Genomic DNA, 57671 nt, shown 5'->3' on the forward strand with positions numbered 1-57671 from the left:
CTGGGAAATCTTCAATCACACCTTGGCCTCTAAAAACAAAAAGGTGATCTACAATTTTATCCATAAAGTACCTGTCGTGAGATACTACAAGTAAACATCCGGGATAATCTAATAGGAAACTTTCAAGTACATTAAGGGTAACGATATCAAGATCGTTTGTAGGCTCATCCAGTATCAGGAAGTTTGGGTTTTGGATAAGAACGGTACATAGGTAAAGACGTTTTAACTCACCTCCACTTAGTCGCTCAACAAAGTCATACTGCTTTTTACGGTCGAATAAAAATCGTTCTAAAAGCTGTGCGGCAGAGATTGTTCTTCCTTTAGAAAGCGGAATATACTCACCATATTCTTTAATAATATCGATAACCTTTTGATCTGGTTTAGGGTTAATACCGCTTTGGGTATAGTAGCCTATTTTTATAGTTTCACCTACAACAACTTTACCGCCATCTACAGGAATGTTTTGGCTAATAAGGTTTAGGAAGGTCGATTTTCCGGTTCCGTTTTTACCAATAATTCCAATACGCTCGCCCTTTTTAAAGTTAAAGCTAAAGTTGTCCAGTATGGTTTTTTCTTTAAATTTCTTTGAAATGTTATGCAGCTCCACAATCTTGCTGCCCATACGTTCCATGTTTATTTCCAGTTCTACCTGATGCTCTTTACGACGGCTGTTTGCCTTTTCTTTAATTACGTAAAAGTCATCCTGACGTGATTTCGATTTTGTAGTACGTGCCTTTGGCTGACGGCGCATCCAGTCCAGTTCTTTTACAAACAAGTTCTTCGCTTTGTCTACACTGGCATTTTCGGCGGCGATACGTTCTTCTTTTTTCTCAAGGTAGTACGAGTAGTTCCCTTTATATTGGTATAGTTTACCATTGTCCAGTTCTATGATCTCGTTACAAACACGTTCCAGGAAGAAACGGTCGTGCGTTACCATAAACAGGGTCATGTTTTCTTTGGCGAAGTAGTTTTCCAGCCACTCGATCATTTCCAGGTCAAGGTGGTTGGTAGGCTCATCCAGAATAAGTAAATCAGGTTTACTGATTAGGATAATAGCCAGGGCTACACGTTTTTTTTGTCCACCGCTTAGGTTTTTAATAAGCAGTTTCATGTCTTCCAACTTCAGTTTAAACAGGATTTGTTTGTACTGCGTCTCAAAATCCCACGCGTTATGCATATCCATACGCTCAAAGGCTTTTTGGTAAGCATCTTCATCTTCTGGGTTTTCAAGCGCTTTTTCATACTGCTCGATCACTTTCAGGATCTCATTATCTGAAGCAAAAATACTCTCTTCAATAGATAGTTCCGGGTTTAATACCGGCTCCTGAGACAGGAAAGCCATCTTGATCTCTTTACGGATCACTACTTGTCCGGTGTCCGGAGTGTCTTCACCGTTAATAATTTTTAAGATGCTGGTTTTTCCTGAACCGTTCTTTGCTACAAAAGCAATTTTTTGGTCTTTATTGATGCCAAAAGATATGTTTTCGAAAAGCGTACGCTCGCCGAAGGACTTAGATATGTTTTCTACTGAAAGATAATTCACGCTGGGTAATTTTTTGCAAAAGTAACTTATTAATTACGAATTAAAAATTGCGAATTACGAATTATCAGTAGCAGAGGCGCTTGGGGTTTACTATTAAGAGCCAATTCCCGCTTTTTGCTCTATCTTTTTTTACAAAAAAAGATGTCGCTTCAATCGGGGCTATGATCTGTAATTCGTGTTTTTTTAATATCTGTTTTTATATATAGCTCAGCCACCACTGCTTGTGTGTGCTCTTATAGTTGTTGTACCATCGGCTCGGAAAGTAACACAATACAAGTACAAATATCCATACGACGTAGGTTATTCCAATAGAAAATCCAAAATTAGCGACCGGCCTAAACCCAAATGACATTTTTATGATGTCAAGATCTGCTAATGTATATCCTTGTATGAAATAAAGAGGAATACACAGCAGGTGGATGATATAGATATGTAAAATGTAATAGAAAAATGGAACACGACCAAAGATGTTAAGTATATCTGTAAAGCGGTTACGTACATTTTCAATAAAAGCAAGTAATAATAATGCCGGCCCTAAGGTCATGCAGCTGTATAGGAGGGATGGCGGGTACTTGGTTACATTTAGGAAAGACAATATAGTATAGGTCAACGAACCCTCCTCCTCCCAAGGCTCAGGATCACCATAGCTATTGATGGCTCTTAGAATAATAAAGGCAAGAATAAGTGTACTTCCTGCAATTAGAAGTGTCTTTCTTCGCATCTCTGCTGTAAATTTAGAACTATATAATTTTCCTGCGGTATAACCTAACAGCATAATTCCTGTCCAGGGTAGTATGGCATAAGCGGTTAAGAACCGTATGTTTTCGCCAATTGTAAATCTGTCAAATTCGGTTATTATAAATAAGTTGGCGATCATGTCTTGCGCAGGATCACTAAACGAAACGGTGTCCATTAAGTTGTGGGCAATTGTTATAATAATGCCCAGTACAGCTAAAACGCAATACCTGAAAAATATAAGCCCGGATAAAATGATCATGCTGCAGCCTATAGCCCAAATTACCTGGAGTACAAAAAAATCAAAATGAATATTAAAGCTCCATCCAAAACCTATAAAGGTAAGTTCGGCTATTACAAGCCACAATCCTCTGGTGAATAAAAACCCAGCCAGTTCTTTTTTTGTTTTTCTAAGGCTTTGCAGGTAAATAGAAACACCCGAAAGGAATACAAATATAGGTGCGCAAAAATGGGTGATCCATCTGGTGAAAAACAAAAAAGGTGTTGTGGTATCCAGATTTGTAGGCTCATCGATCATGGCGTCAATATGAAAAAAATCTCTGGTATGGTCCAGAGCCATTAAGGCCATAATTAAACCGCGCACGACGTCTATTGATTGTATTCTTCTCTGTAAAATTGAATCCATTTTTGGCTGATTTTTTGGTATTGTAAATATACCCATTTCAGGTGTCGAATGTTAAAAAATGCCAAAAAGTCACTACATCAGCCATTTTGGCATTGATTTTCGATTTGGAATAAAAGTTGTCTATTACTAATCAAATATTTAAAGTTAAACATAAAAACATAAAATTATGAACATCACAAAACGTAATGGCGCAAACGGATTTCCAATTGTAATGGATCAATTATTCAAAGATATTTTAGGTGGTACTCAGTACATACAAAAAACAGTGCCACAGGTAAATATCAAAGAAAATGAGCAGGCATTCGAATTAGAACTGGTTGCTCCTGGACAAAAGAAAGAAGATTTTAATATCGAAATAGAAAACGAACTGTTAACTATTTCGACAGAAGCTAAAACAGAAAAAATAGAACAGGAAGAAGGTAAGTTTACAAGGAGAGAATTTAGAATATCTTCTTTTAAAAGAGCATTCACTTTACCTGAAACAGTAAAAGCAGACGAAATTAATGCTGCTTATAAAGATGGTATTCTTACGCTTACACTTCCTAAAAAAGAAGAGGCATTGCCAAAGGCAAAAAGAATGATCGAGATTTCATAATAAGATCAGATTTGAGTTAGTTAGGTTATTAAGCGCCCCATTGGGGCGCTTTTGTTTTTATAGAGGCATTTTGAAATTCACAAATTCTTTTATCTTTGTCACATGCAGTTATCCGTTATTATTCTCAATTACAACGTTCGCTATTTTTTAGAGCAATGTGTACTTAGTGTGCAGCAGGCTCTTAAAGATATTGATGGTGAGGTAATTGTGATCGATAATAACTCGCCCGATGATAGCTGTGCCATGATGAAGGAGCGTTTTCCTGAGGTACAGCTGATAGAAAATAAGTTCAATGCAGGTTTCTCTAAAGGGAATAATATTGGTGTAGATGCCGCAAAAGGCAAATATGTATGCATCCTGAATCCGGATACAGTAGTTGCTGAAGATACTTTTACTAAAGTTCTGGCATTTGCCGAAACACAAAAGAATTTTGGTATCAGCGGGGCTAAGCTGGTAGATGGACGCGGTTGTTTTTTACCCGAATGTAAAAGAGGGGTGCCTACACCGTGGGTAGCCTTTACAAAAATTGGCGGGCTTTACAAGTTATTGCCACGTCGTGAGATATTTAACCGCTATTATGCGCAGCATCTTCATGAAGATCAAACCGGTAAGGTGGATATTCTTGTAGGTGCATTTATGGTTATGGAGCGTGAGCTGTATCTTGAAGTAGGCGGATTTGATGAAGATTGTTTTATGTACAGTGATGATATAGATCTTTCATATACTGTACTTAAAAAAGGACTTCGCAATTTCTATTATGCAGATACTTCGGTGATACATTATAAAGGGGAAAGTACTGTTAAAGATGGTGCTTACATGAAGCGTTTTCGTGAAGCGATGCAGTTTTTTTACCAAAAGCATTTTAGGCGTTCGCCGCAATTTGATTTACTAATGAAGGTGGGGACGTTGTTTTTTGCAATTGCTAAGAAGAATAAAACAGCACCGGTTTACCATCCTCAGCATTATATTTTAGTGTCAGAAAACGAAAAATTGCGGGAAGCACTGCATAGCAAGCTTGGAAAAAGTATAATACGTACAACGGTTATTGACAGTGTATTGTCAATGCGTAACAAAAAAACAGAAGTTATCTTTGATAATGAATTTGTTCGTTTTAAAGAGATGATCGCTTTTATGGAGCAGGAAAAAAGCAATGGCTTTACTTTTAAGATACGACCGGCAGGTTCTTCTTTCATAATTGGCAGTAATGACAGTAATGACAGGGGGCAGGTAATACTGCTGGATGGAATGTTATAAAAATAAAATAGAAAAAGTGAGTGAATAATTATTGAGAAAAGAGTTACGGCTCATTTTTTTTATTAATTTCGCAAGCTAAAATAGTAATTTTACCTTTAGGTTATCAATATGGCAAAATTTGAACTAAGATTACCCAAAATGGGTGAAAGTGTTGCAGAGGCAACAATAACAAATTGGTTAAAAAATGTTGGCGATCACATTGCTGCAGATGAAGCAGTATTGGAAATTGCAACAGATAAAGTAGACAGCGAAGTGCCATCTGAAGTTACAGGTGTACTTTCAGAGATACTTTTCCAGGTTAATGATGTAGTACAAGTAGGGCAGATCATTGCCTATATTGAAACTGAAGGCGGCGTTGTAGTCGATGCTCCTAAAGAAGAAACTACTGCTGCAAATATACAGGCTGTAGAGCAGACTATAGCAGTTGCTCATGCAACAGCATCGGCTCCTGTAGATTTCTCTAATTCAGAGAAATTCTATTCGCCACTTGTAAAAAACATAGCTAAAGAAGAAGGTGTTTCTCTTGCTGAACTGGAAGCTATGAATGGCACCGGTAAAGAAGGCAGGGTAACTAAAAGTGATATACTGGAGTATGTTAAGAACCGTGGCAGCCAGCCGGCTCCACAAGCAGCAGCTCCTGCTGTGGCTCAGCCAGCAGTACAAGCGCAACCGGTAGCTCAAAAAGCAGCACCTGTATCTGTAAACGGTCAGGATGAAGTTGTTGAGATGGACCGTATGCGTAAGCTTATCTCAGGTTACATGGTACAATCGGTACAAACATCGGCACACGTGCAGTCGTTTATCGAGGTAGATGTAACTAACATTGTAAAATGGAGAGATAAAGTTAAAAATGCATTCGAGAAAAGAGAAGGTGAAAAGCTTACTTTCACTCCAATATTTATGGAAGCTGTAGCTAAAGCGCTTAAAGACTTCCCGGGGATGAACATCTCTGTAGATGGAGAATACATTATTAAAAAGAAAAACATCAACCTTGGTATGGCAGCAGCTTTACCTAATGGTAACCTTATTGTTCCGGTAATTAAAAATGCAGACCAGCTTAACCTGGTAGGTATGGCAAAAGCGGTAAACGATCTTGGTAACCGTGCAAAAGCTGGTAAACTTAAGCCGGACGATACTCAGGGTGGAACATATACAGTAACAAACGTTGGTACTTTTGGAAGTGTATTTGGTACACCTATCATAAATCAGCCGCAGGTAGGTATCCTTGCTCTTGGAGCAATTAGAAAAGTGCCTGCTGTTATAGAAACTCCGGAAGGTGATTTCATTGGTATCCGCCAAAAAATGTTCCTTTCTCACAGCTACGACCATCGTGTGGTAGATGGTGCCCTAGGAGGATCATTTGTTAAGCGTGTTGCAGAATACCTTGAAGCTTTTGATGTAAATAGAGATTACTAAGAAGATAAAGTTGTATAATAAAACAGCCCCGCATTGCGGGGCTGTTTGTTTTTAGATTTATTTCTTAATTACTTTCTGTGTAAAAGTTCCTTTGTTCGAAACTAATTTTAAAATATAAGTACCACTCTGAAGATCTGAAACGGAAAGGACATTGTTTGAGATTTCATTGTATTCTCTAACAGCTCTTCCGGAGATATCAAATAAAATAGCTTTTTCAATTGCGCTTTCATTTTTAACGTCAAAATGTAAAACATCTGAAGCCGGATTAGGATATACAGAAACTGTATCTTTCATGAAATCTTTAGTGCTTAATGAGCAATCTGCAACAAGAGCATATGTCTTATTGGCGTGGCTAATTGTCCATGCAGAGTAAGGTAGTTGATTGTTTTGAGCCGCTGTAGGATTATCTACCTCTATGCAGGTATGCCCTTGTATTACTTCAGGAGGAACGCCCCATGAGCCTGAATTTATATCAATGTTCATCTCAGGGTTATTGTTCCCATTTTTTAAATTGATGTAATTAATTGGTCCTGTAGCTATAAGTGTTTTAATGTTAGGGTTATTGCTAAGGTCAATCTGGGTTATATTGTTTATTGGTAAAACATCTCCTGTTGAGTAAATGTCTAAATACTCTAATAGAGGGTTGTTTGATACATTTAGGCTGGTTAGCATATTACCTGCGCAATTTAAATGTTTAAGTTTTGTAAGTGTGCTAACATTTAATTCATCTATCATAGTAACGGTTACAGTTAAGCTTTCAAGGTTTGTAAATCCTTCTATACCAGTTAAATCTTCAATGTTATTTGAGCCTATAGTCGGAGATGTAACTGTAAGAGTAGTTACTGCAAGAGCGTCAGCAGTTAAAATCTGTCCGTTTACAATTCCGTCTGAATCAATTTCTTTGTCAATAAGAACCTGTTCAAAAACAGGATCAGGAATAGTGATGGTTTGTGCGGTTGCTATATAGCCTCCGGCGATACACATAATGGTAAGTAGTTCTTTTTTCATGATAAAGCTGGCATTTTTTTTGCTAAAGTAAGAAAATGTCTTCAAAATGTGTTTTTTCAATTCGCTATATTTGTGATGTAAACTTCCCTACATGAAAATCATCACTTATATTACTTTCTTTTCTTTTATTGGGTTAACACTATTTTTTCCTAAAGCTTTTAACTTCCGCGAAAGCGAAAAGATAATTGCTCAGGATACCATAAAAGAATGGGCTGAGGTTAATTTTGAAGTGCAAGGCATTCAAAACCGTATGGCTTATGCTGATACGGCAAATTTTATGCATCAGAAAATTTATCCGTGTGCAAGATGCTTTCTGCGTCCTGAAGTCGCAGAAGCTCTGGAAGAAGCAAATACTATTGCAAAAGAAAAAGGATATATCCTTGTGATATATGATTGTTACCGCCCATACGGTTATCAAAAAGTAATGTATGATATCGTGAACGATCCGCGTTATGTGGCACCTCCGGGTAAAGGGTCTAACCATAACCGTGGCCGCGCTATAGATTTATCATTGGCAGATGAGAACGGGAACCTGCTCGATATGGGTACTCCTTTTGATGATTTTACAGCGCAGTCACACTACGATGCCGATAATTTATCACGAGAGGCACGAAGGAATAGAAAGGTGCTGAGGAACATTATGAAAAGGGCTGGTTTTGCACCTTACAATAACGAATGGTGGCATTTTGATTACAGGAAGAAACAATATGAAACTGCCGACTTTAGATGGGATTGTGATGAATAGTAACTGTAAGTGAGTATTGAATATATACTACTGTATTAAAGTAAAATGTCTTGTGTAGGAGTTCTTTAATTGCTCATTTTTAGATTTTTACTTCTACATGTTGTAAGAAATGATATTTGCTGCGGGTGTTCTGGTTTATAATATTTAAAAATTAGCTTTAGTTAGTAGGGATTTAATCTTAAAAATCTTCTTTTTAAACTATTCTCAAACTATATTTGTAATTATACAAATTCACTATGGAACTTAAATTACATAAGCCAATATGCTTTTTTGATCTGGAAACTACAGGTACAGATATCTCTAGAGACAAGATTGTAGAAATATCTGTGTTAAAAGTATACCCTAACGGCAACCGCGAGAGCAGAACATGGCTGGTAAATCCGGAAAGGCCAATACCGCCTCAAACTACTGTTTTTCATGGAATAACCGATGAGAAGGTAGCTAACGAACCTACATTTAAAGAGCTTTCGCATACTATATATAACATGATCAAGGATTCGGATCTGGGAGGGTATAACTCTGACCGGTTTGATATTCCGTTATTGGCAGAAGAGTTATTGCGTGCCGGTGTTGACTTTGATATGAAAAACAGGGTATCGGTCGATGTGCAGACTATTTTCCATAAAAAAGAAGAGCGTACACTAAGTGCCGCTTATAAGTTTTATTGTGGCAAAACATTAGAGAATGCACACACGGCAGAAGCGGATACACTGGCGACTTATGAGATTCTTAAATCGCAGCTGGATCGTTATGATGATCTTGAGAATGACATGAAAGTGCTGTCTGAATATACGACACGTAAAAAGGTAGTAGATTTTGCAGGCTTTATTGCTTTAGATGCAGATGGGGAAGAGATATTTACTTTTGGAAAACATAAAGGAGCAAAAGTAGCAACGGTACTCGATCAGGAACCTGGGTATTTTGGATGGATTCAAAATGCTGATTTTCCGTTGTACACTAAAAAAGTGCTAACGGCAATCAAACTCCGAAAATTAAATAATAAATTGGCATAATAATTTTCAGTAACGAGGTATGAAGATAATCTGCATAGGCAGGAATTATGCTAAGCATATAGAAGAACTGCAAAACGAAAAACCGGATGAACCGGTTATTTTCATAAAGCCGGATACGGCCATCGTTTTAAAAAAATTTCCGTTTGTAATACCGGATTTTAGTAATGATATACACCATGAGGTGGAGATAATAGTTAAGATATGCAAAGTGGGTAAACACATAGCTCCAAAATTTGCACATAAATACTATGAGGAAATAGGATTAGGTATCGATTTTACAGCTCGCGATCTGCAGGCTAAACTTAAAGAAAAAGGCCTGCCGTGGGAAAAGGCAAAAGCATTTGATGGATCGGCAGTAGTGAGTGAATTTATACCTAAAACAGAATTTTCGTCACTTAATGATATTAATTTCGAATTGACAAATAATGGTAATGTGGTACAGAAAGGCAACAGTCAGTTAATGCTATGGAAAATAGATGAGCTGATATCTTATGCGTCACAATATTTTACACTCAAAACGGGCGATATTCTCTTTACCGGTACACCGGAAGGTGTAGCAAAAGTGAGTGCTAATGATGTGTTGGAAGGTTTTATAGAAGGAAAAAAAATGTTCAGGATACAGGTAAAATAATGGCACTACACTACAATTTATCAAAAGTATATGCGATCTCAGACAATGATGTCGATTTTGCAAAACAAATCGTTGTACTTTTTATCGAAGAAGTTCCTGCTGAAATGAAAAATATCAAGCAAGGACTCAAAGAAAAAAACCACAACAAGGTTTATCATGCTGCTCATAAAATTAAGCCGACATTAGACCTTATGGGGATGGATCTGGCTTATGAAGATGTGACGTCTGTAGAGACCTGGAGTCGCTCTGAAGGTAAAAAGAAAGAGATCAAAGAAGTTGTAAAAAGCCTGAAAGAGCACATAAGTAAAACTGTAAAAGAACTTAAAAAAGATTACGCTTTGTAATTAAATAATATGAAAGCAGCCATTGTTACTGTAGGAGATGAAATACTTATAGGCCAGATAGTAGATACTAACTCGGCATTTATAGCAAAATCACTCGATAGAATAGGGATAGAAGTATATGAAATGTTGTCCATAAGCGACGACAGACAGCATATTTTAGACACAATGGCATCATTGCAGGATAAGGCAGATGTGGTTATTATAACCGGTGGCCTGGGGCCTACAAAAGATGATGTGACCAAGAAAACGTTCTGCGATTATTTTGATGATGAGCTGGTGCGTAATCTGGAACTGGAAAAGCATGTTGTAGAGCTTATCGAAAAAGCAATGAAGCGTACAGCTTCTCAAATGAATAAAGATCAGGCACTGGTGCCGTCGCGTGCTACTATACTTCATAATGCAGTGGGTACAGCTCCCGGTATGTGGATGGAAAAAGGAAATACAGTTTTCATGTCGCTGCCTGGTGTGCCTTATGAAATGAAGCATATTGTAGAGCATGAGATCATTCCGAAACTGGTAGAAAAATACGAAAGGCCTTATATTTTACATAAAACGATAATGACTTACGGACAGGGTGAAAGTCTTGTTGCAGAACGTATTGAGAACTGGGAAGATAGCCTGCCGGAATTTATAAGGCTTGCTTATTTACCGAGCCCAGGAAGAGTGAGATTACGTCTTAGTGCAAGAGGAACTAACGAAGCAGTATTGAAAAATACTATTGAATCTGAGACTGAAAAACTGAAAGGTTTAATAGGCGATATTATAGTTGGGTATGACGAAGGCGAAACCATGGAGGTGATGCTGGGGAGGCTGCTCACTAAGAAAAATATGACGCTTGCGGCAGCCGAAAGCTGTACAGGTGGTCAAATTGCACAGATGCTTACGTCAGTGCCGGGGTCTTCGGCTTATTTTAAGGGCGGTGTGGTGACTTACGCTACGCAATCTAAGATTGATGTGCTGGGTGTGGATAAAACGCTTATAGGAGAAAATTCTGTAGTTAGCGCAGCTGTTGCAGAAGCTATGGCTTTGCGTGCAAAAGCAATTTTTGGTGCTGATTTTGCCGTTGCCACAACTGGAAATGCAGGCCCTTTAAAAGGCGATGCAGATGCTGAGGTTGGGACGGTTTTTGTGGCCTACGCTACTCCAAATGGTGTATTTAGTGAAAGATTGGATCTTGGGCAGCCCAGAGAGAAAGTTATAGATAGGGCTGCAAATAAGGCACTTGAAAAAATTTATCAGGAAATTTTAAAAAACTGATAGAATAAGTTTGTGTAATTGTTTTATTTTCCTTTTCTTTGCACCCTGATTTTGAATAACGATATAAAAGCGAGAAATAATGTCAAGAGTTTGTGCCCTTACAGGTAAAAGAGCGATGGTTGGAAATAATGTTTCCCACGCAATGAACAAAACTAAGAGAAAGTTTAGTGTGAACTTAGTGAAAAAGCGCTTCTATCTTCCAGAAGAGGATAGATGGATCACTCTTAGAGTAGCTGCTTCTACTATCAAGACAATTAACAAGAATGGTATAGCTGCAGTTTTGAAAGAAGCTAAAGCTAACGGATTTATTAAATAATCCTTACCTAATAAATATATAGCACGATGGCAAAGAAAGGTAATAGAATTCAGGTAATTTTAGAGTGTACAGAGCACAAAGCTTCCGGCGTAGCTGGAACTTCAAGGTACATCACCACAAAAAACAAAAAGAATACTCCGGACAGGTTAGAGATTAAGAAATTTAATCCAATCCTTAAGCGAGTGACTGTTCATAAAGAAATTAAATAATCATTAGTCATGGCAAAGAAAACCGTAGCATCGTTACAAACATCTTCAAAAAGGTTAACTAAAGCTATCAAGATGGTAAAATCTCCAAAATCTGGAGCTTATACTTTTGTTGAGAGCGTTATGACTCCAGAAGAAGTGGATAATTTTCTTAAGAAGAAATAATATTCCCACCAATATATATAAAAGCTACTTTCAGTTAACGAAAGTAGCTTTTTTATTTTTTATATTTACCACGGGAAACACACACTATTTACAATCGATATGAATTTCTTTAAAAAAATATTTTCTTCCGAAAAAAAGGAAACATTAGACAAAGGCCTTGAAAAAACTAAGACAACCTTTTTTTCAAAACTTACTAAAGCCGTTGCCGGAAAATCTAAAGTAGATGATGAGGTACTGGATAATCTTGAGGAGATACTTGTGTCTTCGGATGTTGGCGTAAACACAACTCTTAAAATCATTACACGTATTGAAGAACGCGTTGCGAATGACAAATACATGGGGACTGATGAGCTAAATCGTATCTTAAGAGAAGAGATTGGCGGACTGCTTTCTGAAACCCATTCGGGTGAGGCTACAGAGTTCGAAATTCCAAAAGATAAAAAGCCATATGTAATTATGGTTGTTGGTGTTAATGGTGTGGGTAAAACTACTACCATTGGTAAACTTGCTTATCAATTTAAGAAAGCAGGATACAATGTAGTACTTGGAGCAGCCGATACTTTTAGGGCAGCAGCGATAGATCAGCTTCAGGTATGGGCAGACAGGGTAGGTGTACCTATTGTAAGGCAGCAAATGGGCAGTGATCCGGCTTCAGTAGCGTTTGATACGCTTCAGTCGGCAGTGAGCCAAAATGCCGATGTGGTAATTATAGATACAGCAGGTCGACTTCATAATAAAGTGAACCTGATGAACGAGCTTACTAAAGTAAAAAGAGTAATGCAGAAAGTGGTAGACGATGCACCTCATGATGTAATGCTGGTACTTGATGGCTCTACAGGTCAAAACGCTTTTGAGCAGGCTAAGCAATTTACTGCAGCTACAGAAGTAACCTCTCTTGCGGTAACCAAACTTGATGGTACAGCAAAAGGTGGAGTAGTTATCGGGATTTCAGATCAGTTCCAGATTCCCGTTAAATACATTGGTGTTGGTGAAGGTATAGAAGACTTGCAGGTATTCAATAAATATGAATTTGTTGATTCTTTCTTCAAGTAAAATCAAACTTTAATCAAACCAAACAAAACCAAATGAAATTTTTCACCTTACTAACTGCACTGTTCATCAGTATGCAGGTTTTTTCGCAGGATATAAAAGGATATTACATTACAAACTCTGATAAACGGGTTGAAGGTGTCTTTAAACCTGCTGATTTTAATGATGCTGCTTCATTGCTGTTTAAAGCATCAAACGGGAAGGATTATAATAATCTCTTGCTAAGTGATATCAAAGAATATGGTATCAATAACAATGAATTTAAATTTGAAAAACATACTGTTCAAATTGATATTTCTGATAAAGACGCAAACAACTTAAGTTCCCAAAAAAGTCCTGAGTGGAAAACAGAAACATTATTTTTAAATGTTGCTGTAGATGGAGATGCTAAATTGTATTCGTATACAAAAGACTACAAAACTAAATTTTTCTTTAGCACTAAAAATAAACCCGGAGAAGTAAGTCAGCTTATATATAAAAAATACAGGACTCCGGAAGGGGTTGCAGAAAACGTAGCTTACAAACAACAACTTCTTAATGCTGTAAGATGCGAAGGGCAATATGCTGATTATTTTAGCGACATACGCTACAATAAAAAAGAACTGTCTGATGTAATTAAAAATTATAATAAATGTTCAGGCTCTGAATCAGTATCTTATTATAATGGGTTTCGTAAAAGAACTGAAGTTAAGTATACAGCTTTTGCAGGTGTTAATAGTATGAATTTTGGTATAAAAAGTGGTTTTCCACCTGTAAGTGGTGCCGAAGCTAATACCGAATTTAGCTTAGGATTTGAAGCTGCTTATGTTTTCCCTTCAGAAAAATTTGAATTTTTTGTTCAGGCAGAATACGAAGTAATTTCAGCAAAAAACATTGATCCTTACGATCAGGGTTATAATGTATTGACCAGTACTTACACGTTAGAAGGTGCCGCTTTTAATGTTTTTTTCGGACCTCGTTTTAATTTTCTACTTAATGAAAAAAATAAATTTTTTGTTGATGCATCTTTTGGAATGAGCTTTCCTGTTGGGATAGAGATTACCAGGTCATCCCATATTAAAACAGGTACCGGATATGAGTATGAAGGCGATGGTGATCGTTTTGATGCTGGGACCAGTTTTTGTGGTAATTTTAGTGTTGGCTATGTGTTTAATGATAAATTTGGGTTATCGCTGCGATATGAAACAAGTAGGGATATGCTTGATGATTCTAATGGTCCCTATAAAACCGATATTACCAGATTGGGTCTTAATTTAAGATACACAATTAATTAATTAATAACCGCATTAATTTTTTGCCATAATTGGGCATCAAAACCTGAAAGTGCAAAATTTTCTCCATCGGCGGCATTTCCCATTCGGATAACTACCATCTTTCGGGATGGAATTACATAAATTTTCTGATCATTTTTCCCCAGTGCCATATACATATCATTAGGCGCCGGGGGAATAATGCTCCCATTAAATTGCTGCTGTGTTTGTGGTAAATGATAATTTTCTTTTCCGTTAAGCCACCACAGGTAACCATATGATTTATTGATGTTTTGAGAAGTAGAGGTCATCTCTTTCCAATAGGCAGTATTGATAATTTGTTCTTCATTCCATTTACCTTCATTGAGCATTAAAAGCCCAAAACGCGACATACTGCGCGTATTACTTGAATAAACGCTCAGGTCAGTACCGGTTACTGCCCAGGCACCTGTCATTCCAATTTTATTCTTTAATGCCGAATCAAAATAATTATTCCAGGTTCGCTGTGTTGCATTAGCAACCACATCCTGAAGTTTTACATATACATTACTGTATGCCCATCGGGTACCTGCATCGGCAAGATACTGTAGATTGGCAGGTAAAACATTATCTCCTTTACTATCATCAAGACCTGATGTCATGGTTAGCAGATGCCTGCACGTTATGAGGTTTTCTTTTGCTATGGGAGCACTTGTCCACCCGTTGCCTAAATAATCAGAGGCTTTATTATTTATAGATATATAACCTTCTTGTTGGGCAATGCCTACAGTGGCAGCTGTTAGTGTTTTTCCGGCACTTGCCCAATACCACGGACTTACTGCTGAGTGGCCGTCAAAGTAGTTCTCCATTACAATACGTCCGTTTACAAGGATTATAAACGATTTGGTGTGTTTCTCGTTAAGAAAAGTGAGCAATGGCTCTACATTGTCCTGATTCCATCCTAATGATGTCATTGTTGTTGCTTCCCAGTTGGTAGAATTGTTTTCAGGGAAATACATAGGTTCTGTATTAGGATTATCTCCAGGGCTTTCATTATTTTCTGAGCTGCACCCAGTTATAATAAGCAGGGTAAAAAGCGGTAACCAAAACGTTTTCATGAGCTTGCAATAAGTATATAAATGTAATAAATAGTTTATCACGATATTTTAAAATTAGCAATGTTTTAATGAGTAAATTTGTCTTTTGAAAACCATTTTAAATCATGAAGAAAACCATTTTACTCCTGTTTGTATCTATTGTTGCCCTGTCTTGCGGTAATAGCATCTCTGAAGCCGATTTAGCTAAACTTAATGGCTATTGGGAAATTGAAACAGCTGTAATGCCCGATGGTAGTGAGAAAGAATATAAAATTAATACCACAATAGATTTTTTTGAATTAAAAGGTAAAACAGGTTTTCGCAAAAAGGTAATGCCGCAATTTGATGGTTCGTATAGAATGAATGATCTTTCAGAAAAAATAAGCATAGTCCAGGATAGTGGTAAAACATACGTAAGTTATGTTACTGATTATGCTAAATGGAAAGAAGAGATTGTAGAGCTTAATGATAAAAAGCTGGTGCTGAAAAATAACCATGATATGGAATATCATTACAAAAAACCTGAACCTTTTACAGTAAAATAATGGCAAAACGATTTAATGGAGAGCACGCTATTGGCGACGTGTTAAAGGAATTTATGCAAGCCAACAGACTACAGCCGGGTATGGATAAGATCGATGTAAAAGAAGCCTGGGCAAACCTTATGGGAAACGGAGTAAATAATTATACGCGGGACATAATGCTTAAGGGGAGTACACTTTATGTAGAACTAACCTCTTCGGTTTTAAGAGAAGAACTAAGCCATGGTAAAGCGAAGATTATAAAAATGATTAATGAAGAGCTTAAACGGGAAGTTGTAAAAGATATCGTATTGAGATAAAAAAATGCCGCTGTAAAGCGGCATTTTATATATACAAAAAGATGTATTCTTAGAATTGTTCTCTTCCGGCAAAATGGAAAGCACCTTCGATAGCAGCATTTTCATCGCTATCAGATCCATGCACAGCATTTTCTCCAATTGAAGTAGCATACTTTTTACGGATAGTTCCTTCAGCAGCATCAGCAGGGTTTGTAGCTCCGATAAGCGTTCTGAAATCTTCAACAGCATTGTCTTTTTCAAGAATAGCAGCTACGATAGGGCCTCTTGACATAAATTCAACTAATTCACCATAAAATGGTCTTGCACTGTGAACAGCGTAAAATGCCTGAGCATCAGCAACTGTAAGTTGTGTAAGTTTTAAAGATACGATTCTGAAACCAGCATCTGCTATCATTGCTAAAATACCACCGATATGCCCGTTTCCAACTGCATCCGGTTTGATCATTGTAAAAGTTCTGTTTGTTGCCATCTCTATTTTTAAATTTGGTGCAAAAATAGTAGTTTTTAAATTAATAATTTTAATAAATCAATAAGGATTTATTACCTCATTAAAGAATAACCACGTTAAACTCCTGTTCTAATGGCTTTAGTTGAGAAAAGAGCTTGCTAAGGAGGCTGCCGTCAAATTCCAGGTAGAACTCAGAGAAGTTTGCTTTTCGTTCCTGTAAGCCTTTTCCGGGGAAAAGTTCATTTTGGAGTAATACAATACGCTCCAGCTGTTCGGTATGGTTTCGTTTTTCTGCTTTAAGTAAACGCTTCTCAAGGTTTTCAAGCCCTTTAATTTGTTTTATTTCCTGCGCTTTTACAGCACCGATAAAAGAAGCATCGGTTTTAGCAGCAATATCGGCCAGTACTTCAAATTGATTTTTAAGCAGTTCTTTCTGGTCAGTGAAATCAAGTTTGAATTCAGAGAATGATTGTACTTTTTTGTTAAGGAGATCTTGCTGCTTAGAGAACATATCTGCCCATGAAAGACCTAGCTTATCCAGTTTGTCGGCCTGTTTTTGTGTAGCCAGTAAAACTGAGTTACGAACTAGCAGTATTGGAAAAGTAGTCTTAGCCGATTCAAAATACGATTTAAGTTCCAGCCAATAAGCAATTTCGCCTCCTCCGCCAATGTAGGCAAGGTTGGGTAATATTACTTCCTCATACAGTGGACGCATTATTACATTAGGACTAAACTTTTCAGGATTTGAATCCAACAAAGCTAAAATCTCGTCTTCAGAGAATTTCAGCTCGGTATTGTTAATGTGGTAAACGCCATCCTGTAAAATGATGCGTTCTCTTAGGGTATCTTCTATGTAGAATAGGTTAATCTCACGCGGATTTACCTGTATGTTATAATCTTTAAGTAGTGCTGCTGTTTCGGCTACCTTAAGGTGAGATGTTTGCTTTAGTAATTCTTCTTGTACATAAGGTGCAAACAGTTTTTTAAGACCGGCAGTATCGGCATCGAGAATTACCAGGCCTTCGCTGCTAAATAATTCGTTAGCCAAATAGCGGGTAGCATCGGCAAGGTTGGTATGTTTTATATAAGCATCTTCGAATAGCTTAGTAAGCCATGCCGCATTTTTCCCTAAGCCAAGTTCTTTAGAGAAAACATCAAGAACAGCCTCAAGGCCCTCGGTAGAAAATCGTCCTACGGGTCCGGCGCTTTCACGCGGCCACTTAATTTTTTTATTGCGAAAAGTAAAGAAATTGATCTCTTCAAAATCATGGTCTTCGGTTGCCATCCAGTATACCGGTACAAAATTTTGCTGCGGATAGGCTGCTTTTAATTCCTTACTCAGGTTAACCGCAGAAACTATCTTGTATAAAAAATATAGAGGTCCGGTAAAAAGGTTAAGCTGATGTCCTGTTGTTACGGTAAAGGTGTCGTCTTTTCTTAACAGGTCTATGTTGTGCTGTGTAAGCGCAGATGTATTTATATTCTTGTACTGTTCCTGTAAAGTGTCAGCAAGAACACTACGAAAGGCAGGATTGTAGTTTTTTTGTTTCTCTTCGATCTGTGCCTTGAAGTTTTCAAGGGTAGGGAAGCGATGGTACAACGGCTTCAGTGTATCTTTCTGGTTAAGGTAATCGGTTATAAGCGGGGTAAAATATCCGGAACTCTGGTAGCTGATACAGTCTGATGGCATTTTGATACAAATTTTCCCGTAAAATTACGGAAAAAACACTTTGCATAAATGTATAAATGACGTGTTTGATATGTCATTTATAAATTCATTTAAGGTTTAGTATTAAGGTTTCTTACCAAATTTCTTTCAGGTTGATAAAACTATCAAGAGCATATTCAGTGTTTGTGCATTTAATAAGGGTTTTATCTTCAATATCAATTAATCATAAATCCCAAAAATATCCCCTATTTTTGCAGGCTAATACTGCATGCATTTTGGAAACCAAACTTCTTTTAATAACACCGCCTTTTACACAGCTCAATACGCCTTATCCGGCAACGGCCTATCTAAAAGGGTTTTTAAATACTAAAGGCATTGTGTCTACTCAGGCCGATCTTGGTATTGAAGTGATATTGAAATTGTTTTCCAAAACAGGATTGACTGATCTTTTTGAGCGCATTGAAAATGATCCGCAGGAAAGAACTCCAAATGCAGAACGTATTATTGCTTTAAAAGGAGAATACCTTAAAACGATAGATGCAGTTATGTTGTTTTTGCAGGGAAAAAACCCTACACTGTCGCACCTTATCTGCCGTGAAGATTTCCTGCCAGAAGCATCCCGTTTTGCGCAGTTGGAAGAACTTGATTGGGCATTTGGAACGATGGGGCTTCAGGATAGGGCAAAGCATTTGGCTACACTGTATCTTGAAGATATTTCCGATTTAATTGTAGAATGCGTCGATTCACATTTTGGCTTTAGCCGTTATGCAGAAAGGCTTGGCCGATCTGCTAATTCGTTTGACGAATTGTACGACAGCCTGCAGCAGCCATTTACCTTTATAGACGAAATACTATTGGATATTTTACACCAACGTATGCTGGACGTGCAACCACAGTTGGTTGGTTTTTCGATACCTTTTCCGGGGAATTTGTACGCGGCTTTCAGAAGCGCGCAGTACATCAAGAAACATTTTCCGGGGGTCAAAATTACCATGGGCGGTGGCTTCCCGAATACCGAGCTTCGTTCATTGGCGGATGTAAGAGTAATGGAATTCTTTGATTTTATTACGCTGGACGATGGTGAGGCTCCGGTAGAATGTTTGGTAGAGCACGTTAGCGGTAAAAGGGATATAGAACAGTTAAAACGAACGTTTGCCTTAGTCGATGGCAAAATTAAATATATTGATAATTCCGGATGCAGGGATTATAAGCAAGCCGATGTAGGTACGCCTGATTATTCAGATCTGCTATTGGATGAATATATTTCTGTTATTGAAATTGTGAATCCTATGCACCGCATGTGGAGCGATGGACGCTGGAATAAACTTACTATGGCACATGGCTGCTATTGGGGTAAATGTACTTTTTGCGATATATCATTAGATTATATCAAGGTATACGAACCGGTAGCTGCAAAACTGCTTTGCGATCGCATAGAAGAGCTTATGGCACAAACAGGGCAGAATGGTTTCCATTTTGTTGATGAAGCTGCACCGCCGGCTCTTATGCGTGAACTGGCTCTTGAAATATTACGACGCAATCTTGCCGTGACGTGGTGGACAAACATACGTTTTGAAAAAAGCTTTACTAAAGATCTTTGCCTACTGCTTAAAGCATCGGGATGTATAGCTGTTTCGGGCGGACTCGAAGTTGCATCAGACCGATTATTGGAACTTATCCAAAAGGGAGTAACAGTTGCACAGGTGGCGCGCGTAACCCGCAATTTTACCGAAGCAGGTATTATGGTACATGCTTACCTTATGTATGGTTTTCCTACTCAAACGGCACAGGAAACAATAGATTCACTGGAAATGGTACGCCAGATGTTTGAAACAGGTATATTACAATCCGGATTCTGGCATCAGTTTGCTATGACAGCCCATAGCCCTGTAGGTATGTATCCCGAAAAATTCGGAGTGCTTAAAGAAACAGAAGCAATAGGCAGTTTTGCCAATAATGATATTGTACATGTAGATAAAACAGGTACGAATCACGACAAGTTTAGTTTTGGGCTGAAGAAGTCACTGTTTAACTATATGCATGGTATTTGTTTTGATTATTCGCTTCAGGATTGGTTTGAGTTTAAAGTACCTAAAACAAAAGTGCCCGATGATTATATTTTTAGTGTACTGCAGGAAGAAGATAACTTTACTGTAAAGCCTACCGCCAAAGTTGTGTGGACAGGAGGGAAGCCTTCGGTTGCTTACTTTACTAAAAATAAAAAGGGCCGCAGCTTTGAGATGGCGACCCTTACATTTCATGATAAAAAAGAGAGTTTTGCTGTGCAGGTCTCTCAGGAGCAGGCACAATGGCTTGCTGATTTTTTAGATAAAGCGGCTATTGCTGCAAAAAGTATTACTACTTATTCGCAGGCTAAACAGAGTTATGAAGATTCCGGTTTGGAAGACTTTGAACTCTTATGGTTTAGTAAACCTATAAATACGCTAAGAGACTTTGGATTATTAGTGTTATAATCTAGAACTTCTTAGCTTCTTCCATTTTGGTGTATTTCTCGACTTGCGGCGGCGTAAGGAGAGGCAGTACTTTCTTGAAAATTCTTGTAGAAATTTCACGAGCCTTGGCTTTCTTTTCATCAGCAGATAGACCTTGAGCCTGGTTTATTGCTGTTATAGTACCGCGTTCGTCTTCAAGAACACTTTTTACTGCTGCTTCCTGAAAATCATCCAGAGTAAGTTCTTTAGTAAGGTATTTTACAGACTCTTCTACAAAGTCTACTTTTTCCTGTTTTCTTTTGCTTGGTTTGTATTGTTCACGGCCTATACGGCGATCTACCTGCGCTGATGCTGCCGATGACGCAAGGAACATAAAGAATAGAATAAAAAGGGATGCTTTTAGTTTCATAACGGTTACAATAATTAAATCAAACGTAATAAAATTATAATAAAAAAGCTAAAGATTTATTGTCTTTAGCTTTATAGATATTCTTAGTTTAACGGTAGGTCTGCCGGGATGCCATAAAGGTCAAATTCGGTAGCCTCAGTAATTTTTATATTTACAAATTCGCCTGTTTTAAGGTAAGCAAGAGAAGCATCTATTAGTACTTCATTGTCTACATCAGGACTGTCAAATTCTGTTCTTCCAATAAAATGACCGCCTTCTTTTCTGTCAATAATACAACGGAAAGTCTGTCCGATTTTTTCTTGGTTTAGATCCCATGAAATTTGAGATTGTATTTCCATGATCTCGTTTGCACGTTGTTGTTTCACTTCGGCAGGAACATCATCTTCAAGAAGGTAAGCATGAGTATTTTCTTCGTGAGAATATTTAAAGCATCCAAGACGCTCAAAACGCATTTCTTCAACCCAGTTTTTCATGATCTGGAAATCTTCTTCCGTTTCACCCGGATATCCTACAATAAGTGTAGTTCTTATGGTCATTCCCGGCACAGCTGCTCTAAATTCATTAAGAAGTTTAGTGGTTTTTTCTTTAGTAGTACCACGGCGCATCGATTTTAAGATGTTATCGCTAATGTGCTGTAAAGGAATATCTATATAGTTACATATCTTAGGTTCGCGGTTCATTAGATCCAATACATCCATTGGGAAACCTGAAGGGAACGCATAATGAAGACGTATCCATTCAATACCTTCAACCTTTACAAGGTTTTCAAGCAATTCGGCAAGATTACGTTTTTTGTACAGGTCAAGACCATAATAGGTAAGATCCTGAGCAATAAGTATAAGTTCTTTAACGCCATTACGGGCAAGACCTTCGGCTTCTTTAACTAATTTTTCAATTGGCTGGGAAACGTGTTTGCCACGCATAAGCGGTATAGCGCAAAAACTGCACGGACGGTCACATCCTTCGGCAATTTTTAAGTAAGCATAATTTTTTGGAGTAGTGGTAAGGCGTTCACCTAGCAGTTCGTGCTTATAATCGGCGCCAAGTGCTTTTAAAAGGCCAGGTAGTTCTGTTGTACCAAAGTACTGGTCTACATTAGGTATCTCTTTAATAAGATCCGGTTTGTAGCGTTCAGATAAACATCCGGTAACGAATACTTTGTCTACAATACCCTGTTCTTTTTTGTCAACATAATTCAATATCATGTTTACCGACTCTTCTTTAGCATTATCAATAAATCCGCAGGTATTGATAACAATGATGTTTCCTTCCTCATCTGCAGGTGCTTCGTGAGCAACATCTTTACCGCTTGCTCTTAGTTGTCCCATCAGTACTTCGCTATCGTACACGTTTTTGGAACATCCTAAGGTGATTACATTGATCTTATTCTTCTTTAACGATTTGGTTCTCATGTAGTTGAAAATTGGAGTGCAAAATTAAGCAATTTATTGATAGGTTTGGAGGTTTAAACTTTAAACTTTAAGAAATAGGCCAGAGGCAATAAACCCTTGGCTAGCTATGTGATTTTTATCGTAAAATCATTCTGTAATAAAAAAGCCACTCCCTACCAATTTGCCGGGAATGGCTTTTTCTGAATTAATAGTAGATGAAAAATTATAAGTCTATCGTGTATGATAGTGTAATATTGTTGTAAGTGCTTTTTACACGGGCAGTATCGGTAAAGCCTGCAGTAAGCAATGGAGTATCCATTTTGCGTTCATACCATGAATAGCCCAAATCTAATCTTGATCCCATAAAGGCATAACCTAAACCGGCTGAAGCACCGTTAAGGTCGCCAACAGTTGTGCCGTTTTTATACGGGCTCTGCTCATAGCGGTAACCTCCTCTAAGGCTGAATTTCTTGATACGGTATTCTAAACCAACTCTTACTTCACTTGCTACATCAAGGGTATTGCTAAGTTCGGTATTTATAGCACTATATCTGCTGCTTTTATATTCGGTATTGCTATAGTCTTTTATAGTGTAATCAACGCTTAATAAGGCGTTTCTGCCAAATACATAGGCGGCACTTGCTGTCCATTTAGATGGTGTTTTAATAGTATAAGGGTCAAAAATAAAAGTAGTACCCGGGTTGTAAACAAAAGTATTTACTGATGTTCCTGTTTCACATTCAGGGCAGCGGGATGCAACTCTTTGAGTAATTTCATCCTGAAGCCTCATCCATGTAGGTGATTCATAAGAGATACCGGCACGAAGTTCATTAGTAATCTTATAAATGGCACCTAAATTAAAAGAGAATCCTCCGCCATAAGTGTAACGCTCATTATCAAAACGTATGGATTGCATACCGGTTGCCAGCGGATTGTTTGTTCTTTCAGTTATAGTGCTGGTTTGTATATAATCTGTGAAATGTACATTTAGGTTGATACCAACATATAAACGCTCTTTTAATTGTGCACCAAAATTAAGTGCTACTTTACCGTTATATCCAGTAGTAGAAACATAATTTTCGTGGTAGTAGTTTCTTGTGTTGGGAACATTACTTGTATATACTGTATTGTTGTCGTTACCGGTTGCAGGGTTAAAAATATAAGTTTCATAACCTAGAGCAGCCTGTTGATCCATATAATTAAGGTCGGTATAGTTTGCAGACCTAAGGGTACCCAGGGTGATTCCGCCTTCGTTGCCAATGCCATTAGCATATCTAAGGAAGTATTTGTCTATCGAGTTGTTTGTATTTGTACCGCGGGTATATACTGAATTATGAAAATTATTGGTGTTTTCATAATTAAAACCCAAGGTGAATTTCCTCATTAGAGCATTTTCATTGGTGTTGTTAAAAACAAACACAGCGCCTACCTGGTTTAAATCTAAAGCATTGTCATTCTTTTTGGTGGTTGTGCCAAAGTAGTTAGAGCTGTTACTTACATTATAGCTGGATAATGATGCTGTTCCTGAGTTGAAATTGAATACCGCAGATCCGGCGGGGTTAACCATCATGGCAGAAAGGTCGCCTCCTACAGCTCCAAAGGCACCACTCATTGCTCTAAATCGTGCTGTACCGGTAAGGTTGCTTGTAGAATAACGTACTGCATCTGCAGCAGTATTAAGATCTTGCTGAGCGTGAGATGTAACTGCGGCAAGTATAAATATAGATGAAAGTATGTGTCTTTTCATAATGGGTTTGTTTTAAAAAGAAGTCCCCATGTTTGTTTTAAATAACATGGGGACTGTTGTATGTTTTATCCTCTTCGGCCGCCTCCACCGCCTCCGCCACGGGAACCGCCTCCACCACCGCCACCGCGTGAACCACCGCCAAAGTTACCTCCGCCGCTGCTTCTTGATGGGCTAATGGTTGTGCCGCTGCTCCTTGAAGGTGAACTTGTACTTCTTGATGGAGTATAAGTATTATTACTATTAGTGTTTCTGGAAGAAGGAGTATATGTGTTGTTGCTTCTTGTAGGAGTGCTGTATTGGTTTTGTGAGCGCGAAGTACCGCCGTTGTACTGCATATCTCCTCTTGATCGCACAACATTATTGTTTCTACTGGTATTAAACCTACTGCTGTTTACCTCGCGAATACCCTGGCTTCTGGTATTTATGCTAGTATTGTTTCTGTTGTTATAGATACTTCTGCTGTTAACGTTTGCATCATTGTTTCTTCTGCTGCTGTAAGCATTCGTTCTACTATTACTATATCTGGTATTATTCCTGCCGTTGTTATAATATTCGTTTCTTCCTCCCTGAAAGTAGGATCCTGATCGGCTATAACCATTATAACCATAGTTGTTACCGTAATAGTGGTGATGACCACCATAGTATGATGGGTAATAAGGGTATCCTCCCCAGCCCCAGCCACCGCCGTACCAGCTATTCCAACCAAGGCCCCAGCCAAAGCCAATGTTCCAACCCGGATACCAGCCATTATAGTAGTTATTCCATCCGCCATAGTATCCTCCATAACCGCTGCCGCCATAAACGTTTATGTTTACATTGTCGGTACTTTCGCCCCAACCAGGATAAGAAGTGTAGCCTTCTGTTCTAACAACCGTGTTACTGCTGTCGTTGGTAGAGCTTGCAGTAGCAGTGCTATCAGTGCTTCCGTCTCCATATAATGGGAACTCATCCTGTAAAGAACTGAAGTAGGATTTATAGTTTGTATTCTGACCAGAGTTGTTTCCATCATTATATTGGTTAACATTTCCGTCATTATATTTATATACCTGCTCATTATTAGCATTGCGGGGAGTAGAACCATATATTCCGTCGTTGTCATATGATGACGTATTTTGGTAAGAACTGCACGAACTTACAGCCAAACCAAAGATTCCCAATACAGTGTAAAGGGAGATTTGCCGGATGTTGAAGTAATTAGTTTTCATATCTCTGCATTTTTTTTATTGTTGAACTACTCAAAAATAGTTAGTTTTGCTAAACTATATTTGATATATAAAAGTAAAACAATTTTTGTGCCAATCTATTTAAAATGAGTAAGAATTTAACGAAACGATCAGAGGATTATTCCAAATGGTATAATGAACTGGTTGTAAAAGCAGACCTTGCAGAAAATTCAGGGGTTAGGGGATGTATGGTTATAAAACCATACGGCTATGCAATTTGGGAAAAAATGCAGGCAGAACTTGATAAAAAGTTCAAAGAAACCGGTCATGAAAACGCTTATTTCCCGCTGTTCATACCCAAGTCTTATTTTAGCAAAGAAGCAAGCCACGTAGATGGTTTTGCTAAAGAGTGTGCCGTTGTTACTCACTACAGGCTAAGAACCGCAGAGGATGGATCTATTGAAGTAGACCCGGATGCTAAGCTGGAAGAAGAGCTTATTGTTAGACCAACATCTGAAACTATTATATGGGATACCTACAGGAAATGGATACAATCGTACCGCGACCTGCCGTTATTAATTAACCAATGGGCTAATGTAGTGCGTTGGGAAATGAGAACAAGGTTGTTCTTAAGAACTGCCGAGTTCCTTTGGCAGGAGGGGCATACCGCTCATGCTACACAAAAGGAAGCTATTGCTGAGGCAGAACAAATGATGAATGTTTATGCAGACTTTGCTCAAAACTTTATGGCAATTCCGGTTGTTAAAGGAGTTAAAACAGCAAATGAGCGTTTTGCAGGTGCATTAGAAACCTATTGTATTGAAGCTTTAATGCAGGATGGTAAAGCACTTCAGGCAGGTACATCGCACTTCTTAGGTCAAAATTTTGCTAAAGCATTTGATGTTAAGTTTGCCAACCAGGAAGGTAAGCAGGAATATGTATGGGCTACCTCATGGGGAGTTTCTACCCGTTTAATGGGTGCGCTTGTAATGACACACTCTGATGATAACGGACTGGTATTACCTCCAAACCTTGCGCCGATACAGGTGGTTATTGTGCCTATTTATAAAACCGATGAGCAGTTTGATGCAATATCAGAAACTGCAAAACAACTTATGGCTGATTTGAGGAAACTCAATATCACGGTTAAGTATGATAACAGGGAAACACATAAGCCGGGATGGAAGTTTAATGAGTACGAACTTAAAGGCGTGCCTTTACGTGTCGCTATAGGCCCAAATGATCTTGCTAATGGAACTTTTGAAGTGGCCCGTAGGGATACATTAACAAAAGAAATCGTTACAAATACTGATATTGTACAGTATTTACAAGGTAAATTAGAGCAAATCCAGTCTGATATGTATAATAAGGCATTAGATTACAGGGATTCTCATATTACAGAGGTAAATACTTTTGAAGAGTTTAAAGAGGTACTTGATACTAAAGCCGGCTTTGTTTCGGCTCATTGGGATGGTACACCTGAGACAGAAGAAAAGATCAAAGAACTAACAAAAGCAACAATTCGCTGTATAGCTTTAGACAGAGTTGAAGAAGCGGGAACCTGTGTGTTTACTGGGAATCAGTCTGTTGGAAGAGTGCTTTTTGCAAGGGCATATTAAATTTGAATTTTTTTTTAATTTTTTTTGTTTCGACTATTGCGTAAGTAAAAAACAGTTGTATCTTTGCACCGCATTAGAGAAACAAAATGGCCCGTTCGTCTATCGGTTAGGACGCCAGGTTTTCATCCTGGTAAGGGGGGTTCGATTCCCCCACGGGCTACAAAAATTTCAAACAATGGTCCGTTCGTCTAGGGGTTAGGACGCCAGGTTTTCATCCTGGTAACAGGGGTTCGATTCCCCTACGGACTACAATTAAAACATTAACAAAGTTATTTAAGTTAAGAAACAATGGCAAATCATAAGTCAGCATTAAAAAGAATTAGAACAAGCGAGAAAAAAAGAGTTCTAAACAGATACCAGCACAAAACTACACGTAATGCTATTAAAGCAATCCGTATAGCTACAGTTAAGAGTGAAGCTTCAGCAAAATTATCATCTGTTATTTCAATGATTGATAAATTAGCTAAAAAGAACATCATTCATGATAACAAGGCTTCAAACCTTAAATCAAAATTGACTAAACACGTAGCTTCACTTTCATAAGTAAAACCACGTTAGTTTATAAAAAATATAAAAGCTCTCAATTATGGGGGCTTTTGGCTTTACATATAGTGCCGATTTTATGAGGCATAATAAAATGTAAAGATTATAGGTTTTACAGGTGTTTTAAACGGAGTATCTCATTATAACAGCTTTAAATCTAGAATAAGAATGTAGCTGCTTTTAGTTATTCCAATCGCTATAGAATGAATGCGGGAGTTATGTCATTTGGTCTTTAGGTTAAAAATTTATCCCTAAGATAGTATAAGATAATAAAAAGGCTGTCTGAAAATTAGACAGCCTTTTTTATGATTTGCTTTGATGAGGTTATTTTTAAATGTTTATTTCTTAGCTAAAAGAAATTTAGCTATTGCATGGTAAGCTGGCAGCGAGAAAGGATCATTAGCGCCATTTGCTGCTATAGGGTTTGATGCAAATCGTACAATTACCATTTCTGCTTTTGGATCTACATATATAACCTGTCCGTGTACACCACGTGCACAAAAAGCACCATGTTCGTTATTTGTTATCCACCACATATCTCTATAACTCCATCCTTTTAATAAAGTATAACCCGCTTTTTCAAATGCTTTCTTATCGCCGCCTTTTTTAATATCGTCAATTGCCGCTTTAGGGAGAATTTGTTGGCCGTTAGCATAACCGTTATCGAGGATCAATTGCCCAAAACGAGCCATATCACTCAATCCGAAATTCAATCCACCGCCAGCAAAAGGTGTGCCTGTAGCATCTACCGAGTAATAAGCATCCTGTTCTGTGCCCAGTTTTTTCCAGATGCGTTCAGATAGTACTTCGTTTATATGTTTCTTAGTAACGCGGGCAATTATCCAGCCCAATACATCAGAGTTTACTGTTTTGTAGCCAAAAGCTTCGCCATGTTTTCCTTTTTTAGTTACTGTGGGCAGGTATTCATAATACGATTTAGGACCTGTGTAATCTTTAGGTTTGGGTAACGGATTACCCGCCGCAGAGAATTTCCATATCTCAGCATTAGGATTGGTGTAGTCTTCGCTAAAGTTTAATGAGGTTGTCATGTCCAATACCTGTCTTACGGTAGCATCTCCAAAGGCAGAATTTTTTAATTCGGGAATATAATGTGCTACATTTTGAGCAGGATCTATTAATCCTTCGGCTACCAGCATTGCTCCAAGCGTTCCTGTAAAAGATTTTGTTACAGACATTGCTGCATGCTGACCATCTTCCTGCAGTGCGCCCATATATTTTTCATACACTATTTTGCCTTTATGCATGATAACTACACCATCGGCATAGGTTTTTTGTAAAGATTCTTCCCATGTCATTGGCTTACTTTCTCCCAGTGGTGTAAAAGTTACGGCATCAATATCTTTAAGCAGGTTTTTTTGGAGTAGGACAGAATTTCCCAACCCGCGCGATACATTTACAGTTGGCATGAACTCACGCATGTGTGCTACACTCCATCGCATACCTGGAAACTGAAAAAAACTGCCGTCTTCAAAGCGCAAAATACGATTTGCCGGAGGTGGTGAGCCTACCATCCATCCCATTTTAATAGGGTCGCTTTCCTGTGCGTTTAAAAAGGTTGTTTTTTCCTGTGCATTTGCACTATAACATCCTAAAGTGATCAGGCTTAAAAATAGTAAAGAACGATGGTATAAGGAACTCTGTTTCATGTTGTCTTATTTAAATTGGAAACAAGGCGGGCATCAGTATTGATATATCTTAAATGGTAAGAGTGTCAATTGTATTAAAGTTAAGGCTTTTTATAATGACAGATATTATAATGTAAGTAAAAAATTACCAGAATTGATTAAAAATGAAGTGGTTTTGTGGTTTTAACTGCCTCGATGAGTGATTTTAAGGATAATAAAAGGAAAGCAATTTATAGTTATTAAAACAATTGTACTTTTATAACTCAGAAATTGATAACCTTTTCTTCTAATTTACTCATAATGCTAAATGAATATTGACCAAATTATAGATAATATATATTGTATTCCTGAAACTTCGAGATTACTGCTCAAAGAAAACATTAACGAAGTCAGGCTGCCAAAAGGCTATCTTTTATTTAAAGCAGATAAAGTAGAAACGGCAGTGTATTTTATAAAAAGAGGCATTGCCAGGGCATACACCTATCAGAATGATAATGAGATAACATTTTGGTTTGGTAAGGAAGGAGATACTATTATATCCATGAAAAGTTATGTAGAAAATAAAAAGGGATATGAAAATGTAGATCTTTTAGAAGAGTGCGATCTGTATGAGTTAAAAACCACAAATTTGCAAAAGCTGTTTGATAAAGATATTCACATTGCAAATTGGGGAAGAAAGTTTGCCGAAAAAGAACTTATAAAGACTGAAGAACGCCTTATATCAAGACAGTTTCAAACAGCATCAAAAAGGTATAAGCAGTTGCTTACTGATAATCCGGATTTGCTGCAAAGAGTGCAATTGAGCCATCTCGCGTCTTATTTGGGTATTACACAGGTTAGCTTAAGCCGGATCAGGGCGGAGAAATAAAGTCAAAACGGATTCTTTTTTAACATTTGTAAAATTATTAACCAAAATGTTTCAGGACATTTGTCAAAAATTTTTACACCATGAATTGGATATTATTAATTATTGCAGGATTATTTGAAGTAGTATTTGCCTTTTGTTTAGGTAAAGCAAAAGACGCATCAGGAAACGATGTTTACTGGTGGTATACCGGGTTTTTTGTAGCTTTGGTTATCAGTATGGGACTACTAATTAAAGTAACACAAAATTTACCTATAGGAACGGCCTATGCAGTATGGACAGGTATTGGAGCTGTTGGTACAGTTTTAATGGGTATTTTAGTATTTAAAGACCCGGCAAACTTTTGGAGAATATTTTTTATTTTTACATTAATAGGTTCAATTATAGGTCTTAAAGCGGTTTCTCATTAAAAGATAAACAATACTAGTTTAAAATATACAGCCATCTTAAAATTAAAGAATTCTTTAGTTTTAAGGTGGTTTTTTTGGGATACAGGTAAAAATACCTGGAATAATAATAGCGTATTTATACGTATACCTAGTGTTTTTATTTATTCTACTTTCGCAATGGTAAGTAAAAAGTATATAATTGAATGATCTTTCTTGGGGAATAATGCTTATTCCATATTCAGTATTCTTCAGAATTTCAGTTTGAGGTTGTATACAAATTTAACGGAATTCGAGTCGGTTAAATTTTGATGTCAATCATTCTATGTGTGTAGTGATTGAGCAATCGTTTTGTAAATCCTAAAAGCCTTTTAAATCAAATGATTTAGAGGCTTTTTTTATTAACGGTACTAATATCTTCTATTTTGTCTCTAGCTTTTTAAGAATATTAGAAGCATTAGTATTATGAGGGTCTAATTCTAATGAACGTTTGTAGTTTTCTATGGCACTTTTACGGTTACCCATAAGTTCATACACTTCTCCAAGGCTGTCATATGTATTTCCGCTTTGTGGATATAGTTTTACATTGAGTTTAAAAATATGGAATGCTTCTGCTTTTTTATCCTGTCTTAGTAATTTATAACCCCAGTCATTCAATTCATTTTCAGTTAGCTTAAATGAGGCGTCTTTCTTTTTTAGCTTTACTGCTATTTCAGAAGCCTTATCATACCCTTTTTTGAGTAATTCGGTTCTGAGCTTTTTAGCGGAAGCAGATAATCCAAAGCCATTGGATTCTTTCATGTCAGGAATATAGTATGCTGCAATTTTGTCAATAAACCATTCCGGGTCAGATCCCTGTAAATTGGTCAGTACAACAATAGATAGATCATCATTCAGGTAAGTGAAAAAAGCAGACCTTCTGCCTCCTAGCGGACCTACTGCCGGATGTTCGTGTCTTGTAACGGTTGGCCATCCCAATGCATAACCATTGGTCAGGCTGTTAGAACCACCAACACCACCATTGTTTAATATTGCCGGAGTCCATAATAAGTTTAGGCTTTCTTTTTGTTTCAGTAAGGTGCCATCCTGAACGGCTATAATCCATTTTGCCATTTCTGTAGCGGTAGACAGTATGCCTGTTGCTGTCCTGAAGAAAACAGGAAAGCCAACATAAGTGTTTTTAAGGTCATTACTGCTTACCCATCTTCCATCTATGTTTTTAATGGTTGTGTAAGAACCTGCATAATGAGGGATGATATCATAAGAATCTCCAAAACAGGTTTGTTTCATACCAACAATCTTAAACTGTCTTTCTTCTATAAATTTTGTAAAATGCATTCCGCTTAATTTGGATATTATTTGTCCCAAAAGCACATATCCGGATTGATTATAACTGAATTTTTCTCCGGGTTTAAATTCCATTGGAAGAGTCTTAACGATTTCCCACGCTGATTCTTCATCTCCATTACCTACTACACGTTCGGCAGCATCTATAATGTTTGGAATCCCAGAGGTATGGGTTAATAGTTGCTGTAAAGTTAGGTTTTGCCATGCAGCAGGTAAATTATCTAAATGGCGTGATAACGGATCGTCAATTTTTAGCTTTCCTTCCTCGGCCAGTTGCATAATGGCTATACCAGTAAATACTTTGGTTATAGAGTTAATAGAAAAAACACTTTCATTTGTTACCGATACATCATGTTCAATATTTGCCAGTCCATAGTTTCCTGTTTTTATAATTTGCCCCTTTTTGATAACAGCCAGCTGTAATCCCGGAATATGTAACTCCTGCATTTTTTGCTGCAGAAATATATCGATACTATCTTTTGTTTGCTGTGCCTGCGTTAAAAAAGAGATGCTTAATAAAAGAATATAAAAGTGCTTTTTAAGGATAACCATAATTATGTAGGTATAAAATGGGTTTTTTAGTATAACTAAAAGACTCTATGAATGCTGCAATTGTTACAGTGAAATTTTAATAAAGGTAAAATTTAAATAGAGATACCATGATGAGAAATTTATATATCTTGTAGGTTATATAATGAACCAGGAGTTTCCCATATTAGAATTAGAGAATTTTAGATTCAACGAACTGTCCGATATCTTTATGTTGGATCACGTTACACATGGCAATCATCAGATAACCGGGCATAAGCATGATTTTTATTTGTTCTTCCTGATCGAGCAAAGCAATGGGACTCATAGTATTGATTTTGTAGATTATCCTGTTTGCAATTACCAGCTTCATATTTTACTGCCGGGGCAGGTACATGCATGGAGTTTAGCAAAAGATACTAAAGGTTATCAATTGATGATCAGCAAAAAAGTATTTGAAACATTTGCACACTATCTGCAGTTTTCTCCGATGCCCCAATTTAACCATCCGGTTTTGTCTTTAACCGAAACGTCTTATCGTTTATTGGATAGCGAGTTTAAACAACTTAATGCCGAGCTTGAAAAAGAGAAGTTGTACTGGGATATTATTTACCTCAGATGCAGGCTGATCGTACAATTGGCAGTCCGGGACATAGAAGAGGAGTTCAAGGATTTGGATATGCTTAAATCGAATCCTATTATTGTTCGTTATATTAAACTGGTTGATGATTATTACAAGCAGGAGAAGTCGGTTTCTTTTTATGCCGGACATTTAAATATTACGCCAAATTACCTGAATATACTCTGTAGAAAATACACGAAGATTTCTGCTAATACCATTATTCAAAACCGTGTGTTACTGGAATCGAAACGTTTATTGCGTATATCTGAAATGACAATTAAAGAGATTGCCTATCATTTAGGATTTAATGACCTGGCTTATTTTTCTAACTTCTTTAAAGCCAAAACGGGAGAGTCACCTCGGTTATTTCGGAGTTAGTTATAAAAATTACAAGTTATAGTATCGTTTTTATAAGTTTACTGCTGTTACAGCCTTTTATCTTTGTATCAGTATTTTTAGTAAACAATAAAGCTATGAGTAGAGAAGATTTAAGCAGGAGAAAGTTTATCCAACAGGCAGGCGGAGTAGTGGGATATGGTGCATTGGCCAGTATTATCCCGGAGTCTATTTTAGATATCCCGGATCTTAATAAAGCACCACAACAAAGTACGGATGAACTTATCTTTAAAAACGTTAGGTTAGAAACCGGATTCATCAGGGATGAATTTGAAGTAACCGCCACTAAAACCGAGTTGTTTTCTTTAGTAGTGCAAAATGGTAAAATAAAAGCGATTAAGCCTAATACTAACAATACAGCTGCTATTGATGCTAAAGGATATCTGCTTATGCCTGCCTTGAAAGATATGCATATCCACCTTGATAAAACCTACTATGGCGGACCTTGGAAGGCATGCTCTAAAAGGCAAAGATCTGTTACAGATATGATCGCATTAGAAGAAAAAATAATGCCGGGTATGCTGGAAACATCGACCTATCGTGGTGAAAAGCTTATAGAATTATTACAATCCAAAGGTTCCAACTTTGCGAGAAGCCACAATAACATTGAACCTACTTCAAAACTAAATACATTAAAGAACCTGTATAAAGCTATCGAAAATAAAAAAGACAGCTTTGATACAGAGATCGTTGCTTTTCCGCAGCACGGACTTTCTAAATCGAAAGAACTGATGAAAGAGGCAGCTCAAATGGATATCGACTTTATTGGCGGGTTAGATCCTTTTTCGATTGATGGCAGTATAGAAAAGTCATTGGATTTTACTATTCAGCTGGCACTGGATCATAACAGAGGGATCGATATCCACTTGCATGAAAGCGGTAAAACCGGAATGGACACCATTCAGTATCTTATGAAAAGGGTAAATGAAAATCCGGTTTTAAAAGGGAAGACATTTTTAAGCCATTGTTATATTTTAGGAAAGCTCGATGATAAAGAGCTTGAAGCAACTTCGAAGGAATTGGCCAATGCACAGATAGGGGTGATCTCTACCATTCCTTTTGGAAAACTGATCATGCCTATACCAACCTTGCAAAAGCACGGTGTAAATGTTATGACAGGAACAGACAGCGTTATCGATCACTGGAATCCGTTTGGAACAGGAAGTATACTTCAAAAAGCCAACCTGATGGCGCAGCTTTATGGCTATTCTACCGAGTTGGAACTGTCAAGATGTTTAGGTATTGGTACAAATGGCGTATTGGCATTAGATAATGATGGAAAACAGCAATGGCCTAAAGTGGGAGATAAAGCCGACTTTAATCTTGTTGATGCCAGCTGTTCTGCAGAGGTTGTAGCACGTGTATCTACTATAAAAGCATTATACCATAACGGTAAGCTGGTTTATCAGGATAAATAATCCTTAAATATGAAAATAGTATTTTTATTGATGGTAAGTCTTTTAGGGATTACCGATTGCGAAGCTCAGGATAAGAACAATAACAATAAAACCAACAAAAACGATATGATAGTTGAAGCTGTAAAAACCAACAAAACAGAAACCGTTAAAACATTATTGAAAGAAGGGGCAAGCGTAGAAAGCAGGGATGCCGAAAACCATACGCTGCTATTAATCGCTACACATCAAAATGCTTTAGAAATGGCAAAGATTCTGGTTGAAGCCGGAGCTAATGTAAATACTCAGGACAGTATAAAAGACAGTCCATTTTTATATGCAGGAGCGCGTGGTCATTTAGAGTTGGTTAAGCTTTATTTATCGAATGAAGCCGATTTTACTGTGTTTAACCGTTATGGAGGCAGTGCTTTAATACCCGCCGCAGAGAAAGGTCATGTAGAAGTTGTTCGTTTACTTTCTTCAACTAAAGACTTTCCTATAAACCATGTTAATAATCTTGGGTGGACAGCATTAATGGAAGCTGTTGTTCTGGGAACAGGAGGAAAGGTACATACAGAAATCGTACAAATATTGGTTGATGCCGGATGTGATATCACAATCCCAGATTTTGATGGGGTAACGGCGTTAACACACGCAAAAAATAGAGGTTTTAAAGAAATCGCAGCTATTCTTGAAGCAGCTGCAAAAAGAAATTAGATTGGTCTAATAATAAGGGGGAAATTGCTAAAAAAGCCTGCAAAGTTTATTTTGCAGGCTTTTTGTTATGTGTTTACTAGCGGTTATTGCTTCTCAAAGGTAGATTCAGTACCGTCGGCAGCAATCTCACCATCAAAAATGACTAGTTTTTTATCAGATAAGTTTACATACTTTTTCTCTCCTTTATTAAAAGAAATGCTATAGTTTGCTTTACTGTTGTTTACAGGAACATTATCTTCCGGAGTAATTACAAAAGTACCACTGTCTGCTTTTTTACCGTCGTTGAATTTTTCGAATTTTTCGCCTTCGAACTTAAAGAAATTACCATTGCCCGGTTTAAAATTAGGATCTACTCCTGCAACCTGAATACCGGCTACGTGCCTTAGTTCCCATGTTCCGTTAAGATCCGGTGTTCCTGATTTTTTCTCACAGCTAATGATTGTAAAAAGCATTACAGCGCTTAAGGTCAGTCTTAAAAAGTTTTTCATGATTTTTTGTAAATTGATTGATGATAATTATTTTAATAAGTTAACGAAGTTACTTAAAATAATACTTGTTCTGTAAGAATTAAAAGCTGAATTATAATTAGTTAATGAAATGGTCAATATATACAGATGATTTATTGAATAGTTTTGTTTTAAAAGCTGCCCAAATGATTACTTAATTAATATAATTAATTTTGTTAGGGAATACATGATCTACTAAATTCTTACAATGAAAGTTTCGAGTATAAAAGGATCTATCTGTAACATTATACCCATTTGTAAATCAGGTATTTTTACTCTTACGAGTTGTTTGATAAAACGATAAATTAGCTGTCGACTCTTTTGCTGTAAATCATGACACAAAACAAAAATACTACCCAGACACAACAACCACTACCGACTATTGAACATGTGATTGTTGTAATGTTTGAAAACAGATCTTTCGATAATGTATTAGGCGGATTGTATCAATTTAGTCCGCGCTTTAATGGTGTACCTCCGGGCTGGTCAGTACCCTATACATTAAACGGAAAAACAACACAAATTTCCGCATGGCAGGGTAATGACAGCAGTACGCAGATAATGCCATTCCCTGATCCGCAAGAAGATCATAATGATATGGAGAGCCAGATTAACAATGGTAGTATGGACGGCTTTGCAGATAATTATGCAACGGTTTTGAAAAATCCAACCATTGATAGCGTAAAGCAGATTATGCAGTACTATACCGCCGACTATATGCCTGTATCGCATCGTTTAGCTTCAATGTATGCAGTGAGTGATACTTATTTTGGTTCCGGTCCGGTTCAGACGTGGCCAAATCGTTTATTTGCACATAGCGGTTCACCGGGGAGTAATTTGGGAGTATCTTATCTAAATAATCATGAATATCCCCATTATCCTGTAATTGACGGACAGCTGAAATGGAAAACGGTGTTTCAGTTACTTGATGAAAGATACCCAGGGCCTCAAAAAAACTGGAAAGTTTATTATGATGATGAGGTCCCTATCTCTGCACTTTTTGATTATGTTGATGACCGATGGAATAAATTCGAAACAGGAGGGAATGTCCTTGCCTATAAAAGTGACTTCCCGTCCATTTACGGTGATTTTTTCTCTGATGTAGCGAGTGGTAATTTACCGATGTATAGCTTTATTGAACCAAGATACCAGGAAAATTCTGTTGAAGGAATAATTCCTCCAAACAGTAATCATCCCGGTCCAGCAAGTATTCTTCCTGATAGTCATACTCCTATTGATGTTGTTAATGGCGAAACAATGTTGAGCGAAATTTATGGTGCATTAATTAATAATCCCGATCTGTTTGCAAAAACCCTGTTGATTGTTACTTATGATGAGCATGGAGGATTGTTTGATCATGTTGCCCCACCGGCTGCAATGTCGCCATTTGTTCCGGGTACGGTAACTAATTTTAATTATAATCAATATGGGCCAAGAGTACCGGCCATATTTATTAATCCATATATAAAAAGCGGAACGGTGTTGAGACCTCCTTCCGGTCAGTATTTTGATCATACTTCTATAATAGCAACGTTATGTGCCCAGTTTGATTTAAATGGACCATTAACACCGCGCGATAGGGTGGCTCCTGTTTTTAGCGGATTAATCTCTGGTGATATGAAAACATTAAATATTGATCCGGATTATACTCCGCCTGTAGAAAAAGAATTAAAAAAATTGTCCTATGCCAAAAACCATAAGTTTTTAAAAACGTTACCCAATGATAAGTATGGTTCACCTGCCTATGCCGTTTATCATACTGCATTTATAAAATATGCCGGAAAATTAAAAAAATAATAATAGTGTATTATTTATAAAAAAAAGAGGCAGCGCCTCTTTTTTTGTGACCATAATGGGGTAGGAGGGAGAAAGGACAGTGAGCTGTCACTTTTCTGTATGTTACATTACTCCTTTTATTTTTCTAAAAGTTATAGATATTCGTCTTTTTCGGGAATATTGGTATTTAGCCACTTATCATTTTTTATTGCCTTTATGCCATGTTTCCAATTATACCTTGCCTCTCCGCTTAATAGCAGAATACTTCGGGGTTGTAAAAATATTTCTTGTTGTATCGTATCTTTTGAAAATAGCATGATACAGGAAGATAATAGGCTTATTCTTCTTTTTGTTTAAACCAAAGATAAATCTTTCCCATTCTTCCATTATTACTATCTACTCTAAAAATTCCTGTAACTATGGAATCATTATTTTAAATAATAAAATGTAATGTAGCTAAAGTATTGAAATACTTTAAAAATTTCTACTTGTGCATATAAAATTGTTTTATTAATTTTATTCTTACAATATCTAGTGTGTAAATAACGCAGTATTTTAAAAAGTGAATTATGAATAATGAGTATTACGAAAGGTTAAATCTTGAATCTAATAAAAAGGTTTTGGAAATATATAGAAATCGAGATCAATATGTTCAGGAGGCTCAGGATGCAATAATTGAAATATTGAAAAAAAGAAATTTATACGAACAAGCTATCGAGCAGGACAAAAATGATGAGGTTGAAGACAAAAAATTAGAAGAAGAATCTATCCAAAGTTTTGAAAGCAAAGTTTTTGGAAACTATTTATCAAATATTGAGTTCGCTCAAAATTCCCTACAGGGTAACGAATACTTTAGTGCAAATTTTTCTGCTAATGAGAATAATTCTAGTGCTCTTGCCTTAGTTGCAGGTACACTTGGAACTGTAAGTCTTTTTCTTTTTTTAATGATGAATGAATATAAAAGCAATTTGATACTATATTGGGCTTTACCTTCATTACTTCTATCATTATTCTTAATCATTGGAATCAAAGGACACAGATCCAGTAAATCAACAGTTAAATTGCTTAGAAAGGGTGATAAGCAGATTGATTTAGAAATACAAACGAAAGAAAGCAAGGTCACAATTAATTATCCATTCAGATATGAATACTATTGGACATACTTACAAAATGTTAAACCAAGAATCAGACAGGTTGACTTATTTATTTATATCTATAAAGATAATAAAATGCTGATTTCTTTAAACGAAACTTTGGATGCCTCTAAGAATCCACCTCCTCATTGGAATTACCTTCCGGATGAGAAAGTAAAAAAAGAGCCAAGATTTTTGTTTTCTAAATACGGCTTTCAAAGTCCAAATTTGTATAAGCTGCAAAAAATATTAGATGGAATAAAAGAACAATATAAAGCAAATTAGACTTATATGAATGTTTTCTTACATTCTATAATTTCAGCCACTCTATAGTCCAGCATTTGAAAGCAAGAATACTTTTAATTGAATGTAAGTACATCCTTTTTAAACTAAGAAAAATTTTGTTAATTTTATGCCAAATAAAAGCTTAATATGAAAAGTATTTTCCTATATGTTATAATAGTTGCGCTTGTTGTATTGATCTAGGTGATTTTCATTATGAGAGGCAAGGCAAGGCGTCATAGTCAAAAAGGCAAAAACAATATTTTAGAGCTAAAGCCAGGCAAGGCTAATTATGAGTTTGACCTTGACCTTGACAGATCGCTTAATGATGGTGCTCTTCTAAAAATTAAGCAATTACTGGATCAAAAAAAATTCAGGATAATTGATGGTGTAGAGGACGGTATTATTGCCTATTCGGGCAAAAACGAAGATGCAGCACTGGGCGGATGGCTGAATATAGACCCTTTTACATTACCCTTCAGGATTGTGGTGATGAAGGATACAGACCATATAAAAGTAACGTTTGCCGACGATTACGGATTTCAGATACTTAATAAAAGTCAGTTGCAAAAGTTTAACGAAACATACAGGCCAGTTTTTACTTTCTACGAAGACCTGATTAAAAAACAGTTTTAGTAGTATGCTTTAGGATTTTGGGCTTTTCAGAAGACTCAGCATAAATACACAACTGATACCCTGGAAGGATATTAAATTACTTTTTTTCTTTAAAAACCTTGAACAATAATTTCGCTTTGTAAGTAGTGATGTATTGTATATACTGGTTTTTGAAAGTTTCCATTTCGTCGCGCTCATAGCCTTTATGTATTTATAAAAACGCTGAATTTTTGTGTTTCAGTAATCCACGTAGGATCTCTTTGTATATGCTAAAGAAGTAATCAATGACTCTGGAGCTTGCAGCCTTAACCTCGGTGGGTCTTGTCGCTATCTGGGTATGCGAATGCGATGAAAGTTTTGTTACCATACAAATTCAGATGAATTCGTATTTTGTGGACCACGATGGGATTCGAACCAGGTTTAGAGTCTTGTAATTAGTTTTAAATAAAAAAACCGACAAAATATAGTTTCGTATATCTTGTCGGTTTTGTGACCCGACTGGGATTCGAACCCAGGACCCCATCATTAAAAGTGATGTGCTCTACCAGCTGAGCTATCGAGTCTTGCATTATAAAATGCGTATGTAAACTTGTGACCTCGACTGGATTCAAACCAGTAACCTTCTGAGCCGTAATCAGATGCGCTATTCAGTTGCGCCACGAGGCCAATACTCTGTAATCTAAAAATTAAGCTTGGCGTGAAGCGGCTTAACTTTTTGTGACCCGACTGGGATTCGAACCCAGGACCCCATCATTAAAAGTGATGTGCTCTACCAGCTGAGCTATCGAGTCGTCGTTATTTTGGGAATGCATGTATCAATTTGTGACCACGATGGGATTCGAACCCATACGCCTTTCAGCACCACCCCCTCAAGATGGCAAGTCTACCAGTTTCTCCACGTGGCCAGATAGTCTTTAAAATAAAAAAAAGTTAAGCTTGGCGTGAAGCGGCTTAACTTTTTGTGACCCGACTGGGATTCGAACCCAGGACCCCATCATTAAAAGTGATGTGCTCTACCAGCTGAGCTATCGAGTCGTAGCTATCAGGGAATGTATATGTAAATTTGTGACCCGACTGGGATTCGAACCCAGGACCCCATCATTAAAAGTGATGTGCTCTACCAGCTGAGCTATCGAGTCAGTAAAAATTCATTCCCTGAATGCGGGTGCAAATATACGCATGTTTTATTGGTTATTCAAAGCGTTTCGGGCAGAAATTTTACTTTTTTTAAATATTTTTTTTAACGCCTTAATTTATAAGGTTTTATTGGGGTATTATTTTTAATATAAATTTTAGGTTATCTTTTATTGAGCTATTATTTTACATTAGTATGTGCTACATAATAAAAAAGTAATTAAAATTGCATCATGAAAAAACTTATACTTTGCGGTTATATGGGGTCTGGTAAAACAACAATTGCCCGTTTGCTTGCAAAAACTACCGGACTTACCTATATGGATCTCGATGAGGTTATAGAACAAAAGGTCGGTAAAACCATATCTCAGTTGTTTGAAGAGGATGGGGAGATTAAATTTAGAAAGCTGGAACATGATTGCCTTAACGAGGTAGTTAATGATTCAGACAGCTTTATTTTGAGTTTAGGCGGTGGCACACCCAGCTATGCTAATAACCACGAAGTTTTAAAAAGGGATGATGTAGTATCTGTTTATCTTAAAGCCAGCATAGGTGAGCTTATAAAGCGTATAAAGACACAGCCGGGACTACGCCCATTACTGGAAACTCTTAAAGAAGAAGAGATGGAGGAGTTTGTGGCAAAACATTTGTTTGACCGTAGTTATTACTACCATCAGGCAAAGCATGTAGTAGCCACCGATGGAAAAACACCAGAGGCTATTACTAACGAAATTATGAGTTTGTTTTAATCTAAATAAGCGTACTGCTCTTTCTCATTTAAAATGACCTGGATATTCTCTCCAAGTGATGTAGAAAGGGATAAACCTTTAAAATCAGCTTTAACAGGGTATTGCTTGTGGTTTCGATCAACAAGTACTGCAGTCTTGAATTTTTTAAGTGGTACTTCAAGAAAATGCTTTACGCCATATATAAGGGTAGTGCCGCTGCTAAGTACATCATCGATTAATACAAGGCTTTTATTAGCATATTCTTCGGGTTTCAATGAAGTGTATACAGGATATAAAGGCTTGGATTTATTTATTTTTACTTCACATAGTGTTACTTTAATATCAGATATCCTTTCCAGCTCTGCAGCCAGCTTTTGAGCAAAAAGATAACCATTAGAAGCAATGCCAGCCAGTACTACTTCGCTTTCATCTGGGAAAGTTTCATATATCTGATAAGCAATACGTCTTGTTTTATGGTCTATTTCCTGCTGTGTAAGGATTATATTTTTCATTATGCGGTATTATATTATTTTGTTCAAAGATAAAAAAAGAGTTGTTTGCGTGCGGGTTTTATTCGGTATCCTTATTGTCTTCCTCAATATCCAGTCCGTAATCATCAAGGTCACGGCGGTCTTTTTTAGTAGGTCGTCCTGTGCCGGTAGTGCGGTAATGGGCCTTAGAAAGTTTAAGCAGTTCTAAATGTTCAAAAGACTCCTGCGGTGTTTCATCTTTACGATAAATATCTACAAGCTTAGGACCCACACGGTTTGCAGGAATATCTAAAACAGTAATCATATACTTAATCTGATCACGGCGCACAGTTATCTTATCTGTTGGAAAAACTTCACGTGATGGTTTTGCCTGTTGACCGTTTACGGTAATGTGTCCTTTTTGGCATGCCTGTGTGGCAATGCTGCGGGTTTTATAGTAGCGTACGCACCATAAATATTTGTCAATCCTCATACTAATTCTTAAAAATCGTTGTTATTACCAATACAAAAATAAATGAAAATTGTATCTTGCGCCCATTAAATAAAATTAAAATGAATAGATTTTTAAAGGTTTTTGGCCTTCTTTCAATAATAGTGTTTTTTGCTTCATGTAAAAACGACGATGATGTTAAGGTTGTGCCGCCTAGGGACTATGGAATTCAATATTCTTCAGAGAAAGATACAATAGAGAAATATCTTAAAAATAATTATATTACAGTTGATCCAGTTACCATGGATGCTACATTTGGTCAATTGCCGGCAGATGGTTCTAAGACTTCAATATGGGATCAGACTGAATATCCATTAAAAAATAAAAAAGTTTTAGTTAAAAACGAAAAAGATGCCAGTAAAAATGTAGAATATACATTGTATTATATTTCTTTTCGTGAAGGTGTAAACAAAAGGCCTACAAGAGCAGATAATATTATTGTTTCTTTAAGAGGTTTGCTGTTAAATGGTACTCAGTTTGAGTATCAGCCTTTTCCTGATGAATCTAATTCATTAACGGCTTATGTGGTAAAAGGCTTCCCGGAGTTAATGCCTTTGTTTAAATCGGGTACTTTTACAGATGTTCCCGGTGAGCCTGTTGAGTTTGCTGATTTTGGTGCCGGTGTTATGTTTGTGCCATCAGGACTTGCTTACTACAATAAGCCGCCTAGTAATTTAGTACCTGCTTATGCTACCATGATATTTACATTTAAGTTATATGATGTAACGTATACAGACATTGATGGCGATGGTATACTTAATAAAGATGAAACTATTGAGGGAGTAGATCTTCAGGATTATGATACTGATGGTGATGGAACTCCAAACTATTTAGATACAGATGATGATGGTGATGGATACCTTACAAGAACTGAAATTACTATGCCTAATACAGGTGTAGGTTCTAATCCTCCGGTACCGGCAGTGTTATATGAATTTGCTAATATACCTATTTGTTCGGTTGGTGGTTTACCATTGCATTTAGACAAAGGCTGTTTTCCTGCGCCGAAATCCAATAAATAAAATAGTTTAAACATAAAAGATCCCAATCGTAAGATTGGGATTTTTGTTTTTTAAGCCATTGTTATGGAGTATAATTTGTCCATGGTGTTTGTGTTGTGCAAACCGGAATTTGGTCGTCCACACTAAGCTTATAGCCTTTTACAACGATTCTCCAGTCAAAGCACGTACCGGAAAGTTGATGAAGCGCATGTGAGTTTGTGTTGAATAGATCAATAGGGTAAGTTTCTATTAATTGAGGCGTACCGCCAAGACAATTAATATTAGTAACTTCTATTTGGGATTCATAGAATCGGGAAGGATTTTGCTCCAGATTTTTGTTCCAGGTAATAAAAAGTCTTCTCTTAGCGCCTATGGCGGTAGCATTAATGCCATTTTCGCCAGATATTGGTACGCATAGCGATTTAGGTGTTGCATCTTTAGAAGAAGCTTCTGTTTTGGTTACCGTGTTTTCAGGATCTGTAGAACAGCTTAAAAGTAGCGCGGGTATAAAAAGCGCCGATAATAATAATTTACGCATAATTAATAAAATTTAATGGTTGATGCCCCAAAATACTTATTTGATTAATTATGAGTCTGTTAAAATCGACTAACGATACTCTTATTTCGACAAAATGTAGTATAAGTACTATGATTATGATTTTTTTAAGATTTTGTTTTATGGTTGTGAATTTTAAATAAACAAAAAAATCCCGCTCATTGAGCGGGATTTCTTAGATATATAAAAGAAAGGATTATTTTCTTTTTACAACTTTCTCAACAGCTTCTACAATAGCCTGGTTGTTAAGTTTGTATTTGTCCATTAATTGAGCCGGAGTTCCAGATTCTCCAAAGCTGTCGTTTACTGCTACAAACTCCTGTGGTGCAGGTGTGTTTAAAGCAAGTACACGAGCAATACTTTCTCCAAGTCCGCCCAAAATGTTATGCTCTTCAGCAGTAACAATACATCCTGTTTTACCAACTGATTTAAGGATAGCCTCTTCATCAAGTGGTTTTATAGTGTGTATGTTTATAACCTCTGCAGAGATACCTTTAGCCTCTAGTGCTTCTGCAGCAACTAAAGCTTCCCATACAAGGTGGCCTGTAGCAACAATAGTTACATCTGTACCTTCGCTAAGAAGCGCTGCTTTACCAATAACAAAATCCTCACCGTTTTCGGCAGTGAAGTTTGGAACAGACGGACGTCCGAAACGTAAGTAAACCGGTCCGTGGTGTTTTGCAATAGCAATTGTAGCTGCTTTTGTCTGGTTATAATCACAAGTGTTGATTACTGTCATGCCCGGAAGCATTTTCATCAAACCTATATCTTCTAATATCTGGTGTGTTGCGCCATCTTCACCAAGTGTAAGACCTGCGTGAGAAGCACATATTTTTACGTTCTTGTCTGAATAAGCAACGGATTGACGGATTTGATCATAAACCCTTCCTGTAGAAAAGTTAGCAAATGTTCCTGTAAAAGGAATTTTACCACCAATAGTCATACCGGCAGCCATACCAATCATGTTAGCTTCAGCAATACCTACCTGAAAGAAACGCTCAGGGTGGTTAGCTTTAAAATCCTCCATTTTAAGTGACCCGATAAGGTCGGCACAAAGTGCAACCACATTTTCGTTAGTCTTGCCCAGTTCGGTTAATCCGGCTCCAAAACCAGAACGTGTATCTTTATTACCTGTATTTGTGTATTTTTTCATGTCTTTTTAAATAGTATTGAGATGTTAGTATTGAGTATTGAGATGGCCGAAGCAGTCTATTGTCTAAAATCTATTATCTCAATTCTCATGTCTATTATCTAAAAATTAATAATCGCCAAGGGTTACTGCATTTTGAGCAAATGCTTTTTCAAGCTGCTCATCGTTTGGCGCTTTACCATGCCAAGCGTGCGTGTTCATCATGAAGTCTACACCATTACCCATTTCGGTATACAATAGTACGCAAACTGGTTTTCCTTTACCCGTTCTTGTTTTACCTTCAGTCATACCGGCAATGATAGCCTCTATATTGTTACCTTCTTTGATCTCTAACACGTCCCATCCAAAAGCTTCAAATTTTGCTTTTAGGCTTCCCATGTTCAATACTTCGTCAGTAGGGCCGTCAATTTGTTTACCATTAACGTCGATAGTCGCAATGTAGTTATCTACTTTGTAAGCCGATGCATACATCATTGCTTCCCAGTTTTGTCCTTCCTGTAATTCACCATCACCATGAAGGCTGTATACAAGATGTTTGTCACCGTTAAGTTTTTTAGTTTGAGCAGCGCCAATGGCTACGCTCATTCCCTGGCCTAGTGATCCTGAAGCCATACGTATACCAGGTAAACCTTCGTGTGTTGTTGGGTGTCCCTGAAGTCTTGAGTTAAGAAGACGGAAAGTAGCAAGTTCAGCTACCGGAAAGTAACCGCTGCGAGCTAAAACGCTGTAAAATACAGGAGAAATGTGGCCGTTAGAAAGGAAAAACAAATCTTCGTTAATTCCATCCATGTCAAAACCTTCCTTGCGATCCATTAAAACCTGGTAAAGGGCTACTAAAAATTCTGTACAGCCAAGTGATCCACCTGGGTGACCTGAATTTACAGCATGCACCATACGAAGGATATCCCTTCTTACCTGAGTCGTTAAGTCATTTAGTTGTTGTGTGTTAGGCTTCATTTTGTATGTTAAAGTTAAACTGGTGCAAAAGTAATTGTTATTTTCACGACTGGCAAATTAATTTAGGCATCAAAAATCAAATGGCAGATGCTTTGTGAATTGAAGCTAAATGGCTGTTATTGCATTGATAAAGTGATTCGGTAAGTGGCTAATTGTCATGGTTCTCTATTTTCAAATACGGCATTGCAAAGTTCGGGACATTTTTTTGAAATTTTACGGTAACCGTTCTTGCACTAAAATGGTATGGCTTTTACAAAAAACCGAATTGCCGTTTTTTAAATATTTCAATTTCAATTTTAAATTCAAATACAACTTCATTTACAGTGTTTGCTTTAACTTTTGCTTTGGCAAATATTAAAGCAAATTGTTAGCTAAAATTGTTTTTTGATAGTAAAATAATGATTTTATTCCACAGCTTAAAAACAAAAAGAGGAACATTAAAAACATTTGAGAAGCCTTTTGTTTATTGAGACTATGTAAAAAAACAGCCCCGATATGGTAAAACATATCGGGGCTGAAATATTGTTATAGTAAATGTGTTATTTTCCTTTTGTAAAAGTAAAAACACCACCACCTTGTTTTAATACCATTTGATTTTGCTCGGGTTTAAACTCAAGCAATATACCCGCCATTTCGAAAGCAAATTTATCTTTTGCAGTTCCATCAAGGGGAAATGCCGACTGACCTGTAGCTTGTGCCATTAGTGTAGTTCCGTCTTTTGTAATGGCAATAGCTAAAGGTATCTGTGCAGAAGTATAGTTGCCTACATATTTATCTAAGTCTGCACTGCTGTTTGTAAAAGTTTTAAAGTCAGGAATCTCAAAAGGTTTGTTATTCACCCAGCTTAGTACAGCAATAGCGACGTCATTATTTTTTGAACCGCCGGCATTAGATGTTAATGCAAAAGTAATTTTGTCTTCGGGGAAATAAGAAAGCAAAGATGTAAAACCATCAATACCACCTGAATGTCCAAATCCGGTTTTACTATCAAAAGGGAATTTAAATAATCCCATTCCGTAATTGTCTTTTATCGTTTTCATTTGATCCAAACTGGCCATCGAAATGATCTTTCCTGAAAATAGAGCTTCAATAAATCGTGACAAGTCATTAGGAGTAGAGACTATTCCGCCTGCTCCCATAGGGATAGAAATGTCGGTTTCAGGTTCTTTCTCCTTAGTGTCATTCGTTGCATATGAGTTAGCTTCGTTGTTTGCCGGATTGATTTTACCACCAAAATAGGTGTTTTTTAAACCCAGTGGCTTTACAATGTTTTGATCCACAATTTCTTTGTAAGGTTTCTTGTATGCTTTTTCTAAAATGTAGCTTAACAGAACATAATTAGAATTGCTATAATCTGCTTTACTGTCTGGTTCAAACTCGCTGGCAGGTTTAGCAATGATAGCAACCATTTCTGCCTGCGTTTTAGCATTCGTCATCCATGTTGTATATTCAGGATCGTTAGTAAAGTTGTGAATACCGCTGCGGTGGTTTAGCAAATTAGAAATTGTTATTTTAGATGCATTAGGAACCGTAGGGAAATAAGCAGCTAAATTATCTGTCAGTTTTAATTTTTTATCTTCAATCGCCTTAAAAATAAGTGTTGAAGTAAAGGTTTTAGAAATGGAACCGATCCTGAATTTCGTATTATCATTGATCTTTTTATTTGTAGCAGCATCTGCGAAGCCTACAGATCTTGAATAAATTGTTTTTCCGTCTTTTGATACAGAAACACTTCCGCTAAATTTATGGTTGGTTTCAAGAGCATTAAAATATTCATCCAGTTTTGCTTTGTCCTGAGCGTGTATAACACCTGGCAGCGTTATAAGGGAAAGGAACAGTAATGAGAAAATTTTGTTTTTCATAAAGTTTATGTTGGTTATAGGGTATATGACGTTAAGATATTGATTTTTGTTACAGGAAATGTGGAAATAAATTAACAGGTGCTTTCTGGTTTGTGTAAAAGAAAATCAAATTAACAGGTAACTTTAAATTAAATCACAAATCGTAAAACTAAAATTATAAATGGATTATCTTTGCACGCTGTAAAAGAGACCTATGAAATTTGATTTACTTACAAAAGACCCGCAGTCCAAAGCGAGAGCGGGTAGCATTACTACTGATCACGGAGTTATAGAAACACCTATCTTTATGCCTGTGGGCACTGTAGGAACGGTTAAGGGCGTGCACCAGCGTGAGCTTAAAGACGACATTAACCCGGATATTATATTAGGAAATACCTACCATTTATACCTTCGCCCGCAAACAGAGATTCTGGAAAAGGCAGGAGGATTACATAAATTTATGAACTGGGACCGCCCAATCCTTACGGATAGTGGAGGATATCAGGTATATTCTCTTTCGGCAAACCGAAAGATCAAGGAAGAAGGGGTAAAGTTCAAATCGCATATCGACGGGTCGTACCATTTCTTTTCTCCCGAAAGCGTTATGGAAATTCAGCGTACCATTGGTGCCGATATTATCATGGCTTTTGATGAATGTACACCTTACCCATGCGATTACCGTTATGCAAAGCGTTCTATGCACATGACGCACCGCTGGTTAGACAGATGTATTACACATCTTGATAAACTGCCGTACAAGTATGGATATTCCCAGGCATTCTTTCCTATCGTTCAGGGAAGTACTTATACTGATCTAAGACAACAATCTGCCGAATATATTGCTAATGCAGGAGCTGTAGGTAACGCTATTGGCGGACTGTCTGTAGGTGAACCTGCCGAAGAAATGTATGCAATGACCGATGTGGTTTGCAGTATACTTCCGGAAGATAAACCGCGTTATTTAATGGGAGTTGGTACGCCTATAAACATTCTTGAAAATATCGCTCTTGGTGTAGATATGTTCGACTGTGTTATGCCTACCCGTAATGCCCGTAACGGAATGCTGTTTACAGCTCACGGTACTATAAATATCAAGAACAAAAAGTGGGAAGATGATTTTTCTCCAATTGACGAGATGGGTATTACTTATGTTGATACTGAATATACAAAAGCCTATTTAAGACACTTATTTGCAGCAAATGAGTACCTTGGTAAACAAATTGCAACGATACACAACCTAGGTTTTTACATGTGGTTGGTTCGTGAAGCGAGAAAGCATATCTTAGCTGGAGATTTCCGTCAATGGAAAGATATGATGGTAGTACAAATGAACCAAAGACTATAAATTATTTAAGATAGAGGTCCCTTGAAGATAATTGACTGGTACATTCTTAAAAGATACTTAGCAACATTTTTTGTAATGCTGCTGCTATTTATACCTATCGGTATAGTTATCGACGTATCTGAAAAAATAAACAAGATCCTTGCTAACAAAGTTCCCTTTCTTCAGGTAGCAAAGTACTATGGCGATTTTACGATCTATTTTGCCAATATGCTTTTTCCTATATTCCTGTTTTTATCGGTAATATGGTTTACATCAAAACTGGCAAATAATACAGAGATCATTGCTATACTTGGTTCGGGTATTTCTTATATGCGTTTTTTAAGGCCGTATATAGTTGGTGCCACGTTTATCTCAATATTAGCATTGCTAATGGGATTTTTCTTTGTTCCAAGGGCAAGTAAAGGTTTTAATGACTTTAGGTATCAGTACTTAAAGAATAATCCTGAATCGAGGCAAAGCTCAGATGTATACAAGCAAATTAGTGATAACGATTACATTTATGTAAGTAGTTTTAACTACCTCGATAAAGTAGGGTATAACTTCAATCTCGAAAACTTTAAAGATAACAAGCTGGTTTATAAGATAAGTGCAGGTTCTATTAAATGGAACGCTGCCGATAGTACATATACGCTGGTAGGTTACAACAAAAGAACGATCGGCCTTATGGGCGATGAGCTTGAATCTGCGCAGGAAAAGAAATTTAAATTCAACTTTGAACCTGATGATCTTACGCCTGTTGTATACATTGCCGAGACCATGACACTTGGTGAGCTAAATCGTTTTATTGAGAAAGAAAAACAACGCGGATCGGGTAATATAAATGCCTATCTGGTAGTGAAATATAAAAAGTACAGTATACCAATATCTGCGTTTGTATTAACTATTATTGCAGTAGCAGTATCGTCGATGAAGCGAAGAGGAGGTATGGGTATTAACCTTGCTATGGGTATTGGCCTTGCCTTTACTTTTATCTTTTTCGATAAAGTTTTTGGTACACTTGCCGAAGCATCTACTATGTCGCCATTAATTGCGGTATGGTTCCCTAATGTAACATTTGGCATACTCGCCATATACCTTCTACGCAATGCAAGGCGATAAATTAAAAAGTTACATACACCTTCATTTTATAGTATTTGTATGGGGGTTTACAGCTGTACTTGGTGCGCTCATAACCCTTGATGCATTGCCCTTAGTATGGTTCAGGATGAGCATAGCTGTAGGCTTGATTATTCTTTATGCAGCATTTACAAAAACAAGACTTAAAGTTCCAATAAAGACACTTATAGGATTTCTGTTTGCCGGGCTGGTAATAGCCATGCACTGGTTTACCTTTTTTCAGGCCATAAAAGTATCTAATGTATCGGTAACACTGGCATGCCTTTCTACAGGAGCGTTTTTTACTTCTTTACTGGAACCTATATTCTTTGGACGAAAAGTAATACTCTATGAAGTCCTTTTTGGATTAGTAGTAATAGCAGGGCTGTATATGATCTTTCATTTTGAAGGTAATTATTTAAACGGTATCCTGCTGGCCTTAACATCGGCATTCCTGTCGGCTACATTCTCAATTATAAATGGAAAATATGCACCGGTGTATGACTCTGTTGTAATATCATTTTATGAACTGTTAGGTGGCGTATTCTTTTTTTCATTGTACCTGCTGTTTTCGGGCAGTTTTACAATGGAATTTTTTACCGTATCTTCATCAGACTGGATGTGGCTTTTTATACTGGGGTCTTTTTGTACAGCCTATGCTTTTATAGCATCGGTACATGTAATGAAACACCTAAGCCCTTATACGGTAATGCTTACCATTAACATGGAACCTATTTATGGGATTATTCTTGCACTACTTGTGTTCAATGATAAAGAAAAAATGAGTGGTTGGTTTTATATTGGCGCAGCCATTATTCTAACAACTGTGATACTCAACGGGATACTTAAAAATAATACTAAAAAAGCAAAGTAAATGGCAGGGGCTGTTTCTCAGTCCACTGAAAATTTTATCTTTGCAGTCTGAACAAAAATTAAAAATCTGCCTATACTATGGAATATTTAGATTTTGAACTTCCGATAAAGGAGCTTGAAGACCAACTGGATAAGTGTACAATAATAGGCCAGGAGTCAGATGTTGACGTGTCTAATACGTGCAAACAGATCGAGAAGAAACTGGAAGAAACAAAGAAGAAAATATATAAAAACCTTACTGCTTGGCAAAGGGTACAGCTTTCCAGACATCCTAGCCGTCCATACACCATGGACCACGTTAGAGCCTTAACAGGTGATACGTTCCTTGAACTATTTGGCGATCGTGGATTTAAAGACGATAAAGCCATGATAGGTGGATTAGGTAAGATAGGCGGACAGTCGTTTATGATTATAGGCCAACAAAAAGGTTTTAATACAAAAACGAGACAGTACAGGAACTTTGGTATGGCAAATCCGGAAGGATACCGCAAAGCCCTTCGTCTTATGAAAATGGCCGAGAAATTTGGCGTTCCTGTTTTAACTTTAGTAGATACCCCTGGTGCATATCCAGGACTTGAGGCTGAAGAGCGCGGGCAGGGAGAAGCTATTGCGAGGAACATTTTTGAAATGATCCGTCTTAAAACTCCAATCATTACTATTATAGTAGGTGAAGGAGCTTCAGGAGGTGCATTAGGTATAGGTGTAGGTGACAAAGTATACATGATGGAAAATACATGGTACTCTGTAATTTCGCCGGAATCATGTTCTTCTATCCTTTGGAGAAGCTGGGAATACAAAGAGCAGGCAGCCGAAGCATTGAAGCTGACTTCTTTTGATATGAAAAACAATAAACTTATTGATGATATTATCCCCGAACCTCTTGGTGGAGCACATTACGACAGGGAAACTGCGTTTAAAAGCGTAGAAGAATACATCCTTAAAGGATATAATGAATTAAAAGACTTATCAACAGCCGATTTAATTGCTCAAAGGATGGATAAGTACAGCAAAATGGGCGAATTCAAGGAATAATAAGCCATAAACGCATAATTAGTCCGAAGCCTTACTGCTTCGGATTTTTTTTGAGTTATTAACAGCACAGGTGCATTTTATCAACACGTTATGAACACCTTGTGCTTAACAATTCCTTAATGTATCCGCTTTAATTTTATTACATTCGTACTATGGAAAATATCAGGAATATGAACCCCGTAAAAGTTGATAAGACGTCCATTATCGCTTTAGAAAAAGGCAAGCTGCCACCACAGGCACTTGATCTTGAAGAAGCAGTTTTGGGAGCGATGATGATCGACAAAAAAGGAGTTGATGACGTTATTGATATCTTACAGCCGGACGCTTTTTACAAAGATGCTCACAAGAATATTTATGAGGCTATTGTTCAGCTTTTTAACGACACGCAGCCTATAGATTTATTAACGGTATCGAATCAGCTTAGACAAACAGGGAAACTTGAACTTGCAGGAGGCGATTCCTACCTTATTCAGCTTACTCAGAAGATATCATCTTCTGCACACATTGAATTTCACTCCAGGATCATCCTGCAAAAATATATTCAGCGAAGCCTTATCAGGATCTCAAGCGAGATCATTGAAGAGGCTTATGATGAAACTACCGATGTATTTGACCTGCTTGATAAAGCAGAATCCAAATTATATGAGGTAACACAAGGAAACATTAAGCGTAGTTCTGAAACAGCACAAAGCTTAGTTATCCAGGCTAAAAAACGTATTGAAGAGATTGCCGGCCAGGAAGGAATGAGTGGTGTTGCTACAGGATTCCATGCGCTTGATAAGCTTACATCAGGATGGCAGCCCAGTGACCTTATCATTATTGCGGCACGTCCGGGTATGGGTAAAACCGCATTCGTACTATCTATGGCGAGAAACATTGCTGTCGACTCAGGTCACGGTGTTGCTTTATTCTCGCTGGAGATGTCCTCGGTACAGCTTATTACCCGTTTGATATCGAGTGAAACAGGACTATCGTCTGAAATACTTCGTACTGGTAAGCTAAAAGATCACGAGTGGCAGCAATTAACACATAAAGTAAAGGATCTTGAAAAAGCCCCTTTGTATATAGATGATACCCCATCGCTTTCTATTTTTGACCTTAGGGCAAAAGCACGAAGACTGGTATCCCAGTATGGGATAAGGATGATTATCATCGACTACCTTCAGTTGATGACAGCAGGAGGAAGCGGAAAAGGCGGCGGTAACCGTGAGCAGGAGATCTCGACCATCTCGAGAACGCTTAAAGCCCTTGCAAAAGAACTTAATGTACCGGTTATTGCACTATCACAGTTATCACGTGCAGTAGAGACCAGGGGATCAAGTAAGCGTCCGTTACTATCGGATTTGAGGGAATCGGGAGCGATTGAGCAGGATGCGGATATCGTATCGTTCATTTACCGACCTGAATACTATAAAATTGATGAGTGGGATGATGAAGAGCAGTCTCCAACACAGGGACAGGCAGAGTTTATCGTTGCAAAACACCGTAATGGTGGATTGGATAACATCAGGCTTAAGTTCATCGGTAACCTTGGTAAGTTTGACAACTTGGATGACTTTGGTTCTCCGTTTGACGAATTGCCGTCAAGCATGAATATGAATGACAATAATGCTTTCCTTACACAAAATCTGCCATCGGCAAATGAGGCATTTGGAAGCAATATGAACAGTGGCGGACATAATGACGACGACGTTCCGTTCTAAAAAAGACACGACTTAAAACAATATTATATGGAAAAAATTACTAATGAAGACTTCGTAATTACCGAAGCAATACGAGAAATGAATGTTACCGGCGCTGAATTTATTTCTATCCAGAATTAAGACAGCCACATTCACTAGCTAAACACTAAACTAATAAAAGCACATCTCAGGATGTGCTTTTTGTTTTTAGCTAATTTACAGGTACTATCATTAGCAATATCTCGTTAGTTTATTATCTTTGAAATTACTAAAGAAAAAAAAATGCCGTTTAAAAACATCTATATCGCCCTGCTACTTGTTATAGGCTTTTCTGCAAAAGCATCTATGATCTTATTGCCAATGGACGAAACCTCTCAGCAAAATCATTTAAAAGCCTATGGTATTACCTATTGGGCACTTGATAAAAGTTATAAGGCAAACTGGCTGCTAAATTATAGAGGCGGTTCTTTCTTATTACCCGATGCAGAACAAATAAGACGCGAATGCCAAATTAGAGGAGTAAGTTTTGAAGTACTTAGCGATAGTGAGGCAAATTCTATTCTTGATGAAATTAGCAGCCCGTCACAAAACATGGAAAATGTAGTGCTTGAAAAAGCACCTAAAATTGCTGTTTATACGCCACCGGGCAAACAGCCTTGGGATGATGCTGTTACAATGGTGCTAACGTATGCCGAGATTCCTTTTACAGCAATATATGATGAAGAGGTGTTAGGTGATGGCTTATTATTATTTGACTGGCTGCACCTGCACCACGAAGATTTTTCAGGACAGTATGGCAAATTTTTTGGAGCTTATAGAAATGCTCCCTGGTATATAGAACAAAAAAAACAGGCAGAAGCTTTAGCAGCAAAGCTGGGATATGCAAAAGTATCTCAGGAGAAACTGGCTGTAGCCAATAAGATAAGAAATTTTGTAGTAGCCGGAGGCTTTATGTTTGCAATGTGCTCTGCTACTGATAGTTTTGATATTGCACTTTCAGCCGAAGGGGTCGATATTTGTGAACCGATGTTTGATGGTGATGCGAGTGATCCAAACTATCAGTCTAAAATTGATTACAATAACTCATTTGCATTTAAGGATTATGTATTGGAGCGTAACCCGATTGTTTATGAATTCTCGGATATTGATACTACCAATGGGCGTACTGTTTTACCGGATGTAGACTATTTTACGTTAATGGAATATTCTGCAAAGTGGGATCCAATTCCGTCGATGCTTTGCCAGAACCATACGCAGCTTGTAAAAGGTTTTATGGGGCAGACAACTGCTTTTAAAGCCGACAGGATAAAATCGAATGTATTGATAATGGGTGAGAACAAACAAAATGGTGAGGCACGTTACATTCATGGGACTAAAGGGAAAGGAATGTTTACCTTTTATGGCGGACACGACCCTGAAGATTACCAGCATAGGGTAGGTGATGCACCTACAGTGTTAGACCTGCATCCTAATTCTCCCGGGTATCGATTAATACTTAATAATGTATTATTCCCGGCTGCAAGAAAGAAAAAATTAAAAACATAAAAGTATATATGTCATGCTGAGCCTGTCAAATCTTTTTTCAGAATTAATCTTCTAAAGGCTCAGGTTGGCAAGAGACTAAAGACAAAAAATCCCGCTTAATGCGGGATTTTTTTATTCTCCAATGATCTCTTCGTTCTCTTTATCAAGATACTGCTGAACAACATCTATCGCATTGGCTACAACATCACTAAGTGCTGTTATGTAACTGCCTTCCTGTGCGTTATTCATAGCATGTTTAAGGGCTTCGATCTCTTTAGGTATAATTTCATAAGTTACTTCTCTTCCGGTTCTGTTAATGCCTTCTAAGATCAGGTTGTTGATGTTTTCATCGGTACGGCCGCGAAGGTGTTTCTCCTGACGAATAATAATATGATCAAACATTCTGCCTGCAATTTCGGCACATTCTCTAATGTCCTCGTCGCGTCTGTCGCCTACACCCGCAATAATCCCTATTTTCTGGGTAGCTTCTATGTTGCTTAAAAATTCTTCAACAGCTCTGTACCCCGCCGGATTATGAGCAAAATCAATTAGAACCTTGAATTTCCTGAATTCAAAAATATTCATACGTCCTGGTGTTTGTGCGGCACCCGGTATAAAGGTTTGTAATGAAAGACTGATGTCTTCGGTTTTAAAACCCCATAGGTAAGAAGCTAAAGTAGCAGCAAGAACGTTGGCAATCATAAATTTCGCTTTACCACCCATAGTTAGCGGTACATGTGATGCTTTTTCGATCCTTATTTTCCATTCACCTTTTTTAATAGTGATAAAACCATTTTCGTATAAAGCAACTGTGCGCCCTTCTTTGGCAAGTGATTTCAGTAATGGATTGTCTTCATCCAAACTAAAATAAGCCACATTACATGACAGGTCTTTAGCAATTTTTACGCATTCAGGATCATCAGCATTTAAAACAGCCCATCCTTCTTTTTTTACACTTCGTGCAATAACACGTTTTACTTTAGAAAGGTCATCCAGTGTATGAATGTCATTTAAGCCTAAATGGTCTTCCTGTATGTTTGTAATAATTCCAATATCGCAGCTGCTAAAACCTAGTCCGGAACGAAGTATACCGCCACGGGCAGTTTCAAGTACTGCAAATTCTACAGTAGGATCTTTTAATATATATTCGGCACTCATAGGTCCGGTAGTATCACCTTTTTCAAGCATGTGGTTTTGCACATAGATACCGTCAGAAGTTGTAAAGCCTACTTTAAAACCATTGTTTTTTACAATATGTGCTAATAATCGGGTAGTAGTCGTTTTACCATTTGTACCCGTTACAGCAAAAATCGGAATGCGGCTTGGCTTGCCTGGAGGATAAAGCATATCAATAACGGGAGCAGCAACATTGCGGGGTAAACCTTCAGAAGGTGCAAGATGCATTCTAAAACCCGGTGCGGCGTTCACTTCCAGTATTACACCACCATTTTCTTTTAAAGGCTGTGTAAGGTTCTCTGCCATAATATCGATACCGCAAACATCAAGACCTATAACACGGGCTATTCTTTCAGATAAGAATATGTTTTCAGGATGCACGAGATCAGTAACATCTACAGATGTACCTCCTGTACTTAGGTTGGCGGTAGATTTTAAGTATACAAGTTCATCATTAGATGGAATTGTATCAAGCGAGTATCCCATTTTAGATAGCAGATCGGTAGTATCGCGGTCTATTGAAATTTCAGTAAGCACATTTTCATGGCCATAACCTCTTCTTGGATCAAGGTTTTCAATATCAATCAGCTCCTGGATATTATTTATACCGTTACCTTTTACATGAGCAGGAACCCTTTGAGAAGCAGCTACTACTTTGTTATCGATAACAAGAACACGAAAATCGAATCCGGTAATGAATTTTTCTACGATAACCCTGCGTCCGTATTTTTGCGCAAACTCAAGTCCGGCTTTAGCATCTTCAAGTGTTGTTACATTTATCGATGCGCCTTTACCATGATTACCATCCAGTGGTTTAAGCACTATTGGGTAACCTATTTTATCGATAATA

General features: G+C 37.4%; 54 protein-coding genes and 8 tRNA genes (2 of these 62 only partly in view). 36 read left to right on the top strand and 26 right to left on the bottom strand.

Annotation, left to right across the window (positions count from 1 at the left end; translation table 11 throughout):
* Window positions 1-1543, bottom strand: partial view of an ABC-F family ATP-binding cassette domain-containing protein gene (locus tag EPI11_RS04905; RefSeq protein ID WP_128388829.1) — the 5' portion only. The gene continues 323 nt to the left of window position 1, outside the view; 1543 of the gene's 1866 nt are visible here — the first part of the coding sequence; its start codon is at window positions 1541-1543; its stop codon lies beyond the left edge, outside the window.
* A 196-nt stretch (window positions 1544-1739) separates the two neighbouring features.
* Window positions 1740-2924, bottom strand: a complete 1185-nt coding sequence (locus EPI11_RS04910) for a DUF1624 domain-containing protein (protein WP_128388830.1) — start codon at window positions 2922-2924, stop codon at window positions 1740-1742.
* A gap of 166 nt (window positions 2925-3090) precedes the next feature.
* Here EPI11_RS04910 and EPI11_RS04915 point away from each other — a divergent pair, with 166 nt between their 5' ends.
* The 3 genes from EPI11_RS04915 to EPI11_RS04925 all read left to right on the top strand — a co-directional run bounded on the left by EPI11_RS04915 (window position 3091) and on the right by EPI11_RS04925 (window position 6189).
* Window positions 3091-3519: an Hsp20/alpha crystallin family protein gene (locus EPI11_RS04915; RefSeq protein WP_128388831.1), complete on the top strand. Its 429-nt coding sequence runs from the start codon at window positions 3091-3093 to the stop codon at window positions 3517-3519.
* A 102-nt stretch (window positions 3520-3621) separates the two neighbouring features.
* Complete coding sequence (locus EPI11_RS04920) at window positions 3622-4773, top strand: glycosyltransferase family 2 protein (RefSeq protein WP_128388832.1); 1152 nt, start codon at window positions 3622-3624, stop codon at window positions 4771-4773.
* Between the two features lie 108 nt (window positions 4774-4881).
* A complete protein-coding gene (locus EPI11_RS04925) occupies window positions 4882-6189 on the top strand; it encodes a dihydrolipoamide acetyltransferase family protein (RefSeq protein WP_128388833.1) in 1308 nt (435 codons plus the stop codon).
* A 57-nt stretch (window positions 6190-6246) separates the two neighbouring features.
* On the opposite strand, the gene EPI11_RS04930 is transcribed toward EPI11_RS04925, so the two are convergent.
* A complete protein-coding gene (locus EPI11_RS04930) occupies window positions 6247-7197 on the bottom strand; it encodes a T9SS type A sorting domain-containing protein (RefSeq protein ID WP_128388834.1) in 951 nt (316 codons plus the stop codon).
* Between the two features lie 91 nt (window positions 7198-7288).
* Between EPI11_RS04930 and ddpX the strand changes: the two genes are divergently transcribed.
* The 10 genes from ddpX to EPI11_RS04980 all read left to right on the top strand — a co-directional run bounded on the left by ddpX (window position 7289) and on the right by EPI11_RS04980 (window position 14198).
* Window positions 7289-7942 carry a D-alanyl-D-alanine dipeptidase gene (ddpX, locus tag EPI11_RS04935; protein ID WP_128388835.1) on the top strand — a complete coding sequence of 218 codons (654 nt, stop codon included), beginning with the start codon at window positions 7289-7291 and terminating at the stop codon, window positions 7940-7942.
* Between the two features lie 236 nt (window positions 7943-8178).
* Window positions 8179-8955, top strand: a complete 777-nt coding sequence (locus tag EPI11_RS04940; RefSeq protein WP_128388836.1) for a 3'-5' exonuclease — start codon at window positions 8179-8181, stop codon at window positions 8953-8955.
* A 19-nt stretch (window positions 8956-8974) separates the two neighbouring features.
* The gene (locus EPI11_RS04945) at window positions 8975-9586 is read left to right on the top strand and encodes a fumarylacetoacetate hydrolase family protein (protein ID WP_128388837.1); all 612 of its coding nucleotides are present in this window, start codon (window positions 8975-8977) and stop codon (window positions 9584-9586) included.
* Complete coding sequence (locus tag EPI11_RS04950; RefSeq protein ID WP_128388838.1) at window positions 9586-9930, top strand: Hpt domain-containing protein; 345 nt, start codon at window positions 9586-9588, stop codon at window positions 9928-9930. Before EPI11_RS04945 ends, EPI11_RS04950 begins: the two co-directional genes overlap by 1 nt.
* 9 nt (window positions 9931-9939) lie before the next feature.
* Window positions 9940-11187 carry a CinA family nicotinamide mononucleotide deamidase-related protein gene (locus EPI11_RS04955; RefSeq protein ID WP_128388839.1) on the top strand — a complete coding sequence of 416 codons (1248 nt, stop codon included), beginning with the start codon at window positions 9940-9942 and terminating at the stop codon, window positions 11185-11187.
* A gap of 79 nt (window positions 11188-11266) precedes the next feature.
* Complete coding sequence (gene rpmB, locus EPI11_RS04960) at window positions 11267-11503, top strand: 50S ribosomal protein L28 (protein WP_020212604.1); 237 nt, start codon at window positions 11267-11269, stop codon at window positions 11501-11503.
* 26 nt (window positions 11504-11529) lie between these two features.
* Window positions 11530-11712, top strand: coding sequence for a 50S ribosomal protein L33 (gene rpmG, locus EPI11_RS04965; RefSeq protein WP_035640032.1), 183 nt, complete (start codon window positions 11530-11532; stop codon window positions 11710-11712).
* Between the two features lie 9 nt (window positions 11713-11721).
* Window positions 11722-11874, top strand: a complete 153-nt coding sequence (locus EPI11_RS04970) for a DUF4295 domain-containing protein (RefSeq protein ID WP_128388840.1) — start codon at window positions 11722-11724, stop codon at window positions 11872-11874.
* A gap of 99 nt (window positions 11875-11973) precedes the next feature.
* Window positions 11974-12927 carry a signal recognition particle-docking protein FtsY gene (gene ftsY / locus EPI11_RS04975; protein ID WP_128388841.1) on the top strand — a complete coding sequence of 318 codons (954 nt, stop codon included), beginning with the start codon at window positions 11974-11976 and terminating at the stop codon, window positions 12925-12927.
* Between the two features lie 32 nt (window positions 12928-12959).
* Window positions 12960-14198, top strand: a complete 1239-nt coding sequence (locus EPI11_RS04980) for a hypothetical protein (RefSeq protein ID WP_128388842.1) — start codon at window positions 12960-12962, stop codon at window positions 14196-14198.
* Here EPI11_RS04980 and EPI11_RS04985 read toward each other — a convergent pair.
* Window positions 14195-15271, bottom strand: a complete 1077-nt coding sequence (locus tag EPI11_RS04985; protein ID WP_128388843.1) for a serine hydrolase domain-containing protein — start codon at window positions 15269-15271, stop codon at window positions 14195-14197. The genes EPI11_RS04980 and EPI11_RS04985 overlap by 4 nt on opposite strands.
* Before the next feature lie 104 nt (window positions 15272-15375).
* Here EPI11_RS04985 and EPI11_RS04990 point away from each other — a divergent pair, with 104 nt between their 5' ends.
* Together EPI11_RS04990 and EPI11_RS04995 are read left to right on the top strand one after the other, a co-directional pair.
* On the top strand, window positions 15376-15795 hold the full coding sequence (locus tag EPI11_RS04990; protein ID WP_128388844.1) for a lipocalin-like domain-containing protein: 420 nt from the start codon (window positions 15376-15378) through the stop codon (window positions 15793-15795).
* The gene (locus EPI11_RS04995) at window positions 15795-16091 is read left to right on the top strand and encodes a DUF721 domain-containing protein (RefSeq protein ID WP_128388845.1); all 297 of its coding nucleotides are present in this window, start codon (window positions 15795-15797) and stop codon (window positions 16089-16091) included. The genes EPI11_RS04990 and EPI11_RS04995 overlap by 1 nt, the downstream gene beginning before the upstream one ends.
* Window positions 16092-16140: 49 nt before the next feature.
* On the opposite strand, the gene EPI11_RS05000 is transcribed toward EPI11_RS04995, so the two are convergent.
* Together EPI11_RS05000 and bshC are read right to left on the bottom strand one after the other, a co-directional pair.
* Window positions 16141-16560, bottom strand: coding sequence for a nucleoside-diphosphate kinase (locus EPI11_RS05000; RefSeq protein ID WP_128388846.1), 420 nt, complete (start codon window positions 16558-16560; stop codon window positions 16141-16143).
* A 79-nt stretch (window positions 16561-16639) separates the two neighbouring features.
* On the bottom strand, window positions 16640-18229 hold the full coding sequence (gene bshC / locus EPI11_RS05005) for a bacillithiol biosynthesis cysteine-adding enzyme BshC (RefSeq protein WP_128388847.1): 1590 nt from the start codon (window positions 18227-18229) through the stop codon (window positions 16640-16642).
* 254 nt (window positions 18230-18483) lie between these two features.
* On the opposite strand from bshC, the gene EPI11_RS05010 reads away from it, so the two are divergent.
* Window positions 18484-20682 carry a B12-binding domain-containing radical SAM protein gene (locus EPI11_RS05010; protein ID WP_128388848.1) on the top strand — a complete coding sequence of 733 codons (2199 nt, stop codon included), beginning with the start codon at window positions 18484-18486 and terminating at the stop codon, window positions 20680-20682.
* A 1-nt stretch (window position 20683) separates the two neighbouring features.
* Here EPI11_RS05010 and EPI11_RS05015 read toward each other — a convergent pair whose 3' ends face one another.
* From EPI11_RS05015 to EPI11_RS19080, 4 genes are all read right to left on the bottom strand, one after another.
* Entirely contained in the window at window positions 20684-21070 is a 387-nt protein-coding gene (locus tag EPI11_RS05015; RefSeq protein ID WP_128388849.1) for a hypothetical protein, read from the bottom strand.
* 83 nt (window positions 21071-21153) lie between these two features.
* Window positions 21154-22482, bottom strand: coding sequence for a 30S ribosomal protein S12 methylthiotransferase RimO (rimO, locus tag EPI11_RS05020; RefSeq protein ID WP_128388850.1), 1329 nt, complete (start codon window positions 22480-22482; stop codon window positions 21154-21156).
* A gap of 202 nt (window positions 22483-22684) precedes the next feature.
* A complete protein-coding gene (locus EPI11_RS05025; RefSeq protein WP_128388851.1) occupies window positions 22685-24208 on the bottom strand; it encodes an OmpP1/FadL family transporter in 1524 nt (507 codons plus the stop codon).
* A 65-nt stretch (window positions 24209-24273) separates the two neighbouring features.
* Complete coding sequence (locus EPI11_RS19080) at window positions 24274-25413, bottom strand: hypothetical protein (protein ID WP_206619093.1); 1140 nt, start codon at window positions 25411-25413, stop codon at window positions 24274-24276.
* Window positions 25414-25517: 104 nt separating this feature from the next.
* Between EPI11_RS19080 and proS the strand changes: the two genes are divergently transcribed.
* The 4 genes from proS to rpsT all read left to right on the top strand — a co-directional run bounded on the left by proS (window position 25518) and on the right by rpsT (window position 27533).
* On the top strand, window positions 25518-26990 hold the full coding sequence (proS, locus tag EPI11_RS05035; protein ID WP_128388852.1) for a proline--tRNA ligase: 1473 nt from the start codon (window positions 25518-25520) through the stop codon (window positions 26988-26990).
* An 88-nt stretch (window positions 26991-27078) separates the two neighbouring features.
* Window positions 27079-27150: transfer RNA gene (locus EPI11_RS05040), tRNA-Glu, on the top strand.
* Window positions 27151-27167: 17 nt separating this feature from the next.
* A tRNA-Glu gene (locus tag EPI11_RS05045) sits at window positions 27168-27239 on the top strand.
* 39 nt (window positions 27240-27278) lie between these two features.
* Window positions 27279-27533, top strand: coding sequence for a 30S ribosomal protein S20 (gene rpsT, locus EPI11_RS05050; protein ID WP_128388853.1), 255 nt, complete (start codon window positions 27279-27281; stop codon window positions 27531-27533).
* Window positions 27534-27871: 338 nt separating this feature from the next.
* Here the strand turns inward: rpsT and EPI11_RS05055 are convergent, their stop codons facing one another.
* Window positions 27872-29200: a serine hydrolase domain-containing protein gene (locus EPI11_RS05055; RefSeq protein WP_128388854.1), complete on the bottom strand. Its 1329-nt coding sequence runs from the start codon at window positions 29198-29200 to the stop codon at window positions 27872-27874.
* Between the two features lie 286 nt (window positions 29201-29486).
* On the opposite strand from EPI11_RS05055, the gene EPI11_RS05060 reads away from it, so the two are divergent.
* Window positions 29487-30047, top strand: a complete 561-nt coding sequence (locus EPI11_RS05060) for a Crp/Fnr family transcriptional regulator (protein WP_128388855.1) — start codon at window positions 29487-29489, stop codon at window positions 30045-30047.
* Between the two features lie 80 nt (window positions 30048-30127).
* Window positions 30128-30454, top strand: coding sequence for a DMT family transporter (locus EPI11_RS05065; RefSeq protein WP_128388856.1), 327 nt, complete (start codon window positions 30128-30130; stop codon window positions 30452-30454).
* Window positions 30455-30850: 396 nt separating this feature from the next.
* On the opposite strand, the gene EPI11_RS05070 is transcribed toward EPI11_RS05065, so the two are convergent.
* On the bottom strand, window positions 30851-32329 hold the full coding sequence (locus tag EPI11_RS05070) for a serine hydrolase (protein WP_128388857.1): 1479 nt from the start codon (window positions 32327-32329) through the stop codon (window positions 30851-30853).
* Window positions 32330-32471: 142 nt separating this feature from the next.
* On the opposite strand from EPI11_RS05070, the gene EPI11_RS05075 reads away from it, so the two are divergent.
* From EPI11_RS05075 to EPI11_RS05085, 3 genes are all read left to right on the top strand, one after another.
* Window positions 32472-33305, top strand: a complete 834-nt coding sequence (locus EPI11_RS05075) for a helix-turn-helix transcriptional regulator (RefSeq protein WP_128388858.1) — start codon at window positions 32472-32474, stop codon at window positions 33303-33305.
* A gap of 95 nt (window positions 33306-33400) precedes the next feature.
* On the top strand, window positions 33401-34741 hold the full coding sequence (locus EPI11_RS05080) for an amidohydrolase (RefSeq protein WP_128388859.1): 1341 nt from the start codon (window positions 33401-33403) through the stop codon (window positions 34739-34741).
* A gap of 9 nt (window positions 34742-34750) precedes the next feature.
* Window positions 34751-35434, top strand: a complete 684-nt coding sequence (locus tag EPI11_RS05085) for an ankyrin repeat domain-containing protein (protein WP_128388860.1) — start codon at window positions 34751-34753, stop codon at window positions 35432-35434.
* A gap of 83 nt (window positions 35435-35517) precedes the next feature.
* Here the strand turns inward: EPI11_RS05085 and EPI11_RS05090 are convergent, their stop codons facing one another.
* On the bottom strand, window positions 35518-35922 hold the full coding sequence (locus tag EPI11_RS05090; RefSeq protein ID WP_128388861.1) for a hypothetical protein: 405 nt from the start codon (window positions 35920-35922) through the stop codon (window positions 35518-35520).
* A 351-nt stretch (window positions 35923-36273) separates the two neighbouring features.
* Here EPI11_RS05090 and EPI11_RS05095 point away from each other — a divergent pair, with 351 nt between their 5' ends.
* From EPI11_RS05095 to EPI11_RS05105, 3 genes are all read left to right on the top strand, one after another.
* Window positions 36274-37737: a phospholipase C gene (locus tag EPI11_RS05095; RefSeq protein WP_128388862.1), complete on the top strand. Its 1464-nt coding sequence runs from the start codon at window positions 36274-36276 to the stop codon at window positions 37735-37737.
* Between the two features lie 548 nt (window positions 37738-38285).
* Entirely contained in the window at window positions 38286-39134 is an 849-nt protein-coding gene (locus EPI11_RS05100) for a hypothetical protein (RefSeq protein ID WP_128388863.1), read from the top strand.
* A gap of 213 nt (window positions 39135-39347) precedes the next feature.
* Window positions 39348-39767: a hypothetical protein gene (locus tag EPI11_RS05105; protein ID WP_128388864.1), complete on the top strand. Its 420-nt coding sequence runs from the start codon at window positions 39348-39350 to the stop codon at window positions 39765-39767.
* A 469-nt stretch (window positions 39768-40236) separates the two neighbouring features.
* Here EPI11_RS05105 and EPI11_RS05110 read toward each other — a convergent pair.
* The 6 genes from EPI11_RS05110 to EPI11_RS05135 all read right to left on the bottom strand — a co-directional run bounded on the left by EPI11_RS05110 (window position 40237) and on the right by EPI11_RS05135 (window position 40885).
* Window positions 40237-40309 (bottom strand) — tRNA-Lys (locus EPI11_RS05110).
* A gap of 29 nt (window positions 40310-40338) precedes the next feature.
* Window positions 40339-40412: transfer RNA gene (locus tag EPI11_RS05115), tRNA-Arg, on the bottom strand.
* Between the two features lie 52 nt (window positions 40413-40464).
* Window positions 40465-40537 (bottom strand) — tRNA-Lys (locus EPI11_RS05120).
* 32 nt (window positions 40538-40569) lie between these two features.
* A tRNA-Leu gene (locus EPI11_RS05125) sits at window positions 40570-40651 on the bottom strand.
* A 57-nt stretch (window positions 40652-40708) separates the two neighbouring features.
* Window positions 40709-40781: transfer RNA gene (locus EPI11_RS05130), tRNA-Lys, on the bottom strand.
* A 31-nt stretch (window positions 40782-40812) separates the two neighbouring features.
* A tRNA-Lys gene (locus EPI11_RS05135) sits at window positions 40813-40885 on the bottom strand.
* A gap of 228 nt (window positions 40886-41113) precedes the next feature.
* Between EPI11_RS05135 and EPI11_RS05140 the strand changes: the two genes are divergently transcribed.
* Window positions 41114-41629 (top strand): shikimate kinase, encoded by a 516-nt coding sequence (locus EPI11_RS05140; RefSeq protein ID WP_128388865.1) that lies wholly within the window; start codon window positions 41114-41116, stop codon window positions 41627-41629.
* Here the strand turns inward: EPI11_RS05140 and EPI11_RS05145 are convergent.
* On the bottom strand, window positions 41626-42123 hold the full coding sequence (locus tag EPI11_RS05145; RefSeq protein WP_128388866.1) for a phosphoribosyltransferase family protein: 498 nt from the start codon (window positions 42121-42123) through the stop codon (window positions 41626-41628). The genes EPI11_RS05140 and EPI11_RS05145 overlap by 4 nt on opposite strands.
* Window positions 42124-42178: 55 nt before the next feature.
* Complete coding sequence (locus EPI11_RS05150; RefSeq protein WP_128388867.1) at window positions 42179-42571, bottom strand: RNA-binding S4 domain-containing protein; 393 nt, start codon at window positions 42569-42571, stop codon at window positions 42179-42181.
* A gap of 80 nt (window positions 42572-42651) precedes the next feature.
* On the opposite strand from EPI11_RS05150, the gene EPI11_RS05155 reads away from it, so the two are divergent.
* On the top strand, window positions 42652-43611 hold the full coding sequence (locus EPI11_RS05155) for an FKBP-type peptidyl-prolyl cis-trans isomerase (RefSeq protein ID WP_128388868.1): 960 nt from the start codon (window positions 42652-42654) through the stop codon (window positions 43609-43611).
* A 61-nt stretch (window positions 43612-43672) separates the two neighbouring features.
* On the opposite strand, the gene EPI11_RS05160 is transcribed toward EPI11_RS05155, so the two are convergent.
* The 4 genes from EPI11_RS05160 to EPI11_RS05175 all read right to left on the bottom strand — a co-directional run bounded on the left by EPI11_RS05160 (window position 43673) and on the right by EPI11_RS05175 (window position 48115).
* Window positions 43673-44128, bottom strand: coding sequence for a hypothetical protein (locus EPI11_RS05160; RefSeq protein ID WP_128388869.1), 456 nt, complete (start codon window positions 44126-44128; stop codon window positions 43673-43675).
* Window positions 44129-44342: 214 nt separating this feature from the next.
* Entirely contained in the window at window positions 44343-45299 is a 957-nt protein-coding gene (locus EPI11_RS05165) for a transketolase family protein (RefSeq protein ID WP_128388870.1), read from the bottom strand.
* 105 nt (window positions 45300-45404) lie between these two features.
* Window positions 45405-46253 (bottom strand): transketolase, encoded by an 849-nt coding sequence (locus tag EPI11_RS05170; RefSeq protein ID WP_128388871.1) that lies wholly within the window; start codon window positions 46251-46253, stop codon window positions 45405-45407.
* Window positions 46254-46792: 539 nt separating this feature from the next.
* A complete protein-coding gene (locus tag EPI11_RS05175; RefSeq protein WP_128388872.1) occupies window positions 46793-48115 on the bottom strand; it encodes a serine hydrolase domain-containing protein in 1323 nt (440 codons plus the stop codon).
* A gap of 193 nt (window positions 48116-48308) precedes the next feature.
* On the opposite strand from EPI11_RS05175, the gene tgt reads away from it, so the two are divergent.
* The 6 genes from tgt (at window position 48309) to EPI11_RS05205 (ending at window position 55666) form a co-directional block, all read left to right on the top strand.
* Window positions 48309-49439, top strand: a complete 1131-nt coding sequence (gene tgt / locus EPI11_RS05180; RefSeq protein ID WP_128388873.1) for a tRNA guanosine(34) transglycosylase Tgt — start codon at window positions 48309-48311, stop codon at window positions 49437-49439.
* Between the two features lie 21 nt (window positions 49440-49460).
* Window positions 49461-50537, top strand: coding sequence for an LptF/LptG family permease (locus tag EPI11_RS05185; RefSeq protein ID WP_128388874.1), 1077 nt, complete (start codon window positions 49461-49463; stop codon window positions 50535-50537).
* Entirely contained in the window at window positions 50524-51408 is an 885-nt protein-coding gene (locus EPI11_RS05190) for a DMT family transporter (RefSeq protein ID WP_128388875.1), read from the top strand. Before EPI11_RS05185 ends, EPI11_RS05190 begins: the two co-directional genes overlap by 14 nt.
* Window positions 51409-51485: 77 nt before the next feature.
* A complete protein-coding gene (locus EPI11_RS05195; RefSeq protein ID WP_128388876.1) occupies window positions 51486-52439 on the top strand; it encodes an acetyl-CoA carboxylase carboxyltransferase subunit alpha in 954 nt (317 codons plus the stop codon).
* Window positions 52440-52591: 152 nt separating this feature from the next.
* The gene (gene dnaB / locus EPI11_RS05200; protein ID WP_128388877.1) at window positions 52592-54142 is read left to right on the top strand and encodes a replicative DNA helicase; all 1551 of its coding nucleotides are present in this window, start codon (window positions 52592-52594) and stop codon (window positions 54140-54142) included.
* A gap of 261 nt (window positions 54143-54403) precedes the next feature.
* Window positions 54404-55666 carry an asparagine synthetase B gene (locus tag EPI11_RS05205; protein WP_128388878.1) on the top strand — a complete coding sequence of 421 codons (1263 nt, stop codon included), beginning with the start codon at window positions 54404-54406 and terminating at the stop codon, window positions 55664-55666.
* Window positions 55667-55777: 111 nt separating this feature from the next.
* Here the strand turns inward: EPI11_RS05205 and cphA are convergent, their stop codons facing one another.
* On the bottom strand, window positions 55778-57671 hold the 3' portion of the coding sequence (gene cphA / locus EPI11_RS05210) for a cyanophycin synthetase (RefSeq protein WP_128388879.1). Its footprint extends 734 nt past the window's final position; 1894 of the gene's 2628 nt are visible here — the last part of the coding sequence; the start codon falls outside the window, past its right edge; its stop codon occupies window positions 55778-55780.

This window comes from Flavobacterium cerinum (genome assembly GCF_004028155.1).
Taxonomy (GTDB): Bacteria; Bacteroidota; Bacteroidia; order Flavobacteriales; family Flavobacteriaceae; genus Flavobacterium; species Flavobacterium cerinum.

Bases quoted from the DNA above. Each gene is read 5' to 3' on its own strand.
- EPI11_RS04910 (WP_128388830.1), bottom strand. From the start codon at position 2,924: ATGGATTCAATTTTACAGAGAAGAATACAATCAATAGACGTCGTGCGC.
- EPI11_RS04915 (WP_128388831.1), top strand. From the start codon at position 3,091: ATGAACATCACAAAACGTAATGGCGCAAACGGATTTCCAATTGTAATG.
- EPI11_RS04920 (WP_128388832.1), top strand. From the start codon at position 3,622: ATGCAGTTATCCGTTATTATTCTCAATTACAACGTTCGCTATTTTTTA.
- EPI11_RS04925 (WP_128388833.1), top strand. From the start codon at position 4,882: ATGGCAAAATTTGAACTAAGATTACCCAAAATGGGTGAAAGTGTTGCA.
- EPI11_RS04930 (WP_128388834.1), bottom strand. From the start codon at position 7,197: ATGAAAAAAGAACTACTTACCATTATGTGTATCGCCGGAGGCTATATA.
- ddpX (WP_128388835.1), top strand. From the start codon at position 7,289: ATGAAAATCATCACTTATATTACTTTCTTTTCTTTTATTGGGTTAACA.
- EPI11_RS04940 (WP_128388836.1), top strand. From the start codon at position 8,179: ATGGAACTTAAATTACATAAGCCAATATGCTTTTTTGATCTGGAAACT.
- EPI11_RS04945 (WP_128388837.1), top strand. From the start codon at position 8,975: ATGAAGATAATCTGCATAGGCAGGAATTATGCTAAGCATATAGAAGAA.
- EPI11_RS04950 (WP_128388838.1), top strand. From the start codon at position 9,586: ATGGCACTACACTACAATTTATCAAAAGTATATGCGATCTCAGACAAT.
- EPI11_RS04955 (WP_128388839.1), top strand. From the start codon at position 9,940: ATGAAAGCAGCCATTGTTACTGTAGGAGATGAAATACTTATAGGCCAG.
- rpmB (WP_020212604.1), top strand. From the start codon at position 11,267: ATGTCAAGAGTTTGTGCCCTTACAGGTAAAAGAGCGATGGTTGGAAAT.
- rpmG (WP_035640032.1), top strand. From the start codon at position 11,530: ATGGCAAAGAAAGGTAATAGAATTCAGGTAATTTTAGAGTGTACAGAG.
- EPI11_RS04970 (WP_128388840.1), top strand. From the start codon at position 11,722: ATGGCAAAGAAAACCGTAGCATCGTTACAAACATCTTCAAAAAGGTTA.
- ftsY (WP_128388841.1), top strand. From the start codon at position 11,974: ATGAATTTCTTTAAAAAAATATTTTCTTCCGAAAAAAAGGAAACATTA.
- EPI11_RS04980 (WP_128388842.1), top strand. From the start codon at position 12,960: ATGAAATTTTTCACCTTACTAACTGCACTGTTCATCAGTATGCAGGTT.
- EPI11_RS04985 (WP_128388843.1), bottom strand. From the start codon at position 15,271: ATGAAAACGTTTTGGTTACCGCTTTTTACCCTGCTTATTATAACTGGG.
- EPI11_RS04990 (WP_128388844.1), top strand. From the start codon at position 15,376: ATGAAGAAAACCATTTTACTCCTGTTTGTATCTATTGTTGCCCTGTCT.
- EPI11_RS04995 (WP_128388845.1), top strand. From the start codon at position 15,795: ATGGCAAAACGATTTAATGGAGAGCACGCTATTGGCGACGTGTTAAAG.
- EPI11_RS05000 (WP_128388846.1), bottom strand. From the start codon at position 16,560: ATGGCAACAAACAGAACTTTTACAATGATCAAACCGGATGCAGTTGGA.
- bshC (WP_128388847.1), bottom strand. From the start codon at position 18,229: ATGCCATCAGACTGTATCAGCTACCAGAGTTCCGGATATTTTACCCCG.
- EPI11_RS05015 (WP_128388849.1), bottom strand. From the start codon at position 21,070: ATGAAACTAAAAGCATCCCTTTTTATTCTATTCTTTATGTTCCTTGCG.
- rimO (WP_128388850.1), bottom strand. From the start codon at position 22,482: ATGAGAACCAAATCGTTAAAGAAGAATAAGATCAATGTAATCACCTTA.
- EPI11_RS05025 (WP_128388851.1), bottom strand. From the start codon at position 24,208: ATGAAAAGACACATACTTTCATCTATATTTATACTTGCCGCAGTTACA.
- EPI11_RS19080 (WP_206619093.1), bottom strand. From the start codon at position 25,413: ATGAAAACTAATTACTTCAACATCCGGCAAATCTCCCTTTACACTGTA.
- proS (WP_128388852.1), top strand. From the start codon at position 25,518: ATGAGTAAGAATTTAACGAAACGATCAGAGGATTATTCCAAATGGTAT.
- rpsT (WP_128388853.1), top strand. From the start codon at position 27,279: ATGGCAAATCATAAGTCAGCATTAAAAAGAATTAGAACAAGCGAGAAA.
- EPI11_RS05055 (WP_128388854.1), bottom strand. From the start codon at position 29,200: ATGAAACAGAGTTCCTTATACCATCGTTCTTTACTATTTTTAAGCCTG.
- EPI11_RS05060 (WP_128388855.1), top strand. From the start codon at position 29,487: ATGAATATTGACCAAATTATAGATAATATATATTGTATTCCTGAAACT.
- EPI11_RS05065 (WP_128388856.1), top strand. From the start codon at position 30,128: ATGAATTGGATATTATTAATTATTGCAGGATTATTTGAAGTAGTATTT.
- EPI11_RS05070 (WP_128388857.1), bottom strand. From the start codon at position 32,329: ATGGTTATCCTTAAAAAGCACTTTTATATTCTTTTATTAAGCATCTCT.
- EPI11_RS05075 (WP_128388858.1), top strand. From the start codon at position 32,472: ATGAACCAGGAGTTTCCCATATTAGAATTAGAGAATTTTAGATTCAAC.
- EPI11_RS05080 (WP_128388859.1), top strand. From the start codon at position 33,401: ATGAGTAGAGAAGATTTAAGCAGGAGAAAGTTTATCCAACAGGCAGGC.
- EPI11_RS05085 (WP_128388860.1), top strand. From the start codon at position 34,751: ATGAAAATAGTATTTTTATTGATGGTAAGTCTTTTAGGGATTACCGAT.
- EPI11_RS05090 (WP_128388861.1), bottom strand. From the start codon at position 35,922: ATGAAAAACTTTTTAAGACTGACCTTAAGCGCTGTAATGCTTTTTACA.
- EPI11_RS05095 (WP_128388862.1), top strand. From the start codon at position 36,274: ATGACACAAAACAAAAATACTACCCAGACACAACAACCACTACCGACT.
- EPI11_RS05100 (WP_128388863.1), top strand. From the start codon at position 38,286: ATGAATAATGAGTATTACGAAAGGTTAAATCTTGAATCTAATAAAAAG.
- EPI11_RS05105 (WP_128388864.1), top strand. From the start codon at position 39,348: ATGAGAGGCAAGGCAAGGCGTCATAGTCAAAAAGGCAAAAACAATATT.
- EPI11_RS05140 (WP_128388865.1), top strand. From the start codon at position 41,114: ATGAAAAAACTTATACTTTGCGGTTATATGGGGTCTGGTAAAACAACA.
- EPI11_RS05150 (WP_128388867.1), bottom strand. From the start codon at position 42,571: ATGAGGATTGACAAATATTTATGGTGCGTACGCTACTATAAAACCCGC.
- EPI11_RS05155 (WP_128388868.1), top strand. From the start codon at position 42,652: ATGAATAGATTTTTAAAGGTTTTTGGCCTTCTTTCAATAATAGTGTTT.
- EPI11_RS05160 (WP_128388869.1), bottom strand. From the start codon at position 44,128: ATGCGTAAATTATTATTATCGGCGCTTTTTATACCCGCGCTACTTTTA.
- EPI11_RS05165 (WP_128388870.1), bottom strand. From the start codon at position 45,299: ATGAAAAAATACACAAATACAGGTAATAAAGATACACGTTCTGGTTTT.
- EPI11_RS05170 (WP_128388871.1), bottom strand. From the start codon at position 46,253: ATGAAGCCTAACACACAACAACTAAATGACTTAACGACTCAGGTAAGA.
- EPI11_RS05175 (WP_128388872.1), bottom strand. From the start codon at position 48,115: ATGAAAAACAAAATTTTCTCATTACTGTTCCTTTCCCTTATAACGCTG.
- tgt (WP_128388873.1), top strand. From the start codon at position 48,309: ATGAAATTTGATTTACTTACAAAAGACCCGCAGTCCAAAGCGAGAGCG.
- EPI11_RS05190 (WP_128388875.1), top strand. From the start codon at position 50,524: ATGCAAGGCGATAAATTAAAAAGTTACATACACCTTCATTTTATAGTA.
- EPI11_RS05195 (WP_128388876.1), top strand. From the start codon at position 51,486: ATGGAATATTTAGATTTTGAACTTCCGATAAAGGAGCTTGAAGACCAA.
- dnaB (WP_128388877.1), top strand. From the start codon at position 52,592: ATGGAAAATATCAGGAATATGAACCCCGTAAAAGTTGATAAGACGTCC.
- EPI11_RS05205 (WP_128388878.1), top strand. From the start codon at position 54,404: ATGCCGTTTAAAAACATCTATATCGCCCTGCTACTTGTTATAGGCTTT.